This is a genomic window from Microbulbifer sp. ALW1, from assembly GCF_009903625.1.
GTDB lineage: Bacteria > Pseudomonadota > Gammaproteobacteria > Pseudomonadales > Cellvibrionaceae > Microbulbifer.
This window is the reverse complement of sequence record NZ_CP047569.1, coordinates 3,763,015-3,820,685: the sequence shown is the minus strand read 5'-3', so window position 1 is coordinate 3,820,685 and position 57,671 is coordinate 3,763,015. Positions and strand designations below refer to the sequence as shown.

Annotated in this window: 54 protein-coding genes (1 of these 54 running past the window's edge); 43 read left to right on the top strand and 11 right to left on the bottom strand. The window is 53.3% G+C overall.

What is annotated here, in order from left to right; genetic code table 11:
- Window positions 1–51: 51 nt before the first annotated feature.
- Window positions 52–720, bottom strand: a complete 669-nt coding sequence (locus GRX76_RS15830) for a hypothetical protein (protein ID WP_160154190.1) — start codon at window positions 718–720, stop codon at window positions 52–54.
- A gap of 204 nt (window positions 721–924) precedes the next feature.
- On the opposite strand from GRX76_RS15830, the gene GRX76_RS15825 reads away from it, so the two are divergent.
- The 5 genes from GRX76_RS15825 to GRX76_RS15805 all read left to right on the top strand — a co-directional run bounded on the left by GRX76_RS15825 (window position 925) and on the right by GRX76_RS15805 (window position 10,075).
- Complete coding sequence (locus tag GRX76_RS15825) at window positions 925–2,241, top strand: efflux RND transporter periplasmic adaptor subunit (RefSeq protein ID WP_160154189.1); 1,317 nt, start codon at window positions 925–927, stop codon at window positions 2,239–2,241.
- A gap of 39 nt (window positions 2,242–2,280) precedes the next feature.
- Entirely contained in the window at window positions 2,281–5,439 is a 3,159-nt protein-coding gene (locus GRX76_RS15820) for an efflux RND transporter permease subunit (RefSeq protein WP_160154188.1), read from the top strand.
- Window positions 5,440–5,567: 128 nt separating this feature from the next.
- Window positions 5,568–6,179, top strand: a complete 612-nt coding sequence (locus tag GRX76_RS15815) for a CoA pyrophosphatase (protein WP_160154187.1) — start codon at window positions 5,568–5,570, stop codon at window positions 6,177–6,179.
- A 63-nt stretch (window positions 6,180–6,242) separates the two neighbouring features.
- A complete protein-coding gene (locus tag GRX76_RS15810) occupies window positions 6,243–8,051 on the top strand; it encodes an ABC transporter ATP-binding protein/permease (protein ID WP_160154186.1) in 1,809 nt (602 codons plus the stop codon).
- A 266-nt stretch (window positions 8,052–8,317) separates the two neighbouring features.
- A complete protein-coding gene (locus GRX76_RS15805; protein ID WP_160154185.1) occupies window positions 8,318–10,075 on the top strand; it encodes a Zn-dependent hydrolase in 1,758 nt (585 codons plus the stop codon).
- Window positions 10,076–10,148: 73 nt separating this feature from the next.
- On the opposite strand, the gene GRX76_RS15800 is transcribed toward GRX76_RS15805, so the two are convergent.
- Window positions 10,149–11,135: an integron integrase gene (locus tag GRX76_RS15800; protein ID WP_160154184.1), complete on the bottom strand. Its 987-nt coding sequence runs from the start codon at window positions 11,133–11,135 to the stop codon at window positions 10,149–10,151.
- 347 nt (window positions 11,136–11,482) lie between these two features.
- Here GRX76_RS15800 and GRX76_RS15795 point away from each other — a divergent pair, with 347 nt between their 5' ends.
- From GRX76_RS15795 to GRX76_RS19505, 22 genes are all read left to right on the top strand, one after another.
- Window positions 11,483–11,701, top strand: a complete 219-nt coding sequence (locus tag GRX76_RS15795; RefSeq protein WP_160154183.1) for a hypothetical protein — start codon at window positions 11,483–11,485, stop codon at window positions 11,699–11,701.
- Between the two features lie 160 nt (window positions 11,702–11,861).
- Entirely contained in the window at window positions 11,862–12,191 is a 330-nt protein-coding gene (locus GRX76_RS15790; RefSeq protein ID WP_236250411.1) for a DUF2489 domain-containing protein, read from the top strand.
- A gap of 121 nt (window positions 12,192–12,312) precedes the next feature.
- Window positions 12,313–12,780 (top strand): hypothetical protein, encoded by a 468-nt coding sequence (locus tag GRX76_RS15785; protein ID WP_160153111.1) that lies wholly within the window; start codon window positions 12,313–12,315, stop codon window positions 12,778–12,780.
- A 1,609-nt stretch (window positions 12,781–14,389) separates the two neighbouring features.
- A complete protein-coding gene (locus GRX76_RS15780) occupies window positions 14,390–14,848 on the top strand; it encodes a hypothetical protein (protein WP_160154181.1) in 459 nt (152 codons plus the stop codon).
- A 154-nt stretch (window positions 14,849–15,002) separates the two neighbouring features.
- Window positions 15,003–15,407, top strand: a complete 405-nt coding sequence (locus tag GRX76_RS15775; protein ID WP_160154180.1) for a hypothetical protein — start codon at window positions 15,003–15,005, stop codon at window positions 15,405–15,407.
- Between the two features lie 163 nt (window positions 15,408–15,570).
- Complete coding sequence (locus GRX76_RS15770) at window positions 15,571–15,918, top strand: hypothetical protein (RefSeq protein WP_160154179.1); 348 nt, start codon at window positions 15,571–15,573, stop codon at window positions 15,916–15,918.
- Between the two features lie 297 nt (window positions 15,919–16,215).
- A complete protein-coding gene (locus GRX76_RS15765) occupies window positions 16,216–16,515 on the top strand; it encodes a hypothetical protein (RefSeq protein WP_201276843.1) in 300 nt (99 codons plus the stop codon).
- Between the two features lie 1,051 nt (window positions 16,516–17,566).
- Window positions 17,567–17,884: a DUF1493 family protein gene (locus GRX76_RS19510; RefSeq protein WP_160154178.1), complete on the top strand. Its 318-nt coding sequence runs from the start codon at window positions 17,567–17,569 to the stop codon at window positions 17,882–17,884.
- Between the two features lie 150 nt (window positions 17,885–18,034).
- On the top strand, window positions 18,035–18,478 hold the full coding sequence (locus tag GRX76_RS15755) for a hypothetical protein (protein WP_160153113.1): 444 nt from the start codon (window positions 18,035–18,037) through the stop codon (window positions 18,476–18,478).
- A 129-nt stretch (window positions 18,479–18,607) separates the two neighbouring features.
- A complete protein-coding gene (locus tag GRX76_RS15750) occupies window positions 18,608–18,991 on the top strand; it encodes a hypothetical protein (RefSeq protein ID WP_160153105.1) in 384 nt (127 codons plus the stop codon).
- A gap of 146 nt (window positions 18,992–19,137) precedes the next feature.
- Entirely contained in the window at window positions 19,138–19,488 is a 351-nt protein-coding gene (locus GRX76_RS15745; RefSeq protein ID WP_160154173.1) for a hypothetical protein, read from the top strand.
- Window positions 19,489–19,641: 153 nt separating this feature from the next.
- Window positions 19,642–19,974, top strand: a complete 333-nt coding sequence (locus tag GRX76_RS15740; protein ID WP_160154177.1) for an excalibur calcium-binding domain-containing protein — start codon at window positions 19,642–19,644, stop codon at window positions 19,972–19,974.
- A gap of 163 nt (window positions 19,975–20,137) precedes the next feature.
- Complete coding sequence (locus tag GRX76_RS15735) at window positions 20,138–20,629, top strand: DUF2199 domain-containing protein (protein WP_160154176.1); 492 nt, start codon at window positions 20,138–20,140, stop codon at window positions 20,627–20,629.
- 88 nt (window positions 20,630–20,717) lie between these two features.
- Window positions 20,718–21,092 (top strand): hypothetical protein, encoded by a 375-nt coding sequence (locus tag GRX76_RS15730; RefSeq protein WP_160154175.1) that lies wholly within the window; start codon window positions 20,718–20,720, stop codon window positions 21,090–21,092.
- A gap of 127 nt (window positions 21,093–21,219) precedes the next feature.
- Window positions 21,220–21,486, top strand: coding sequence for a hypothetical protein (locus tag GRX76_RS15725; RefSeq protein ID WP_160154174.1), 267 nt, complete (start codon window positions 21,220–21,222; stop codon window positions 21,484–21,486).
- Window positions 21,487–21,623: 137 nt separating this feature from the next.
- Window positions 21,624–21,974 carry a hypothetical protein gene (locus tag GRX76_RS15720; RefSeq protein WP_160154173.1) on the top strand — a complete coding sequence of 117 codons (351 nt, stop codon included), beginning with the start codon at window positions 21,624–21,626 and terminating at the stop codon, window positions 21,972–21,974.
- Between the two features lie 1,130 nt (window positions 21,975–23,104).
- Window positions 23,105–23,362, top strand: a complete 258-nt coding sequence (locus tag GRX76_RS15715) for a hypothetical protein (protein ID WP_201276842.1) — start codon at window positions 23,105–23,107, stop codon at window positions 23,360–23,362.
- 152 nt (window positions 23,363–23,514) lie between these two features.
- Window positions 23,515–23,919, top strand: coding sequence for a hypothetical protein (locus tag GRX76_RS15710; RefSeq protein WP_160154171.1), 405 nt, complete (start codon window positions 23,515–23,517; stop codon window positions 23,917–23,919).
- A gap of 99 nt (window positions 23,920–24,018) precedes the next feature.
- On the top strand, window positions 24,019–24,354 hold the full coding sequence (locus GRX76_RS15705) for a DUF2489 domain-containing protein (protein ID WP_160154170.1): 336 nt from the start codon (window positions 24,019–24,021) through the stop codon (window positions 24,352–24,354).
- A gap of 120 nt (window positions 24,355–24,474) precedes the next feature.
- On the top strand, window positions 24,475–24,924 hold the full coding sequence (locus GRX76_RS15700; protein WP_160154169.1) for an SMI1/KNR4 family protein: 450 nt from the start codon (window positions 24,475–24,477) through the stop codon (window positions 24,922–24,924).
- Between the two features lie 488 nt (window positions 24,925–25,412).
- Window positions 25,413–25,742, top strand: a complete 330-nt coding sequence (locus GRX76_RS15695) for a transposase (protein WP_236250410.1) — start codon at window positions 25,413–25,415, stop codon at window positions 25,740–25,742.
- Window positions 25,727–26,581, top strand: a complete 855-nt coding sequence (locus tag GRX76_RS19505; RefSeq protein ID WP_160154760.1) for an IS3 family transposase — start codon at window positions 25,727–25,729, stop codon at window positions 26,579–26,581. The genes GRX76_RS15695 and GRX76_RS19505 overlap by 16 nt, the downstream gene beginning before the upstream one ends.
- 456 nt (window positions 26,582–27,037) lie before the next feature.
- Here the strand turns inward: GRX76_RS19505 and GRX76_RS15685 are convergent, their stop codons facing one another.
- The gene (locus GRX76_RS15685; protein WP_160154168.1) at window positions 27,038–27,979 is read right to left on the bottom strand and encodes an IS110 family transposase; all 942 of its coding nucleotides are present in this window, start codon (window positions 27,977–27,979) and stop codon (window positions 27,038–27,040) included.
- A gap of 360 nt (window positions 27,980–28,339) precedes the next feature.
- On the opposite strand from GRX76_RS15685, the gene GRX76_RS15680 reads away from it, so the two are divergent.
- The 7 genes from GRX76_RS15680 to GRX76_RS15655 all read left to right on the top strand — a co-directional run bounded on the left by GRX76_RS15680 (window position 28,340) and on the right by GRX76_RS15655 (window position 32,234).
- Window positions 28,340–28,747, top strand: a complete 408-nt coding sequence (locus GRX76_RS15680; protein ID WP_160154167.1) for a hypothetical protein — start codon at window positions 28,340–28,342, stop codon at window positions 28,745–28,747.
- A gap of 149 nt (window positions 28,748–28,896) precedes the next feature.
- The gene (locus tag GRX76_RS15675) at window positions 28,897–29,340 is read left to right on the top strand and encodes a hypothetical protein (protein ID WP_160154166.1); all 444 of its coding nucleotides are present in this window, start codon (window positions 28,897–28,899) and stop codon (window positions 29,338–29,340) included.
- A 171-nt stretch (window positions 29,341–29,511) separates the two neighbouring features.
- Window positions 29,512–29,820, top strand: a complete 309-nt coding sequence (locus GRX76_RS15670; RefSeq protein WP_201276841.1) for an immunity 53 family protein — start codon at window positions 29,512–29,514, stop codon at window positions 29,818–29,820.
- A 536-nt stretch (window positions 29,821–30,356) separates the two neighbouring features.
- Window positions 30,357–30,692 carry a DUF2489 domain-containing protein gene (locus GRX76_RS15665; RefSeq protein WP_160154165.1) on the top strand — a complete coding sequence of 112 codons (336 nt, stop codon included), beginning with the start codon at window positions 30,357–30,359 and terminating at the stop codon, window positions 30,690–30,692.
- A gap of 133 nt (window positions 30,693–30,825) precedes the next feature.
- Window positions 30,826–31,242: a hypothetical protein gene (locus GRX76_RS15660; protein ID WP_160154164.1), complete on the top strand. Its 417-nt coding sequence runs from the start codon at window positions 30,826–30,828 to the stop codon at window positions 31,240–31,242.
- A gap of 85 nt (window positions 31,243–31,327) precedes the next feature.
- Complete coding sequence (locus tag GRX76_RS19285) at window positions 31,328–31,546, top strand: hypothetical protein (RefSeq protein ID WP_236250409.1); 219 nt, start codon at window positions 31,328–31,330, stop codon at window positions 31,544–31,546.
- Window positions 31,547–31,670: 124 nt separating this feature from the next.
- Entirely contained in the window at window positions 31,671–32,234 is a 564-nt protein-coding gene (locus GRX76_RS15655; protein ID WP_160154163.1) for an SMI1/KNR4 family protein, read from the top strand.
- A gap of 93 nt (window positions 32,235–32,327) precedes the next feature.
- On the opposite strand, the gene GRX76_RS15650 is transcribed toward GRX76_RS15655, so the two are convergent.
- The 4 genes from GRX76_RS15650 to GRX76_RS15635 all read right to left on the bottom strand — a co-directional run bounded on the left by GRX76_RS15650 (window position 32,328) and on the right by GRX76_RS15635 (window position 38,542).
- A complete protein-coding gene (locus GRX76_RS15650) occupies window positions 32,328–33,146 on the bottom strand; it encodes an alpha/beta hydrolase (protein ID WP_160154162.1) in 819 nt (272 codons plus the stop codon).
- A gap of 60 nt (window positions 33,147–33,206) precedes the next feature.
- Window positions 33,207–34,493 carry a DUF1302 family protein gene (locus GRX76_RS15645; protein WP_160154161.1) on the bottom strand — a complete coding sequence of 429 codons (1,287 nt, stop codon included), beginning with the start codon at window positions 34,491–34,493 and terminating at the stop codon, window positions 33,207–33,209.
- A 50-nt stretch (window positions 34,494–34,543) separates the two neighbouring features.
- A complete protein-coding gene (locus GRX76_RS15640) occupies window positions 34,544–37,786 on the bottom strand; it encodes an outer membrane lipoprotein-sorting protein (protein ID WP_160154160.1) in 3,243 nt (1,080 codons plus the stop codon).
- 138 nt (window positions 37,787–37,924) lie between these two features.
- The gene (locus tag GRX76_RS15635) at window positions 37,925–38,542 is read right to left on the bottom strand and encodes a TetR/AcrR family transcriptional regulator (protein ID WP_160154159.1); all 618 of its coding nucleotides are present in this window, start codon (window positions 38,540–38,542) and stop codon (window positions 37,925–37,927) included.
- Between the two features lie 218 nt (window positions 38,543–38,760).
- Between GRX76_RS15635 and GRX76_RS15630 the strand changes: the two genes are divergently transcribed.
- From GRX76_RS15630 to GRX76_RS15605, 6 genes are all read left to right on the top strand, one after another.
- Window positions 38,761–40,290 carry a DNA-3-methyladenine glycosylase 2 gene (locus GRX76_RS15630; protein WP_236250408.1) on the top strand — a complete coding sequence of 510 codons (1,530 nt, stop codon included), beginning with the start codon at window positions 38,761–38,763 and terminating at the stop codon, window positions 40,288–40,290.
- Window positions 40,287–40,769, top strand: coding sequence for a methylated-DNA--[protein]-cysteine S-methyltransferase (locus GRX76_RS15625; RefSeq protein ID WP_160154158.1), 483 nt, complete (start codon window positions 40,287–40,289; stop codon window positions 40,767–40,769). Before GRX76_RS15630 ends, GRX76_RS15625 begins: the two co-directional genes overlap by 4 nt.
- 114 nt (window positions 40,770–40,883) lie before the next feature.
- Window positions 40,884–41,435 carry a gamma carbonic anhydrase family protein gene (locus tag GRX76_RS15620; protein ID WP_160154157.1) on the top strand — a complete coding sequence of 184 codons (552 nt, stop codon included), beginning with the start codon at window positions 40,884–40,886 and terminating at the stop codon, window positions 41,433–41,435.
- On the top strand, window positions 41,359–41,670 hold the full coding sequence (locus tag GRX76_RS15615) for a DUF1289 domain-containing protein (protein ID WP_370463929.1): 312 nt from the start codon (window positions 41,359–41,361) through the stop codon (window positions 41,668–41,670). The genes GRX76_RS15620 and GRX76_RS15615 overlap by 77 nt, the downstream gene beginning before the upstream one ends.
- A 131-nt stretch (window positions 41,671–41,801) precedes the next feature.
- On the top strand, window positions 41,802–45,332 hold the full coding sequence (gene dnaE, locus GRX76_RS15610; protein WP_160154155.1) for a DNA polymerase III subunit alpha: 3,531 nt from the start codon (window positions 41,802–41,804) through the stop codon (window positions 45,330–45,332).
- A 148-nt stretch (window positions 45,333–45,480) separates the two neighbouring features.
- Window positions 45,481–46,437, top strand: coding sequence for an acetyl-CoA carboxylase carboxyltransferase subunit alpha (locus GRX76_RS15605; RefSeq protein ID WP_160154154.1), 957 nt, complete (start codon window positions 45,481–45,483; stop codon window positions 46,435–46,437).
- Window positions 46,438–46,594: 157 nt separating this feature from the next.
- Here the strand turns inward: GRX76_RS15605 and GRX76_RS15600 are convergent, their stop codons facing one another.
- The 3 genes from GRX76_RS15600 to GRX76_RS15590 are packed head-to-tail and all read right to left on the bottom strand — an operon-like array spanning window position 46,595 to window position 50,423.
- Window positions 46,595–47,956, bottom strand: coding sequence for an MBL fold metallo-hydrolase RNA specificity domain-containing protein (locus tag GRX76_RS15600; protein ID WP_160154153.1), 1,362 nt, complete (start codon window positions 47,954–47,956; stop codon window positions 46,595–46,597).
- The gene (locus GRX76_RS15595) at window positions 47,953–48,885 is read right to left on the bottom strand and encodes a ribose-phosphate diphosphokinase (protein ID WP_160154152.1); all 933 of its coding nucleotides are present in this window, start codon (window positions 48,883–48,885) and stop codon (window positions 47,953–47,955) included. The genes GRX76_RS15600 and GRX76_RS15595 overlap by 4 nt, the downstream gene beginning before the upstream one ends.
- The gene (locus GRX76_RS15590) at window positions 48,882–50,423 is read right to left on the bottom strand and encodes a thymidine phosphorylase family protein (protein ID WP_160154151.1); all 1,542 of its coding nucleotides are present in this window, start codon (window positions 50,421–50,423) and stop codon (window positions 48,882–48,884) included. Before GRX76_RS15590 ends, GRX76_RS15595 begins: the two co-directional genes overlap by 4 nt.
- 478 nt (window positions 50,424–50,901) lie before the next feature.
- Here GRX76_RS15590 and GRX76_RS15585 point away from each other — a divergent pair, with 478 nt between their 5' ends.
- A complete protein-coding gene (locus GRX76_RS15585; RefSeq protein WP_160154150.1) occupies window positions 50,902–53,952 on the top strand; it encodes a di-heme oxidoredictase family protein in 3,051 nt (1,016 codons plus the stop codon).
- A gap of 127 nt (window positions 53,953–54,079) precedes the next feature.
- Window positions 54,080–56,587 carry a di-heme oxidoredictase family protein gene (locus tag GRX76_RS15580; protein WP_201276839.1) on the top strand — a complete coding sequence of 836 codons (2,508 nt, stop codon included), beginning with the start codon at window positions 54,080–54,082 and terminating at the stop codon, window positions 56,585–56,587.
- 365 nt (window positions 56,588–56,952) lie between these two features.
- Here GRX76_RS15580 and GRX76_RS15575 read toward each other — a convergent pair whose 3' ends face one another.
- Window positions 56,953–57,234, bottom strand: a complete 282-nt coding sequence (locus GRX76_RS15575; RefSeq protein ID WP_160154149.1) for a hypothetical protein — start codon at window positions 57,232–57,234, stop codon at window positions 56,953–56,955.
- Between the two features lie 186 nt (window positions 57,235–57,420).
- On the opposite strand from GRX76_RS15575, the gene GRX76_RS15570 reads away from it, so the two are divergent.
- Window positions 57,421–57,671, top strand: the beginning of a protein-coding gene (locus tag GRX76_RS15570; protein WP_160154148.1) for a sulfite exporter TauE/SafE family protein. The gene runs 523 nt beyond the window's last position; only the first 251 of its 774 coding nucleotides appear in the window; it begins with the start codon at window positions 57,421–57,423; its stop codon lies beyond the right edge, outside the window.

Genomic DNA, 57,671 nt, shown 5'->3' with positions numbered 1-57,671 from the left:
TACGCCGCTCAGTGCCAGGCGATAAAACCAGAAGGGCAGGGCTTCTTGCCGCTATGAAATACTGATCTTTTTTCCGCCATAATTGTCTGCATCTGCAGGCCACGCTCGCTTGAGCCAAATGGCTGCGAGCGCAAGCCCAAGGCACCAAGAAATCAGCCAACAGATTATCCCAGTCGCACCGGATTTGCTGATGGGTGAGAGTAGGGCAATACCAATCAGCAGTAATGACAGTGTGGGTACTATGAGTTGGGTTATTGCCGCGGCGCGCACACAATTACCCGCCGCACTGATCGCTGCGCACAGGAAGTAAGTCAGTGCGCCAAGCGGCAGGGCGAACAGACTCCAGTAAATTGCCTTCAGGGCTTGGGGAGGAAAATCGCGTAGCTCTTGAGCCCAGAATAGCGTTAGTGCGGAAACGATGGCGGCACCAATTAAAATGCGCGAGATCGCAAACCGAAAGTAGTGAGCAGCGAGTCCATTCTGCTTTTTGGCAAATTTTCCGGGCATTATACGAAGTGCGTATTTGTCTAGACCTTGGGAAGTGACTGTGAGAGTCAACAGGTAGATAGAAGCTGCAACAACGTAGTTTTCGTATTCACTGACAGAAAGATTGCGTGCCAGAATCAGGTTGAGGAGAAAAACGATGGCATGGCCGGGGAACGCGATTAGCGCAAGTTTCCCTATCTCGCTGAAGTGTTCTTGCCTGGATGTGATCAACATTTAAGTGCCAGAAGTAGGCATGCAATAAAAGCGAGATCCAAGTATTGCGCTTCTACTTTATGAAGGTTCCCTGATGGGGCGGCGGGTGGATCACACTTTTGTAGGGCTTTTTGACACCCGATTTTTCCTGACACCCAATTCAATTTTCAGCACCATCTATAGTTGAAAAATGAGTTTCAGCGCAATTCGCAGTGTGTATTGTAGATGTCCAAAGTTTTTCGTTTGCCACTGGTGATCGGTGTTCTCGCTTTGTTGAGCGTCGCCTGCTCGGACAAGAGCAATGAAGCGCCACCTCCCGAGGCTCCGCCAGTTGAAGTCCTCGCGGTGCGGGCCCATCAAGTGGTGCCACGCTACGAATATGTAGGTCGGGTGGAAGCAACCGACGAATACCGAGTACGCCCGCGGGTAGAGGGTTACATAGAGAGCCGAAATTTTGTCGAGGGGCAGATGGTGCAGCAGGGTGAATTGCTCTATGTCATCGACCCCAGGCCGTTCGTGGCCGCGCTGGAAAATCAGCGCGCGAACCTGTCCCAAGCGCGTTCAGCACTCGCTATCGCGGAACGCAATTTCCACCGGGGTCAAGAGCTGGTGCGCACCGGCGCCATCAGCAAGGTGCAGATGGATGAACTCACCGGCAACTACGAGTCTGCGCAATCTCAGATGGAGGCGATGCAGGCGAATGTGGAAACGGCCGAACTCAATCTGGGATTCACCGAAATCCGCGCGCCCTTGATGGGCATCATTGGCCGCAGCCAGTTTACCGACGGCTCATTGGTAGGTCCCAATTCGGAGCCGCTGACGACCATCGTGCGCATGGATCCGATCCTGGTCAATTTCGAGGTGCCTGAACACCGGCTATTTGTAGTGCAGGAAGAGGCGGAGCGGCGCCGTCAGCAGGGGATTGCTCAAGAACGTCGGGATGTGCGGATTAAACAGCCCAATGGTGAGATGTACCCGTATCCGGGATTGCTGATATTTGTGGATAACCAGATCGATCCCAACACCGGCTCTGCGCTGGTGCGTGCGCGCTTCCCCAACCCCGAGCAACTGTTGATTCAGGGGCAATTCGTGCGGGTGGAAATCAGTGTGTTTTCTGGCAAGGAAGGGATCAAGCCTTTGATTCCCCAGGCAGCGGTACAGGAGGATATGCAGGGGCGCTTTGTTTACGTGGTCGATGACAAGGACATCGCGCACAAGCGCTATCTGGAGTTGGGCCAGCGGGAAGGGGAGTTGTGGGCAGTAACCGAGGGGCTCAAGGCCGGTGAACGGCTCATCGTAAACGGCCTGCAACGGGTGAATGCTGGAAAGCCGGTTACCCCGCAAAATACCCAATTAAATCCGTACAAGGGATTAAAAACGGTAGAGCCGCCCAGTACCGCAAGCCCGGTAATGCCATTACGCGAAGGCGAAGTAACGGAACAGGAGCGCAGAAAATCCGGCGCTTCTGACACGGATGTGCAGCGGGATCGGGAAGATCCGACACGGGAAAGGGAGCCGGATGCGTATTTTGACGGCAAGTAGTTCTCGGCATATCGCACCGTTGTTTCGGATGGTCTGATAATGATCAGTGCCACGTTTATCCGTCGCCCGCGTTTCGCGCTGGTCATCTCGATCCTGATCAGTCTCGCCGGGATTTTATGCCTGCCACTTTTGCCTATCGCGCAGTTTCCGGATATCAGTCCGCCCACGGTGCAAGTAAGTGCCTCCTTTCCGGGGGCCAGTGCCGAAGTAATGCGGGACAGTGTGGCCATCCCCATTGAATCGCAGATCAATGGTGTGGAGGGGATGCAGTATATGTCCTCTACCAGTAGCAGCGATGGCACTTACAGCCTGACAGTGACCTTCGAGAGCGGCTATGACGGAGATGTCGCCCAGGTAAATGTGCAAAATCGCGTGCAGCAGGCGACGCCGAGCCTACCGGAAGAGGTGACTCGCAGCGGTGTAACCGTAGAAAAAAGATCCAATACCATTCTTCTGGTGGTGAACCTGCTATCGCCAGAGGGCAAGTTCGATAACCTGTTCTTGGCCAACTATGGCGAAATCTTTATTCGCGATGAGCTGGCGCGAGTGGACGGTGTCAGCGACGTGCAGATCCTGGGTGCCCAGGATTACTCCATGCGGCTGTGGCTGAATCCGGACAAGATGGCAGCGCTGGATGTGACGGCGAGCGATGTGATTGCTGCGGTGCGTGCGCAAAACCTGCAGGTGGCTGCGGGCAGTATTGGTGCGCCGCCAATCCAGAAAGAACAGCAGTTCCAGTACACCATCATTGCGCGCGGGCGTTTGGAAAGCGCGGAAGAATTTTCCAAGATCAGCATTCGTTCGAATGCCGATGGCGCCATTGTGCGCTTGAGTGATATCGCTCGAATCGAACTCGGTAGCCTGAGCTACAGCGCGTTCGGTGAGCTGGACAACAAGCCCTCGGCTGTAATCGCGGTGTACCAGCTGCCGGATGCCAATGCGCTGAGCGTTGCGCAGGCCATCGAGGCAAAGATGGATATTCTCTCCCAGCGTTTCCCTGAGGGGCTGAAATCGGAAATTCTTTACGACACCACCGATTTCGTGATTGCCTCGATCAAGGAGGTGGTGGAGACGCTGGTGATCGCCCTGTTGCTGGTGATCGTCGTGGTGTTTGTGTTTCTACAAGATTGGCGTGCAACGCTGATTCCCGCGGTGGCGATACCGGTGTCGCTGATCGGCACCTTTGCGGTGATGTATGCGGCGGGTATGACGATCAATACCGTTACCCTATTCGCATTGATTCTTGCCATTGGTGTTGTGGTGGATGATGCCATTATCGTGGTGGAGAACACCCAGCGATTACTGGGCGAAGGGCTGACGCCGAAAGAGGCGGCAATGCAGTCCATGCGCGAGGTGACGGGCCCGGTAGTTGCCACCACCGCGGTATTGTTTGCGGTTTTTGTGCCGGTCATGCTAATGCCTGGCCTGACCGGAAAAATGTATCAGCAATTTGCCCTTACCATTTCCATTTCTGTATTTATTTCGAGTGTCAACGCCCTGACGCTGAGTCCGGCACTCAGCGCATTGCTGTTGCGCCCCACCGAAGGCGAGGGGGAGCACGGGGAGAAATTGACGGGAGTGTTCGGGTTCTTTAACCGTTTCCTGCGCAGTGCGACAAAAATGTATGTGGGCATCGTGCGTTTCTGTGTTCTGCGACCGGTCATCGGGCTGGCGACGATCGTGGGTGTGGGTGTGCTGTGTGCCTGGCTGTTTAGCGCGGTGCCGACAGGATTTATCCCGGATGAGGACCAGGGCTTTTTCATGATGAACGTGCAGCTGCCTGACGGGGCGTCGCTGCAGCGAACGGTCAATGTCGTGCAGGGGTTGAGTGACAACATCGGTAAACTGGATGGTGTGGCACACGTGATGGCGGTACCGGGTTTCAGCCTGTTGTCCAACAGTGTGACTTCCAATACCGCATTTATGATCGTGATCCTGAAGTCGTGGGATGAGCGCACGTCGCCGGAATTGAACCAATTTGCGATTCTCGGCAAAGTGCAGCAGATGGGTGCCGGGGTTCCCGAGGCCCAGATTCAGGCGTTTCCGGTGCCGGCGCTACCGGGTCTTGGCACTATCGGTGGTTTTGAGTTTGTGCTGCAGGACCTGCAGGGACGGGATGTGCAGGAGCTTGCAGCGGTGCTCTATGCGCTTCTCGGTGAGGCGAACCAGCGCCCGGAAATTGGCCGCGCTTTCACTACCTATCAGGCGGCCACGCCCCAGTTGCAATTAGAGGTAGACAAAGACAAGGCACACATACTTGGGCTGCAGCTATCCGATGTGTACCTGACACTGCAGACCTACCTCGGCGGTTTCTACGTCAACGACTTTAACCGTTTCGGCAAAATGTTTCGGGTGATGGCGCAGGCGGATGCGCCATTTCGCGATGATGAGCAGGACCTAAACGGCTTCTTCGTACGCGCCAACAGCGGTGGACTGGTGCCGGTCAGCTCGGTTACCGAGGTGTTGCCGATCGTCGGGCCGCAGACGGTGAATCGCTACAACATGTACAACAGTATCAGCGTCAACGGTGTACCAGCGCCTGGCCACTCCAGCGGTGAGGCCATGGGGGCGATGGAGGCTCTGGGGGCGCAGCTACCCCAGGGCTATAGCTATGAGTGGACCGGTTCCAGCCTGGAGGAAATCAGCGCGGGCAACCTGGCGCCGATACTGTTCTCCCTCGCCGTGCTGTTCGCCTACCTGTTTCTCGTGGCCCAGTACGAGAGCTGGTCCATTCCCATCGCGGTACTGCTCGCGATCCCCATTGCCATTGCCGGCGGTTTACTGGCGTGCTGGCTGGTGGGGCACGACAGCAACCTCTATACCCAGATTGGCCTGGTGCTACTAATCGCCATGTCTGCGAAGACGGCGATTCTTATGGTGGAATTTGCCATGTTGCAGCGGGATCAGGGGAAATCAGTAGAAGAGGCTGCGCTGGAGGCCACACGCCTGCGGTTTCGCGCTGTGCTGATGACGGCGATGTCATTCATCCTGGGGATCTTTCCACTGGTCATCGCTTCAGGCGCTGGCGCAGCCAGCCGCGTATCTCTTGGGCTGGCAGTGTTTGGTGGCATGGTTGCTGCAAGTATCTTTTCAACCTTCCTTGTCCCCATTTACTACGGCCTGGTGCAAGGCGTGCGGGAGAAGCTGAAAGGCGGGCACCAGCCCAAGGATGTCGGTGCGGACGACGTAATGACTTAAGCAGCGACTCGGTCAGAGGCTTACGCCATGACTTTCAATGCGCTTGGTCCGGTTAATCACTGTACTGGTCAATTCATTCCGCAGCGGTATAGTGTTAGAAAGAGTGGCAGCGGTATTAGAAGCACACAATGCTGGATATTATTGAACGCAAGTTTTCTGCAGTGAACGACGAGCTGCGGGTGCGGGTGCCAAAAGGCCCGAACCTGCACGGCCACGCTGCCGTATTGCTGGCACTGACCGATGAGCCCGACCCACAGGTCATCCTGACCTTGCGCTCCCAACAGTTGTCCAGCCACTCCGGCGAAGTATCCCTGCCCGGTGGTCGCTGGGACGATACTGATCCTTCCCTCGAATACACCGCACTACGGGAGACTCACGAGGAAATAGGCCTGCCTGCGGATCAGGTAAGGGTTCTTGGCCCCTTGTGGACGCGCAGTACCCGCTGGCAGGTGGAAGTAACCCCCTGGCTTGGCATAGTGCCTGCCGATGCGACACTTACCCCAAATCCCGGGGAGCTGGACGCCATCTTTCGTGTACCCCTTTCATGGTTCTTTGATGATCCACGGATTCGCACTGACCGTATCACCATCGACCAGCGGCGTATCTACCTGCCGGCCTACGAGTACCAGGGCTACGAAATCTGGGGCTTTACGGCCGGTGTGTTGACGGAATTCCTGGTGCGGGTGCTGGACGTTCCCATCGGGCGCCGGGATGACGTTCCGGTCAGGGCGCTGAGCTAGGTTCCCGCCCAATCAGGAGTCGATGGTCGGTTATACTGCGCGCCTGTTTTGCCGAGATTGACCATGCCCAGACCCAAGTCCGCCGTCGCTCTGGAAGATGTCCACTGGAGCGCCCTCAAAACCCTGTTTCCCTATCTGCTGGAATTCAAGCGCCCGGTGCTGCTGGCATTGCTGTGCCTCATTGGCGCCAAGGCGGCCAGTGTGGGGCTGCCGTTCCTGCTGAAACATATTGTCGATGACCTGGATCGGGCCGGCGGTGCGGCTGCGGCCATTGCGCTGCCGCTCGGTCTACTGCTGGCCTACGGCTTTGTGCGCTTTTCCTCGGTGCTGTTTGGCGAACTGCGAGACACTATTTTCGGCCGCGTGACCGAGCGCGCCCAGCGCCGGGTAGGGTTGGAAGTCTTCCAGCACCTGCACCGCCTGGACCTGGACTATCACCTCAACCGCCGCACCGGCGGCCTGTCGCGGGATATTGAACGGGGTAATTCCGGCATCGGGTTTCTGATGCGCTTTATGGTGTTCAACATAGTACCCACCCTGGTGGAAATCCTGATGGTGGTGGGCTTGTTGTGGTGGAACTACAGCGCCAGTTTTGCCCTGCTAGTACTGGGGGCGGTGGCAGCCTATATCGGTTTTTCCGTGGTTGCCACCGAGTGGCGCACCCGCTTTGTGCGGGAGCTGAACCAGGCGGAATCCCAGAGCAGCAGTCGCGCGGTCGATAGCCTGCTGAATTACGAAACCGTCAAATACTTCGGCAACGAGCGGCATGAAGCCAGTCACTACGACAGGGAGCTGGCGGTATGGGAGCAGGCCCGGCGCAAGAGTCGCCTGTCGCTGTTCGGGCTGAACGCGGGCCAGGCCCTGATCATCGCGGCCGCCATGTGCGGTGCCATGGTGATGGCGGCAGTCAATGTCACCAGGGGCACCATGACCATTGGTGACTTTGTGCTGATAAACGCCATCATGATGCAGATCTTCATTCCGCTGAATTTCCTGGGTTTTGTTTATCGGGAAATGAAGGGCGCACTGGCCAATATTGAAAAAATGTTTTCGATTCTCGACGTCAAACCGAAGATCGAGGACCGTGAAAATGCAACCGAGCTTGAGGTCGAGCGCGGTGCCATCGAGTTTCGCGACGTGTATTTCGGCTATGGCCCGGATCGGGAAATCCTGAAAGGCGTCAGCTTTACCGTAGCGCCCCGGCAGAAGGTGGCCATCGTGGGTGCCAGCGGTGCAGGCAAGTCCACCTTGTTCAAGCTGCTGTTTCGCTTTTACGACGTCGACACTGGCAGCATCGTGGTGGATGGTCAGGATATCCGTGAAGTCAGCCAGGACTCCCTGCGCAGCACCATCGGGGTAGTGCCGCAGGATACGGTGCTGTTCAATCAATCGATCCTGGAGAATGTACGATACGGCCGTGTTGGCGCAAGTGATGACGAGGTTATGGAAGCCATCCGTCACGCCCAGCTGGATGACTTTATTGCCCAGTTGCCGGAAGGCGCGGATACCATGGTTGGTGAGCGTGGCCTGAAACTTTCTGGCGGCGAAAAGCAGCGGGTAGCCATTGCCCGGGCCCTGCTAAAGCACCCGCCGATCATGGTGTTTGACGAGGCCACGTCCAGCCTGGATAGCCACTCGGAGCAGGGGATACTGCGGGCATTGCAGGAAATTTCCCGGGAGCAGACCACCCTGGTGATTGCTCACCGATTATCCACCGTGGTGGATGCAGATCTGATCCTGGTAATGGATCAGGGGCGAATTGTGGAGCAGGGGGACCACCGTGCGCTGGTTTCAGCCGATGGTCACTATGCGGCACTGTGGCGTATGCAGCAGCGGGAGCGGTCCCTGGATTCCGAAACCGCTGCGCCCTAGGGCTTCTCGATAAGAGATTTCGGCAAGTAGGCATTCATCCCGCTAGCCATGTGTGCTATTGCCGTCTTTTCCACACGCGTGGCGTGAATTGTTTTTTCCTGCGCAGTTGGCGCCACGTAATTTCCTTTCCTTGCCCATAATTGCAGTCGAATATGCGGCCCACCGGGCTCTGCGCCGGGGACAGCTGGACATCTTTTGGGACCACATTTAATGTGGCTCCCAAGCCCCCGGGCGCTAATCCAATAAAACAACAGGCAGGAACCTGAATGAAAGCTGCAATCTTTGCCGCCTCCGCACTGGCACTCGCGGTTATGGCTGGCTGCTCCAGTGACGATAAAACCGCCACCAGTAACACCTCCAATACCGCCACCCAAACCGAGTCCGCGGCATCCGCGGAATCCTCCACCCAAGCCGTAAAACCAGAAGCTGCGCAGCCGGCGACTGGACCTCAGGCGGGTGGTATTGCTGAAGGGGTGGATCCGTCCCGGTTCAATATTTATGCACCGGTGGAGCTTAATGCGGATCTCTCTTCCCTGTCTGACAAGCAACGCCAGATGATTGGCCTGCTGATCGACGCCAGCAAAATCATGGATCAACTGTTCTGGCAGCAATCTTACGGCCCGGCGCAGGAATTGCTGAGCGGCATCGACGACAGTGCTGCGCGTAAATTCGCCGATATCAATTACGGTCCCTGGGACCGCCTGAACGACAACAAACCGTTTATCGAGGGCTACAGCGACAAGCCCCTGGGGGCAGAGTTCTACCCGGAAGATATGACCAAGAAAGAATTTGAGGCCTGGCAGCAACCGGGCAAGGAAGGTCAGTACTCTCTGGTTCGCCGCGATAACGATGGCAAGCTGAAGCTGGTGTCTTATTCCGAAGCCTACAAAACCGAGCTGGAAAAGGCCGCCGCGCTGCTGCGCCAGGCATCCGAGCTGGCCGAGGATGCCGAGTTCGCCAACTACCTGAAGTTGCGCGCCGATGCGCTGGTCAGCGACCAGTTCCGCGACAGTGACATGGCCTGGATGGACATGAAGAACAATCGCATCGACGTGGTGATTGGCCCCATCGAAAACTATGAAGACCAGCTCTTCGCCTACCGTACCGCCTACGAGTCCTATGTACTGCTGAAAGATATGGCCTGGAGTGAAAAATTGGCCAAGTTCGCCGCCTTCTTGCCGGAACTGCAGCGCGGCCTACCGGTAGATGACAAGTACAAAGCGGAGACTCCCGGAACCGATTCCGACCTGAATGCCTACGACGTGCTCTACTACGCGGGGCATAGCAACGCGGGTTCCAAGACCATCGCCATCAACCTGCCAAACGACGAAGAAGTTCAGCTGAAAAAAGGCACCCGTCGCCTACAGCTGAAAAATGCCATGCGCGCCAAGTTTGACCAGATCATGCTGCCTATTAGCGGTGTGTTGATCGCGGAAGACCAGCGCAAGCACATTACCTTCGACGCTTTCTTCGCCAATACCATGTTCCACGAAGTGGCCCACGGCCTCGGCATCAAGAAAACCGTCACCGACGGCAGCAATGTGCGCCAGGCACTGAAAGAAACCTCTTCCGCGCTGGAAGAAGGCAAGGCAGATATTCTTGGCCTCTACATGATCACCAAACTGCATGAGAAAGGTGAGCTGGAAGAGGGGGAGCTGATGGACAACTACGTCACCTTCCTCGCCGGTATCTTCCGCAGCGTACGCTTTGGTGCCGCCAGCGCCCACGGCAAGGCCAACATGATGCGTTTCAACTTCTTTAAAAATGAAGGCGCCTTCACCCGTGATGAGGCGGCCGGTCAGTACAGCGTCGACTTCGAGAAAATGCAGGCGGCCATGACCAAGCTGTCCAATCTGATCCTGACCGTGCAGGGCGATGGCAACTATGCCAAAGCCAAGGAGTTGCTGGACGGTATGGGCGTAATCAGCTCTGAGCTGCAGGCCGACCTGGATCGCCTGGCGGAGGCGAACATCCCTGTGGATGTGACCTTCATTCAGGGCAAGGAAGTACTGGGAATCAAGTAACCCGCAAAAAAGGCCCGCGATCGCGGGCCTTTTTTCTCCTCTATATAATTACCCGCCCACGAAGAACTGTTCACTACTTATTGGAGCGGTCGAGAGGACTGATCACATTATCTTTGTGCTTGCCCACCACGTGGGTATAAATCATGGTGGTATTCACATCACTGTGGCCTAACAGCTCCTGAATATTCCGAATACTGGTTCCCGCCATAAGTAGATTGGTTGCAAAAGAATGGCGGAACGTATGACAGCTGGCCCGTTTGGGAATACCTGCCTGCCTAATCGCTCTGCGCACCGCGCGACGTATCTGTTGTTCCCGCATATGGTGCCGGCGTACCACCCGGGTAATCGGGCACAAAGCGCGATCTGGTGCCGGAAATAAAAATAGCCATTCAGTACCGGGCTCCCGGTTCGTGACTGATTGTCTTCCCGGGACATAGATAGCCCCGAAACCCTCCTCACAGTCACGGCGGTGTAGCGCGATGGCCAGATCCACTTGAGACTTTAACGAACCAATTAATGACTCAGGCAACAGGGTATTACGCCACTTATCCCCTTTGGATTCACGGACAATCAACGATCGCCGCTCGAAGTCCAGATCGCGCACCCGAAGTCGGGCCGCCTCCATGACACGTAACCCGGAGCCATACATCAAGGATGCCGCGAGCAACGCCGGGCCGGTCATCAATGACAAGACCTTTGTCGCCTCCTCATGGCTGAATACCTCAGGTAACCTCCGCCCTTTTAAGGCACGCTGAAACTGAAGTGTATCCATATCCAGCTGCAAAAACTGCCGGTAGAGGAATACCACAGCGTTCAACGCCACTTTCTGAGTACTCACCGACACCGAACGATCGCAGACCAGATGCGATAGCCATTGGTCGATGTGCCTTGTCGTCAGGCCTTCGGGCCTTTGCATACCGTGATACCGAATAAAGTCCCGAATCCATCGGCAATAGCTATCTTCCGTCCGATAAGCCAGTCGTTTGGTGCGCATAAATGCACGCAAGCGATCCATAAAGCGCACAGGCGGGTTTGGAATAGGGCGAGGCAAGTCTTCCATCAGCACTTCCTTGGCTGGTTATCTATACAGTATTTTGCACAGTTCTCGGGTTTTGCCAATTACAAGTGATTACACTGCCCCATAACTAGTGGCTTGATTGTAAATTTTAAATTTATTCTTATTTTTCAAAAGGCTAGGTGGCGTCCGAAATGTTGGGATAGTGGGCAGGCCGATCGATTACTCCTGGGGTGTGATTTGGAGGAATCGTCGGAAATCTTGACGCTTCAAGGGCTGCGGGGCATTCTTGCGTCAAAGAATCAAAAAGATATGAGGCAGAGGGGAACCGCGCACCTCGCCTACTAATTAACTGTTATAAACCCAAGTAACGAGAGGGAGGGAGTACTCCTATGAATATAAATTTGACAGTTATCGGGCAGTTCATCGCCATCTTTGCGGTAGTAATAGCTGTAATTAGTTATTACCTTGGCAGAAGAAAAACAGAAACCCCGGTGCTAGCTGCCGTGCTTGGCGGAGTCTTTTCTATCGTTCCAGTTTTTGGCCTTATTTACGTCGTATTTTTGCTATTTAAGCGGGATCTGGTTAAAGCTGGCGAATCTCACGCATAATTCGGTTTATAACAATGCGAGGCAGTTCGTTCCGGCCCTGCGGGCCTCCACCGGACAGCTTACTTTGTGCACTTTATGCGCAGGTCGCTTCGCTCCCATTTTCGCGCATAAAGCGCCCAAAGCAAGCTGCCGCTGCTCGCGGCGTTAAGCATCCATGAAAATGAGCCACGAAGAGTATATCGAGAAAAAGCGTAAGCGCTCTGCGGAAGTGGCAAGCGGAATGCTTGATGGCACTATTCATTACTTAGAGGGGGCTATTGAGTTGGCGTCCCTAAGGTTTGAGGTCGGTATACCTGAAAATGACCAGGACTTTTTGGCATTCACTGTAATTTCTTCGGAAACTGATCATTTGCCAATTGGCCCATCTAGAAAGTATTGGTCTCAAGAAGCTCTGGTGCGGCATGAGCCTGAAATACAAAAAACCATAGCGTGGGCAAAGGAAATCTCGTTGTCCGAATGTAAATCTATCGTAGCAAGATTCAATGCTTAACAAGGCGCTGCAAAGGGACGGCTTACTTTGTGCATTTTATGTGCAGTCGCTTCGCTCCATATTTGCACATAAACCACACAAATTAAGCCGCCCCTGAGCGCGGCGTTAAGCGAGTATAAGAATGAACCAAAAGAAAATCGCAGAAAAAATCGTAAGGTACTCGGTGCTTGGTGCATCGACGTGGGTCTGCCTTCAGATAATTCTTACGTTTGGTGTAGAGAAAAAATCATTTTTCCAAATGTTCGCCGATATCTTGGGTGGCGGAACCGTTGGTGCTCTCGCTGGTTTAGCCTTTTTCGTGGTGTTTGGAGCTATAGGGTGGGTATCAGGAGCAATCTATGGAGCGCTTGGCCTATTTTCGCTCATGGTGGGAGGCGCGCTAGGCGGATTAGGGCTTGGTTCAGTAGTGCATATTTTCAGAAACCCGGACCAATACAACTTCAATTGGTGGGTAATTATTCCAGGGATTATTATTTCCTATTTTCTAGTCCGGTATGTAACTCGTAAGGCTATGGATCTTTACCATCAATATGGTCCTTCAATAGTAAACCACTTCCTAAAAAAGGGTGAGGAGCCAGACCCCGCTTAACAAAGCAATGCAGCCGACGTCTTACTTTGTGCACTTTTTGCACGGTCGCTGCGCTCCCATTTTCGTGCAAAAAGCACACAAAGTAAGCCGCGTCTGATTGCGGCGTTATGGTGCCGGTCGGTAAAAATTAGTATCTGTGCGTCTCAAGCTTTTACGCACAGTTTTTGTGTCCAGTATTTGGCTTCGTGCCATGGCACATTCAAGCAGCTTCGTTCCTAGAGTGTTCGCTCGGGTTCGATAGAAGAGGGCAGTCCGCTGCAGAGTTGTGGCGTGCCGGTAAGATAAAAATAGGTTGGGGAAAGTGCGATATTCTTTCCTTGTAATTTTCGGGCAGTGGCCAGCCAAGCCGTGGCTGGCAAAGTGCTAGTAGTTGGTCCGGAGCGCGTCAGCCATAACCAGGCTAGGCAGGCTCGCCCATCCCCTTCGGGGTTGGGCTGGACGTCCAACGCTACGCGTCGGCCGCCCCTGCTAGCAGCGTTAAGCGCTGATAAAAGCTCCCTTACCTTTCAAAGCCAATGCATCGGCGCGCGCACGACGCGTGGATTTTCTCGTTCATATTCCGGACAAATCTATATCGCGCGTCGATCCTGCTATTTCAGCCTTTTCATCACATCGGCTAACAAATATACTGTTTTTCATCAAAAAAATTTAGTCATCGCACTAGCAGGTTTTGGCATTGCAGGAAGTTCCGGCATTTTGTGCGCTCGCTTAACAAGGCCATGCACATGACCTCCGGCATTTGTCACGCTTTGTGCATTCGCACAAAGGCGCGCCAAAAACCTCCGGCCTGTGATGGCGGCGTTAAGCGCTGATAAAAGCTCCCTTACCTTTCAAGGCCAATACATCGGCGCGCGCACGACGCGTGGATTTTCTCGTTCAAATTCCGTAAGAATCTACATCGGGCATCAATCGGGCTATTTCAGCCTTTTCATCACATCGCCTAACAAATATACTGTTTTTCATCAAAAACATTTAGTCATCGCACTAGCAGGTTTTGGCATTACAGGAAGTTTCGGCATTTTTTGTGCTCGCTTAACAAGGCCATGCACATGACCTCCGGCATTTGTCACCTTTTGTGCTGTTCGCACAAAAGTCGCCAAACACCTCCGGCCTGTGATGGCGGCGTTAAAAGTCTATGAAGCATCTGAATTGCCCCGATTGTAATACTAGAGTTGCAACTAAAACTGTAAAGGCTCGAATTGCATTTCTAGGTGGCTCGCTAGTGTGCGAGTCATGTGGTGCTCAGCTAAAGCCCGGTGGTAGGCTTGTTTCTGCGCTAATCGGAGCAGCCGTAGGCAGCGTATTTTTATATGTGGCTTTCTATTCATTAGCAGTAAGTTCATGGCTGCCGGCACTTTCAGTGCTTTTGTTGGGTTGGTTCTTTGTTGGATCCGCCATATATTTTTCAAGGTTTAAGCGTGTTGGCACCAAGCAGTTTCGCATCTAGCCCACAACTTTTAACAAGGCCAGGCAGTAAAGCTCCGGGCCTTCGGCCCTCCGCGGGACAGCTTACCTTGTGCACATTTTGCGCGGTTCGCTGCGCTCCCATTTTCGCGCAATATGCGTACAAGGTAAGCTGCCCCTGCTGGCGGCGTTATGCGTAAGAATAATGGAACGACTAGATAATCCTTCAAGTTTCTTTGGGTGGGCTGCAATTCTCGTTGGCGCATTGTTTCTATCATTGAGTATTTATGTGTTAGCAGACCTTCCTTCATCTAAAGAAATAGAATCAGCCCATGGAGTAGTTCAGAGAGTGTTGCTGAGGTCCGGTGGTAAAGGTAGCGACACTTTGTTGGTATCTGTTGGTGGTGAGCAATTCCGGTATTCGGGCTTCTGGAGTGAAGATGTTTCTAGATCACTAGTTAAGGGCTCTGAGGTAGTATTTAGCTACTATCAAGCATTCGACGGTACCAACCAATTGGTTTCCCTGAATATCGGTAACGTTAACGTATTGAGTAAGTTTCAAACTTTATCTGGTAGTGTTGTGTACCCTGGAGTGGGTGGTCTACTAAGTCTATTTTTTGTCTTTGTCGGCTTCCGTGATCTCCGGCAGCTTAGGCACGCATAACAAAGCCAGGCAGTATGCTACGGGCCTTCGGCCCTCCGCGGGACAGCTTACCTTGTGCACATTTTGCGCAGGTCGCTGTGCTCCCATTTTCGCGCAAAAAGCGCACAAGGTAAGCTGCCCCTGCTGGCGGCGTTAGCGGTTAATCGAGAATTGCATGGAAAGAATTAAGGTTTTTATACTTGGGATAGTTGTTTACCTTTCAAAGCCAATGTTCTTTGCTCTCGGTTCAAGATGGTTTGAAGAACTACAAGATAGAAGTAGCTTCGAGGATAGAGTTGATATTCTGAGAAAGAATTTTTGGGTTTCAGTTGCTCAAATATTTATTTTCCTATCTTTGATAATCTGGTATTTGATCTCTTTCCGTGGGATGGAATTTGACACCAAATTTCAGCTGAGAATAACAGCCGTATTTATCGCGCTTACTGCGTCACTGGGTCGGGGAGGCTGGGGAATACAAAGCTATAAAAATTCAACCATCATCGAGAGAATTGATCGCGGAATGTACAAGCTCTCGCAATTCGGAGCCACTGCTGTGCTGCTACTGGCGCTCAGTGCGTGAACCCGCTAACAAAGCCAGGCAGTATGCTACGGGTCTTCGGCCCTTCGCGGGACAGCTTACCTTGTGCACCTTTTGCGCTGGTCGCTGTGCTCCCATTTTCGCGCAAAATGCGCACAAGGTAAGCTGCCCCTGCTGGCGGCGTTAGCGATCAGTGGTAATTAGATTGGAAATCATCATAAATATTGTGGCTTTTGGACTCATTGGATTCTTGGGACCTTACCTGAATTCAAAACTAAGCAGCAAAAAGTACGAGAACATAGAAAATCGAGTATTTCGGGATGTCGGAGATAAAATTGAAATAACTGCTTCACTCGGATCGTGGCCATTCAAGCCAAAAATTCTTTATGTGAAGAAAGGGAGTGTGGCCACTATCCAGTATGCGGGTATCGTTAGCCTATTTTTTAAAAACAAAGGCGTTGTTGATTTGTCACATGGTGGGGTGAACCCAGAAGGCATAGCAAAAGCTGCAGTTAAGTTCTTCCCTGAAGCTGAGTTTGTAAGGATCAAGTGACGCTAACAAGGCCAGGCAGTTTGCTCCGGGCCTTCGGCCCTCCGCGGGACAGCTTACCTTATGCACGTTTTGCGCAGGTCGCTTCGCTCCCATTTTTGCGCAAACCGCGCACAAGGCAAGCTGCCCCTGCTGGCGGCGTTATATGCCAGAGTCAGAGCAATGAGAATAGATCTAGAATATTTAGCAAAAATCGTAAACGTCTTTCTTGAGGCTCCCTCAGCTCATATAGAAGTTCCAGATTTCGAATAACATGGGGTTCGAGTTGAAGGCGAGCCAAATCAGTTCAATGAAAAGTTTGTGTTTCATATTCAAATTGCTATTGATAATCGGCTGATCGCTTCCAAATCTGGTTCTGTATACACAATATCCGACATAGGTATGAACGAAAGCTTGGACGGCATGGCCTATGTAAGCTGTATCCCAATTCGCTTAACCCAACTAGGCCATGATTTTGCTTGCTCCTTAGAAAATAAAGAAGTCTTAGAGAAGCTAAAGTCAGAGTTCAAAGACGCGCCATTTAAAGTAGTATTTGAGGGCGGGCAAAAATTACTGCAACATTTCGCCAAGAAAAAGCTTGATGCGCTGCTGGAGGAGTAGGCATATAACAATGCCAGGCAGTAAAGCTCCGGGCCTACGGCCCTCCGCGGGACAGCTTACCTTGTGCACATGTTGCGCGGGTCGCTGCGCTCCCATTATCGCGCAAAATGTGCACAAGGTAAGCTGCCCCTGCTGGCGGCGTTACAAGTCCTGACGAAACCGGAGAAAGAAATGAGCTGGTGGGCATTGATTGTCGGGGTAGGTATGATCTTAGTAGGGCTAAGATGGTGCCTTACTAGGAAAATCAAGAGAAGTCTTTTCCCGTTAAGTAGAGAGAGTCACTACATTACTGGTGCTCCTGCATTTTCTTGCGGTGTTATTGCTATAGCAAACGGGATTATAGTTATCTTAATGAATTCGGAGTTTATGCAAGTAGATAGATGTCTAGACCAGGGTGGCTCTTATAACTATGAGAACCGCACTTGTAGGTTCTCTAGTGAAAACTTGTAACAAGGCGAGGCATTTCGTTCCGGCCCTGCGGGCCTCCACCGGACAGCCTACTTTGTGCACTTTATGCGCAGTTCGCTTCGCTCTCATTTTCGCGCATAAAGTGCCCAAAGTAAGCTGCCGCTGCTCGCGGCGTTATGAATATGAGTAAGCGAACGAAATTTGTGTATTTGGTAGGGATGATTCCTGTTCTATTCGTTGTGGGACTTTTGTTGTTCCTCACGTTCGAAAACTTGATTTCTGGGCACGCTATTTTTGGAGATAAGTTCGGGAATGTATATGCCGTAGAGGGAAGGGCAGCATTCTTAGTAAATATCGGAATATTTGGTCTCGTTGGCTGGTTAGTTTCTTATCTTATTTTCTTGGTAAGTCGTAAGCGCAGTTTTATGCTGGCCCATAGAGTCCTTGGTATAGTTAGCGTTTTGTGTATCTTGGTAGGTGTGTTCCGTGGTCTTTCATAACAAGGCCGGGCAATTTGCTCCGGGCCTTCGACCCTCCGCGGGACAGCTTACCTTGTGCACGTTTTGCGCAGGTCGCTACGCTCCCATTTTTGCGCAAAACGCGCACAAGGTAAGCTGCCCCTGCCGGCGGCGTTACATGTCTTATGGAACCTGAGATCATAAAGTTTGTGTCAGAATTTACCGCGGTAAAGCCGGGAAAAATTTCCAGAGATACTCTAGTAAATTTTGACCTAGGTATAGATGGTGACGATGGAGTAGAGCTGTTACAGGAGTATGCAAAGAAATTTAACGTCGACATAAGCGGGATCTCGGAATCGTATTTTGGTCCGGAAGGTATACCTCTTTTATGGCCGTTTCATTTCATACGCTTACTACTTGGTTATAGGCCTAGCGGTCTAGTGCCGCTTCCTGTATCACAGCTCGTAAAGTCTGCGGAGGCTGGAAGGTGGGTCAACGTGTAACAAGGCCAGGCAGTTTGCTCCGGGCCTTCGGCCCTCCGCGGGACAGTTTACCTTGTGCACGTTTTGCGCAGGTCGCTATGCTCCCATTTTTGCGCAAAACGCGCACAAGGTAAGCTGCCCCTGCTGGCGGCGTTATGTGAGCAGATAAAAATGAGATTCCTCCTCTTATTCTTAGTTCTGGTCAACGTACCGTTGGCAGTTGGTTGTGATGATGAAGACCAGATCGGCCCTAAAGTTTTAATGGACAGATGGCAAAATTCTTTTGAAGAGGGTGTAACCATCTACTATCCGAGTGAATACAATGGGGTTCCAGTTTCGTACATAATATTGAACGTTGAAGATGAGAGCGAAAACTATATTTCGGCAGATTTACAGATAAGACCTGCGGAAGAAGACTTCAGCGGCATAGATATAAGTAAGTACAAGATTTCACACATTTATATAAGCGAAGAGTTTCTTAAAAAGGCGCAGGTCTCAATAAAGTACGAATATTCGCCAAAAAATGGGGAGCCAATTACTTGTGGTCCATTGCCACATTTATACCAGCTTTCAGATCTCCTCCCTAAGCGCGCACATAACAATGCCAGGCAGTAAAGCTCCGGGCCTTCGGCCCTCCGCGGGACAGCTTACCTTATGCGCGTATTGCGCGGGTCGCTGCGCTCTCATTTTCGCGCAATACGCGCATAAGGTAAGCTGCCCCTGCTGGCGGCGTTAACTGTAAGCATGAAAAAAGCTCTGTACTTGTTCACGGTTTTTTTAATGCCGGTAATTTCGGCTTTAATTCCATTGGAGCACTTCCAGGATTTATGGGTTTGGCTTTATGTGCCATTTGCAGTTGCCTATGGAACTTACATTTGGTTCCAGCCAGATGTTCGCATGATGGTTCTGGTCAGTTTTGCACCAATTGTTTTTCTAAGCGTTGTATTGGTGGTGTTTCCATTTTTAGCGGCTATGGATGCAGGCGCAGTTGAAGGGTTAAAATTTCTTGCGGTGGTAGCACTCTTCGCTGTTCCGACTAGTGTTGTAATAGGTTCAGTTTACGTACTTTTGGCCTATGCCATTTATGCTCTATTTCGGCGCTACGACCTGTTGCCAGGCAACAGTTAACAAAGCCAGGCAGGATGCTGCGGGCCTTCGGCCCTCCGCGGGACAGCTTACCTTGTGCACGCTTTGCGCGGGTCGCTGCGCTCCCATTTTTGCGCAAAACGCGCTCAAGGTAAGCTGCCCCTGCTGGCGGCGTTAGAAGGCAATAGATGAAGAAGATCGTAGTTATCCTGGGCGTGTTGCTGATTGTAAGTAATCTTTATTGGCTTTACGCGCTTATGGATAATGGCATAACTCTTACTTACCGTGACCAAGAGTTGCACGAGTATAAAGAAACACAGAAGCAACTAATGAGCATGCTTACTGATGTTGCCAAGAATAGAAGCGAAGAAGAAATTATCGAAATTGCAAAGAAATATACTTCTTCGGAACCATTTGAAAAAGAGGGTTGCACGTGGGTGGGTTGGCTCGGTTTTAAGTTCGCAGAAAACTCGGAGCTGGAAGGTGTATCTTGGGTAATATCGTATGGTGAGGGTGGTCCGTGCCATGAAGCCTTCTAACAATCGCAGGCAGTTTGCTACGGCCCTCCGGGCCTCCGCGGGACGCCCAACGCTATGCACATTTTGTGCGGGTCGCTACGCTCCCAGTTTCGCACAAAATGTGCATAGCATTGGTCGCCCCTGCTGCGGGCGTTAGAGTTTTGAGTGGTAATAATGAAAAAAATAGTAATTTTCGGCTTATTGGCATTCGCTGGCTGGAAGCTCTACCAGGATAAATTCGCTGCTCATGGGGATCGCTGGGGAGACTACGAAGTAGAGAAAGTTGGTCGTTCCGTAGATGGTATGGAGACAATCAAACTTTCACCATCCAAGGAACCAGTGAAATCTAGCCAGGCTTCATATCAAAAGTTTAAATGCGATGGGCGGCAGCATTGTAGTCAAATGACGTCTCGAGAAGAGGCGGTTTTCTTCATAAGAAACTGTCCTAATACAAAAATGGATGGAGATAATGATGGCGTTCCCTGTGAGAACGATTCCAGGTTCTGAGTCCGCCAACTCTAACAATCACAGGCAGTATGCTACGGCCCTTCGGGCCTCCGCGGGACGTCTTACCTTGTGCACCTTTTGCGCGGGTCGCTTCGCTCCCATTTTCGCGCAAATGGCGCACAAGGTAAGCCGCCCCTGCTGTGGGCGTTAGCAGTACACAGATATGAGCAAGTGCAAAGTATGTAATTGTGATCTTGGCGAAGTTCCAATGTGTTTTGGGGGAAGATCGCCGGCGTCCCTTATGGTTCCAGAAAATGAGTACGAAGGTCGCGTAGAGGAAAATTCAGACCAGTGTATTGTTGACGGAAAGCATTTCTTTGTAAGAGGTCACATTGAGCTTCCTGTTATAGATACCGGTGAGGTTTTTATTTGGTCGGTTTGGGTTTCTCTAAGCGAGCAAAGTTTCGACCAAATGAGTGAGAATTGGGATTCTGAAGGCAGAGAGAATTCAGAGCCATTTTTTGGCTGGCTTATGACAAATCTCCCTTGTTACCCCGAGACATTGCACCTGAAAGCAGATGTACAAACTCAGCCAGTTGGGGTTGTTCCGCTAGTTATTTTACAGTCATCTGATCACCCGCTGGCACAAGAACAACATAATGGCATCACAATGGATCGAGTGCATGAAATTGTTCATCAAGTCATGCAGCACTAATCAACTGCTAACAAGGCAAAGCAGCAAGGGCCTGCGGCCGGGACGCGCTAAGGCGCGCCCCTGTTTGCGGCGTTATGTGTAGACGAGTATGAACTGGAATCAAATTGAGATATTCAGAGGAATTGATTTAAATGATTCCTTCGTTCTGGATTGGCAATGCGCAGCAGATCGGGTGGTTTTCGAACTGGAAGCAAGTATTTGGCCTGAATCAAAGTACTATAAAAAACCAAAACTCTCGGAATACACTTGCTACCGGAAAGCTACTTTGCAGATCATTGGTCCAAAGAGAGTTACAGGCCTTCTATCCAAGAACTCGGTAAGGCCAAATTATGATCTAGATGGAACTATCGATTACGGTAATATCGATTCTCTTTCGATGTTAGAGGGAAATTTTGAGCTGTCAGGAGATTTCGGCGACGTCAAAATCACAGGTGGGGAGCTCCGTTTCGAGATCCACACATAACAAACAGCGGCAGAGCGACAGCCAACGCTACGCACTTTTTGTGTTACTCGCTGCGCTCAAACATTAACACAAAAAACGCTCCGCGCTGGCTGCGCCTGCGCTGGGCGTTAAGTTTCAGGAGGCATCAATGAGCAACGTAGCATGGAGACGAATTCGCGTGATGGCTCGCACCTTAATTGAAGAGTGCGAAGCTATAGACAAGTCTCCAAAGCTAACTGCGGAGCTCAATCGAATTCAAGTACTGGCAGATAGTTCGGATGAACTAGAGGGTATTCCAAGAATTTATACCGAGGCGCCCCAAACTGATTTTGCAGAGTTGCCATCCACAATATCTTTGCAATATCAAGAAATGCTTTTGCATGCCAAACGGTTAGCAAGGGGCGATGCCAAATAATGTAACACCAAAACTTAACAAGGCACGGCAACCGACGTCTTACTTTGTGTGCTTTTCGCACGGTCGCTGCGCTCCTATTTTCGTGCAAAAAGCACACAAAGTAAGCCGCGGCTGCGTGCGGCGTTAGAAGGCAATAGATGAAGAAGATCGTAGTTATCCTGGGCGTGTTGCTGATTGTAAGTAATCTTTATTGGCTTTACGCGCTTATGGATAATGGCATAACTCTTACTTACCGTGACCAAGAGTTGCACGAGTATAAAGAAACACAGAAGCAACTAATGAGCATGCTTACTGATGTTGCCAAGAATAGAAGCGAAGAAGAAATTATCGAAATTGCAAAGAAATATACTTCTTCGGAACCATTTGAAAAAGAGGGTTGCACGTGGGTGGGTTGGCTCGGTTTTAAGTTCGCAGAAAACTCGGAGCTGGAAGGTGTATCTTGGGTAATATCGTATGGTGAGGGTGGTCCGTGCCATGAAGCCTTCTAACAATCGCAGGCAGTTTGCTACGGCCCTCCGGGCCTCCGCGGGACGCCCAACGCTATGCACATTTTGTGCGGGTCGCTACGCTCCCAGTTTCGCACAAAATGTGCATAGCATTGGTCGCCCCTGCTGCGGGCGTTATACGTAAGTCATGAATAAAGAAATGTTGAACCTCCTATATCTAGGAGCAGTAATTTTCAGCGGAATAGGAATATTTTTGCATGCCCGCTCGGTAAAGAATGACCGAGCCAACGAGCTCTATGAAAAAATTGGTGGTAGAACTCTTAAGTTTAGATCTGCGTGGTTCGATGGAAATAATTACGCATTCGTAACGGAGTATAAAATTTCGGAAGAATATTTTGGCATTAGGTGTTATTTTCCAAAATTCTCTATCGTATCAAAGTATTGCGATATAAAGCTTTCCAAGAGTCGGGCATTAATAGGCAGCTTGGTCAAAATTGAGATGCCAAACTACCCGGGTGTTATTGAGGTTTCGCATAGTTTCGCAAAGAAGCTAGATCGTTTATCCGGTGGGAAGCTGGGGTACCGCAACGTATAACAAAGCAATGCAGCCGACGTCTTACTTTGTGCACTTTTTTGCACGGTCGCTGCGCTCCTATTTTCGTGCAAAAAGCACACAAAGTAAGCCGCGCCTGATTGCGGCGTTATGTGTCATGAGGAAATCCTGTGGTCTTTAAGGGAAGAGAAGCTTATGAAGCTCCGATAAAGCTTAGGGAGTGGATAAATGACATTGCCGGTGGCGAGCTGTATCAAACTTTCGTATCTTCGGATCATAAAGTTTGGTGCACGTCTGGGAGGGTCGCTCACTCATCTGCCGCCGCCAGCACGTCCTGGGGCGGTTTCCTTGGTGGTGAGTTAAATAGTCTGGTTCGTAAAACTATGGGGCAAGAGGTTTTAAATGAAGTTACTTCTTACCTTGAGCAGAAAAACACATAACAATCACGGGCAGTAAAGCTACGGCCCTTCGGGCCTCCGCGGGACGGCTTACCTTATGCACGTTTTACGCGGGTCGCTTCGCTCCCATTTTCGCGCAAAACGCGCATAAGGTAAGCCGCCCCTGCCGTGGGCGTTATGAGTCATGTGAGTACTAGAGTATGGAGCTGGGAAAGATCTATATGAATGTCACGGTGAATGAAGTTCACGTAAAGCGTGAAAATGATGCATTCATTGTTTCTTTCGAATTTAGTTCTTCCGGCGAATCAGCTAGCGCTAATCTTTGTGGAGTTCGTGATACAGACAATTTGTGTGAGCTGCTTAAAGCGGATCGGCTCTGGGTAGAGAAGTCTGAGAATGCTCAATTTGAGTATGGGGCGTTTACCTTGGGGGTATCGCACGAATATTTTTCAGAGATTGTTTTTGATGCTCTGTCCTAGTCAAACTCATAACAAGGCCGGGCAATTTGCTCCTGGCCTTCGGCCCTCCGCGGGACAGCTTACCTTATGCACCTTTTGCGCAGGTCGCTTTGCTCCCATTTTCGCGCAAAATGCGCATAAGGTAAGCTGCCCCTGCCGGCGGCGTTATGCCTATGAATAAAAATCGTCTCTATTTGGCTAGTATGATCGCACCGCTCGTACCAACTTTTTTAGTGGTTCTATTACCAGCGCTGTTCTTAGGGAGCCAAGCATTTGGAAATGCTCTTTTGATGGCAATACTCCTTAGCTTAATAACGAGTTATTTAGCTTTTTTTGCTCTCGGAGTGCCGCTTTTGTTGGTTCTAGAGAAGAAGGGTGCATTGAGCCTGGTCGGCCTTTCAACGGCCGGAGCTATAGCAGGTGCCTTAGCTTTTACCTGCATGTTATACATTTTTGGTTCAATGTTAGAATCCAAGGCAGATGTTGGAGCAATACAAATCATTTGGGGCGCGGGAGTGGGGCTAGCCGTTGCAGTAGTTTTTAGCCTGGTTTCAGGCATAACAAGGCGCGGCAGCTGACGTCTTACTTTGTGCACATTTTGCACGGTCGCTGCGCTCCCATTTTCGTGCAAAAAGCACACAAAGTAAGCCGCTGCTGCGCACGGCGTTTAAGCATCCATGAAAATGAACCACGAAGAGTATATCGAGAAAAAGCGTAAGCGCTCTGCGGCAGTAGCAAGCGGAATGCTCGATGGCACTATTCATTACTTAGAGGGCGCTATTGAGTTGGCGTCCCTAAGGTTTGAGGTCGGTATACCTGAAAATGACAAGGACTTTTTGGCGTTTACTGTAATTTCTTCGGAAACTGATCATTTGCCAATTGGCCCATCTAGACAGTATTGGTCTCAAGAAGCTCTGGTGCGGCATGAGCCTGAAATACAAAATACTATAGCGTGGGCAAAGGAAATCTCGTTATCCGAATGTAAATCTATCGTAGCAAGATTCAATGCTTAACAAGGCGCTGCAAAGGGACGGCTTACTTTGTGCACTATATGTGCAGTCGCTTCGCTCCATGTTTGCACATAAACTACACAAATTAAACCGCCCCTGAGCGCGGCGTTAGGCAGAATGAGTATGGAAATCGAAGAATCTAACAAGCATGGACCTCTATTCATGGAGGACTTAGAGAATTTTGAGAAATTCCTTGGTGCTCGCCTGCCTGAAGATTATAGAAATTTCCTTATCGAGCATAACGGTGGCTCACCGGAGAAATATCTCGTTTGTTGGCCTGGGTCGTCAGAGCCATCTGAAGTCTGGAATGACTCGCTAGGCCTACATAATGGGCCAACGTATGCTCGGTTAGATTCTGTCGCAGATGGATTAAAAGATTACTTGCCAGAGGGTATTCTTCCTTTTGCAAGCGATCCCGGAGGAAATCATTTTTGTATTGGTATCAGCGTTGAATACACCGGAAAAATATATTTTTGGGATCACGAGGAGTCTGATAGTGAAAAATCTATATCATTACTATCAGATTCTTTCAGCAATTTTATAGCTAATCTAGTCGGAGACGAAGATGCCTAACAAGTCAAAGCACGCGGACTTGGTAAAGCTGTCACCTTTTTCGCTTGCGCAAAAAAGCCGCCAACTTCACCAAGCCGGTGTTTGAGGCGTTAAGCATGTTCAAGACAAAACTAAATTGCCCAAATTGCAAGCAGTGTATTTCTCTAGAAGAATCTAGGACTGAAATTCCTGTGCCAGAAGAAAGTACCTGGAATAAAACGGTAAAATTTGTCTACACGGTTTGCCCAAGGTGCCAAGTGGATTACAGAGTTCAAGGAGAGCGGGCGGCCGCTGGCATAGTACTTTCGCTGGTATTCATGTTTATTGGTTTTAGTTTCTTCACTGATTCATGGTGGCCACTTGTGGCTGTCTTTATCGTACTTACTCTGCAGAAAAAAATCATGCAGCTATATATTCGACCATCGCATGCTTAACAAAGCCAGGCAGTAAGGCTCGGAACCTAACCCGCTTTTGCACACACCTCCATCTAACTGACGTGGAGGTGTCAAATGGCACGCAGAAAGCACTACAACCGCTACGACGATGATTTCAAAGCGACAGCAGTCTCTCTAACCGAAATTTCTGGTGTTCTAGCCAAGCACGTGGCTGAAGCCCTCGATATCCATGAAGTGATGCTTTATCGTTGGCGCATGGAGATGCGACGGGGGCAGATCATGGCCAAGAAGAAAAATATACAGATAGATCCTGAGGTTAAATCAGAGCTGAAACGTCTCAGGAAGCTTGAGCGGGAGCATAACCTGCTCCAGGAAGAACATGCCCTTTTAAAAAAAGCCATCCAGTTCTCTTTGCAACAAAAAGGGAGATCTTCGAGTTCATAGATCTAAACCGCGAGAAGCACAGTATTGCAATGATGTGCCGGATCTATGACGTGACCCGTGATGGTTACAACTCTTGGCGCCGCCGTGGTGTATGTGAGCGCCGGCAAGAAGATAGTGAGCTGTTTGTACATATAAGATCGATTTTTAACCGACATGATGGCTGCTACGGTAGTCCAAAAATTACCCAAGAGCTGAAAAAGAAGGGTATAAACGTTGGTCAAAAACGTGTGGCTAGAATCATGCGAAATCACGGTCTCAAGGCCGTAAAATCAAGGATCTACACGGCTAGGCCCGGTACTTACAGGCATGTTTATGGAATCCAGTGCAAGATAGAAGGCATCGAGCTGACGCGCCCGAACCAGCTATGGGTGGGTGATGTTACTTATATAAAGCTCAGAGATGGTAGCTGGCAGTATCTGTCGGTAGTCATGGATCGCTACAGTAGGAAGGTTGTCTCCTGGTCCCTGGGTGATAGGAGGGATGCGTCGCTGACACTGTCCAGCATTGATAGGGCGGTGCGAAACCGTGGACATCACCCTGAGCTAATCTTTCACTCTGACCGTGGTAGCGAGTACTTGTCGGGTCAATATCGTGAGCGACTGCGGCGGTATGGGATCAGTCAAAGCATGAATCGAGTAAAGAACATGAATGACAACGCATTCATTGAGTCGTTCTTTCACCAATTTAAAACAGAGCGTATTAAGCGCCAAGTCTTCGATTCTGAAAAACAGCTAAGATCGACGGTGACTGAATATATGCGCTACTACAACAGTCAGAGGTCGCATTCGTCTATTGGGTATGTTTCACCTCAAGAATTCGAGTGTAAAATCAATTGCTAACAACTAGGTGTGTGCAAAAGCGGGTTAAGTCCCCTCCGGGCCTTCGGCCCTCCGCGGGACAGCTTACCTTATGCACGTTTTGCGCTGGTCGCTGCGCTCCCATTTTCGCGCAAATCGCGCATAAGGTAAGCTGCCCCTGCTGGCGGCGTTAAAGCTCACAAGCATTGTGATTCATATTTATGGCAGAAATAACTGATTATTTAGTCATTTCCGGAAACGGATCAGAGTTAAAAGCCGATCCATTTGGAGAGAGTCTGGCTTTCTCTTGTGGTGATTGTGGGCATCCCGTTGTAGCGGTGGCTGAAAAAGGGCAGCGTGGCTCGTCTATAGAGAATGCTTCAGTTTGCAGAGGCTGTTGGCAACATTATGTTGTTGAAGTACGGGAGTCAGTAGAGAAAATTGTCGTGTATCGGGCCCATGAGCTTTAACAAGTGACTATGGTTCTCCGTCAAGTGATTAAGCCATTTTTTCATCCCAATGAGTGTTGTTCTTAACCATGGTATTGAGGATTGTGAGTTGCTTGCGCATACACGCGACGATAGCGACTTTCTTTGGTTTCCCAGCGGCAACCATACGCTCGTACATTGGTTTCAGCTTTGGGTGACATTGGATCGCAGACATCATCGAAACAAATAGAACCGTTCTAACACGGTGACGCCCGCCCCGAATGAACCGCTTCCCCTGAAAGCGCCCGCTGTCGCGGTTCATCGGTGCGATACCAACAAGCGCAGCTATTTCCTTACGATTAAGTTTTCCAAGTTCAGGAAGCTCGCTCATGAGTGTGTAAGCCAGGACGTTGCCTACACCTTTCGCACTTAGCAGCAAATCTCGCTTTTCCTTCCACTCCGTTACGCTGCTGATTAACTTGTCGAGTTGCTTGTCGATTTTAAGTAGTTCGCTCTTGATCGCGGTAAGGATTTTTCGGATAGGATCGTGGACTGACTTCGGCATTCTCTTGAGGCGATTCTTCTGCATAGTACTCATCTCAAGACACTGGCTACGGACGGCAAGTAAGTCACTGATTTCTCGCAGCTTTTCCGGCTTTATTACTGTTAGCGCTGGTTTCATGGCCTCGCCAAAATGGGCAATATCCATGGCATCTAGCTTGTCGGTTTTAGCGATCCGTCCTGATGACTTTGCAAAGTTCCGAATTTGTGAAGGGTTGCAGACAACGATGGGCAGCCCTCGCTTATCGGCAGCGCACACAAAATCCATTTCCAGTCGTCCAGTAGATTCAATCAATACTCTAGTGGGTTTGAGTGCCAGTATTTTATCTACAGCTTGTTTAATACCGTCTCTATCGTTATTGACGCTAAAGAATTGGCCAGTGGGTCTCACATAGATATCGAGTTGGTTGCTGCTGGTATCGATACCGACATTGATCTCTTTATATTCCATAAGATAAGCTATCTCCGCCTTGCTATTCGGGCTCGAGGCCCACATGACTATTCGAGTTATGCCTAGTGAGTGTTTGTCACGTTCATACTTGTTATCGGTCTTTATGAACCGGCCGGGCAGCGAACTGTGATAAACAAGGCCTTCGGTGGCCGCCGAAGGTGGGTCTCAATTTACCCGTTAGCGAGAAGAGCGTACAACGCCGAAATGAGACAAGAACAACCATACAAGGCCGGGCAATTTACTCCAGGCCTACGGCCCTCCGTGGGACAGCTTACCTTGTGCACGTTTTACGCGGGTCGCTGCGCTCCCATTTTCGCGCAAAAAGCGCACAAGGTAAGCTGCCCCTGCCGGCGGCGTTATATGCCCAAGGTAACTATGAAGAAACGTGCCGCACTTACGATTTTTTGGAGTTCCTTTGGAGCTTTAGCCGAGTGCCCCCAGCAGAGAGAGTTGGATATTCAAGCTGAAGTGAAAGTGGATGGTGTACAGGCTGGTGGCAATCACGGTTACATGGACGTTGTTACCATATCTGCGCCGAGTTCAGTTGAAGGAATACCTTTCCAGAGTATTCAATTGACGTATGGTGAGGTTTCTGAATACTGGCTGCCACTCGCAACCAAAAATACAGGCAGTCGGATTGTAGCAACGTTAAGTGGTTATTCGGAATCTATCAAAGTATTTGAGTTCTGGGTTAATTACTCTGATGGGACATGTGCGCTTTACCAGGCAGGGTCCATAGCAGGTGCATATAACAATCACGGGCAGTGAAGCTCCGGCCCTTCGGGCCTCCGCGGGACGGCTTACCTTATGCACGTTTTGCGCGGGTCGCTTCGCTACCATTTTCGCGCAAATCGCGCATAAGGTAAGCCGCCCCTGCCGTGGGCGTTATGGTTAAGGCCAGGCTCATAGAGAGAATAATGAAAAATATACTACTGGGGATTTTTGCTGTCTTTGCAAATCAGAGCTTTGCGTGTGAAGAGTCTGACGCGGACATTTTTGTGCGAGATGTAAAGGTATATCAGCATCAGGGGCAAACTTGTACATCCTTTCAGATACTTCTCAATGAATTTATAGAGAATAAAAATCGATATATTGATTCTGCGTACTTAAATATTATTGATGAAAACAATAAAGTAGTAGCTGAAGTCGCCCCAGAGTTGGAGCGCCCTGGCTTCGGTAATGTGCTTCTATCTATGTGCGTCTCAAAGGAATACATAGAAAATTCTCGGGTGTTTCTAAATATAAAACCGCGGCCATCGGTAAAATTAAACGGCAATGGGGTGATAACTACCGGGAGTGCCTTGTGTCTCGATACACGTGAGTTGGTACTTTCCAAGCTCGTAAAAGACGGTAGTGAGTAGGTGCTTCGTGCCATTTGATCATAACAATCACAGGCAGTTTGCTACAGCCCTCCGGGCTTCCGCGGGACGTCTTACCTTGTGCACCTTTTGCGCGGGTCGCTTCGCTCCCAGTTTCGCGCAAAATGCGCACAGAGTAAGCCGCCCCTGCTGTGGGCGTTAAGCATCGAAAACATGGAAAGTCTCAAAGAACTTGAAGAATGGTATTTTTCTCAATGCAATGAGGACTGGGAACATACCTATGGTATTGAAATCGGTACTCTTGATAATCCAGGCTGGTTTCTAAAGGTACACATCACCGATACAAATATGGAAGAAATGAAATATGAAGGTTTTTCCTACGGTGTAGGTGATGACGCCGATGCGAGTGGGAACGACTGGATTATTACAAAACTAGAAGACGGTAAGTTTGTTGGCTATGGCGGCCCTTACAAACTAAACGAGCTGATAAAGCTATTTTTAAAGTGGGTAAAAAATGCTTAACAAGCCGCAGCAATCGTTCCCGGTGGTCGCTGGGACAGCCAAAAGGCTGCGCTTCTTTGTCTGCCCCTGTGCGGGGCGTTAAGCATGTTCAAGACAAAACTAAATTGCCCAAATTGCAAACAGCGTATTTCTCTAGAAGAATCTAGGACCGAAATTCCTGTGCCAGAAGAAATTACCTGGAATAAAAAGGTAAACTTGGTTTACACGGTTTGCCCAAGGTGCCAAATGGATTTCAGAGTTCAGGGAGAGCGGGCGGTCGCTGGCTTATTACTTTCGCTGATCTTCATGTTTATTGCAGTCAGTTTCTTTACTGATTCATGGTGGCCACTTGTAGCTATCTTTGTCGTACTTATTCTTCAGAAGAAGATCATGCAGCTATATATTCGACCATCGCATGCTTAACAACGCAGGCAGTATGCCCCGGCTCTTCGCGGGACGCCCAACGCGGTGCACATTGTGTGCGGGCCGCTGCGCTCCCAGTTTCGCACAAAATGTGCACAGCATTGGTCGCCCCTGCTGCGGGCGTTAAGCATCCTATGAAAACGAGCCACGAAAAATACGTCGAGAAGCAACGCAAGAGGGCCGCAGAAGTTGCAAGCGGAATGCTCGATGGTTCTATTCATTATCTTGAGGGAACAATAGAGTTGTCTTCACTTAGATTTGAGGTCGACTTGCCTGAAGACGATAAAGATTTTCTTGCTTTTAGCGGAGTTGCTTCGGAAATCGATCATTTACCAATTGGTAATCCGAGGCAATATTGGTCAAAAGAGGCCCTCGTACGGCATGAGCCAGAAATTCAGGAATCTATTAAGTGGGCAAAGGAGTTCTCTTTGTCAGAATGCAAATCTATCGTAGCAAGGTTCAATGCTTAACAATGCGAGGCATTTCGTTCCGGCCCTGCGGGCCTCCACCGGACAGCTTACGTTGTGCACAAGTCGCTTCGCTCCTATTTTCGCGCATAAAGCGCCCAAAGCAAGCTGCCCCTGCTGGCGGCGTTATATGTAAATGAAAACTGACGAGCTAATCTTTTGGACAATTTTGGTCATTGTTTTCGTGATATCCCAATATGTCGCGTGGAAAAGGCTCATAGGTGGTTTTTTAGTTGTAAAAGCCTATAAAAACTATCAAGGTAAATACTGTTCACGTAGAAAATCACCATTGGTGGTGGTGCTTAAAAATAATTCCTTTAGAGAGCAGGTTGTAGGTAGAATCGATTTTCTTGACCATATGAGAAACGTTTTGTATTCCATAGATATGCAAGACACTAGTATCAAGTCTGGTAGCAGCTCAGGCATAGATGTTGGAGGATCGGAGTTACGGTTTGGCAACACGTTAAACCCAGCCTGTTTTGTGAGAGTAATGGTGCGCTGCGGCAAAAAATATCACGGAAAAATTTGTGCAAAACGGTGGTATCACATATAACAATCGAAGGCAGGATGCTCCGGTCCTTCGGGCCTTCGTGGGGCGTTAACTGTCCGTGTTACCCACAAAAAGTACAGGTATAGTAATGCCAATTAAGAAATGGATTTTTCAATACATCATGATGATTTTGGCGCTCTTCGTGCTATTTTCTGGTGTCCAATATCTAAAAGGTAGAGAGCTAGAATACGCTCTGGAGTTTGGTGTGCTTTGGGCTTTGACCAGCTCAACTATTTTCCTGGTTGTTCGTATAAGAAACTACAAGAAACGGGTTGCCTGTAAGTTGTGTAATGATCTTCCTGAGTAGTAGTTGATTGTATCGTGAGCCGCGTGTACAGCGTGCAAATAGTATGCTGAGGTACTTCGAGTTTCCGGCGCGGGGATTACTGCGTAAAACATTTGAATTTAGCTGCATAAGATTGTGGATAAGTATGAAAGAACTATGGGACAAATACGAAAAATGGTTGTCAGCTAACTTTGAGAGCGGGTTCAGAGACCTTAACCCGCCGATAACGGATGAGGAGCTTGAAAATCTCCAGTCAACACTGGATGTCCAGCTTGCTCAGGATTTTATTGATTTCCTCAAAGTCCATAATGGTCAGGCTGGTAATGCGGGCGGAATTATTGATGCGACCGAATTGCTGTCGTCAACACGGATTCTCGATGAATGGAGATGCTGGAAGGATCTGCTTGACAGCGGAGAATTTGAGGGCTATGACGAGGAGAGAGCTAACGGTGTTAAGGCAGACTGGTGGAATCAGAAATGGATTCCGTTTACCTACAACGGAGCTGGAGATCATCTTTGTCTTGATTTAGACCCCTCCGGTACAGGTTCACTTGGGCAGGTTATTACCATGTGGCACGACGACGGAGAACGCGAGGTAAAAAGTAACAGTTTTAAAGCTTGGTTTTCAGGCTACGTTGATGATGTTCTGCAAGGAAAGTACGTATATTGCGCGGATTACGACGGGGTCGTAAGCGTCGAAGATATCTAAGATCTAAAGTCTAAGCTAAGGCGGGGCCTCGGCGCTACCGCGCCGGGCCGGTAGTCATTTTCGGAGCAGGCAACATCTTTCGTGTTTGGAACTTTATTCGCACAGTCTGTTTTCGGTAAAGTTCAGTATCTGTTTACATAAATCACCATCGTCGAGTAAACGCGTGTGTCCCAGTCCGGAAGTGAGGAGTAGCAGCGCACTGGGGTTACTGTTCCTGATCTTCATAGCTTGTTCTACGGGTATTTTTCGATCATTCCGGTCATGCAGAATTAAGTGTTGGCCATTGTAGTTGGCTAATGTTGCGTCTGTGTCAACTTGGGCGATGGGGATACCGGCAAATTCTTCGATGCAGTCGTGCATATTCTGCCGCGCGGGTTTTGACAGGCAAAGCCAGTCTGAGACACCATTGATTGTGGATGCGGCGTCTGCCGGAGCTGAAATGGTCACCAGGTGTGAGGTTTTCAATCCCTGGCTTATCGCCAAGGTAGCCGCCAACCCACCCATGGAGTGACCCAACAACAGTTTGATCGGGCCGACAATATCGGCGGCTGCGTTCAATATATCGGCAAAGTGTTGCGGCGACGCGCGCTCGCCAGCGCCGTCCCCGTGTGCCGGTGGCTCGACTATCACTACGGCGTAGCCGTTGTCCCGCAATGCGCTAGCGATACTGTGCAGCTGGCTGTGGTGCCCCTCCCAGCCGTGGATCAGTAGTACTACGGGTTCAGATTTCGAGCCCCAACGTCGAACGCAGCCCTGTTCCAGTTGCCAGGTGTCATCCGCTTGTGGAAGCCGATTTTGGCTTTTGTACTTTCTTCGGGGGACCTGAATTTGTTTTGCTGCCCATTGGCCGATGGTGCGCGGGGCGATATAGCTGGCGCTCCCAATCAGTACGGGTAGGAGTTTGTATAGCACAGACATATCCTTAGTAGCTCTCTGAAAACGTTTGTTGAAAATTCAATCTAAAAGCGATTTCTAAAATCCATACTCGAAGCCTACCAACAGACGATCGCGGGCATCGAACTGGCCATATCGGCCGTACTGGCTTCCGTAAAACATATTTGCCTCTATACGTAATTCGAGATTGGCGAGATAGTCGTAAGTCAGTTCAGTTGACAGTAGGCCATCACCGCTATCGATGTCGTGTATCAGCAGGTTGCTCAAGGTCAGCACCTCATTGAGAAAGGTGTGCTCTATTAACAGGGTGGCGTCGGTTTCGATGGTATCCCGGTATGCGCTCACTCCGTCGCGGTCGAACCAGCTTTGAATCAGTTGTGCCGAAACCAGGGTGTCGCTGAGTCCCATCCAGTCCAGGCCAAGTGCGTAGCTCAATTCACCGCCACGAACAACGCCGTTGTTTTCTGCCATGGTGTTGGTTTGAATATGGCGGTCCGTGGTGTATCCCATTTCCGAGCGCAAGGTAAAATCGCCAAAGGCGTTGGAAGCGGAACCTCCGATGGTGTGGGTGCGTTCGTAAGACCCGTGGATACGCATTCCACTGTTTTCCTGATACAGGCGCATGACCGGTGTATCCGCATAGTGGTAGAGATAGTTCACCGTAAGATCCCAGCCGTGCAGGCGGCTGGAAAGTTGCAAGCCGGCGTCGGCATCGGCCAGAACACGGTCGGGTTTTTCAAACGTGTAACCGGTAATGATGCTGCCGGCTGGCGGAGTTACCACAAGTTCCGGCGACGTGGGGGCGTAGCTTGCGCCGGCAGCTGGCACCTCGTGATAGGTCTGGTCGGGTATCAGGATTAACTGACCGTCCCAGTCTTTGTTTAAAATGGTATCCATTGAAAATTCCCATTTGGCCGCCCAAAGGGGGATGCGGGAGGATTCAAAATCTTCCAGAATAAACTCGCGGTAGCGCTGTGGATTGACTCTGTCGAGCACTTTCAGGCCGTCGGTCTGCCCCCAGACAATCTGTTGCTTTCCCAGTTTGAGGTAAGTGCCAAACGGGTAAGCCTCAAGGTAAAACTCCCGCAGCTCTACTTCGGTATGCGCACCGAGAAATGCCCTGCGTGACCAGGCGTCGACCGCCGCCTGGTCCGGCTCACCGGGTTCGAGTTGGTTTTGGCCATCGACGCGAATGCGGCCAATGGCGGTGACGTCGACGCCGTTGGCGCTGCGCCACTCCAGTTGCGGAAGTATGACGAGTTCACTTTTCTGGGGTGTACCATCCGTAGTCTGTACCGCGTGTGTCGCACTGACGATACCGCCAATACGCATCGAGGCGGCACAGCTCGAACTCACTAAAGCCACAGAGATTACGCCCGCAAGCTGCCGATATGCTTCTTGTGTAATGGAACGCATTACCGTACGCCCCGGCGCAAAGTGCGCTCTTCAAAACGCTCATCGTCGAGGGGTGTATCGTAGGCAACGTCACTGATCAGCAAATGGGTCTGGTGGCCGGTCTTGTGGTTGTCCACGGTGATCTCGTGCACTGTCCAGATGCCGTCGACTTTGCGTACATCGGTAAACATCGCTGTTTTCAGCGGGTTGCCCTGAACATCGAAGTTTTCCGAGCGGCGAATGGTGTGGGTGGTCGGGTCTACATACCAGCGTGCGCGCCCGTAGCCCAGTTCCTCGGCCACTTGTTCACTGACCGGAGTACCCTCGACGACAATGGTGTTGATGCTATCCACTAACGATTCTTCGATGCGGGTAAAGTGCCAGTCCTGTAGAGAGATTTTGTTCTGGCGTTTCATTTCCTCGTAGGTCAGGTCGGTTCCGAGAAAGTAGCCGCCGCGGTCCGAAGCCGAGATTCGTCGTGTCTTACGCAGCGCGGGTAAATACAGCCACTGCTCGTCCTCGCTGTTGGGGTCTGCGTAATCGTAAGTGAGGAAGGCGGTGTCGCGCACGTTGGTTGGCTCCAGGTAATAGAGCACTTGCCGCTTGTCAGCGCCGTAGTATTTGCGCTGCACAATGGTCTGCTGCACCCGCTTTCGCCCCCGGCGGTCGGTCAGCGTAAGGGTCAGGTTTGCCCGCTGCGTAATGCCTTCCGGTCGCGCATCCACAGCTTGCATTATTTTCTGGCCAGTATTGTGATCGTCTGCGAATGCGGTAATGGCGAGAATGAGCAGCGTAATCCCGGTCAGTATTTTCAATACGCCGATGGTCGCGAATCCCTGCTGGAGCTTTGGTGTCGACAGCTTAGACGCCGGCTCATCCCGTTGACCAAACAGGGCGCGGGGACGCAGTACACCAATCAGCGCTGTCATACTGGTCATGCTGATCACGAAACTGGTGAATACCGCAATGGCGACCAGCAACCCGAAGTCTTGCAGTGGCGGCACCTTGGACGTCATCAGTACACCGAAGCCCAGGGCCAGTGCCAGCAGGTTGAACAGCAGCGCGCGGCCCGTGCTGGGGAAGAGAATGGCTACCGCCTCTGGGTAATCCATCTGTTGATCGCGAATCAGTGTGCGCAGGCGGTCGATGGTATGAATGGCAAAGTCCACCCCCAGACCAATAGCAATGGCCGCAAACATCGAGGTACCGATGCCGATCCAGATAACGGCATAGCCCATGATTGCGAAGACCATCAATACGGAGAAGGCCACGGGCAGGGTGGCAATCATCCCGAGTATCAGTGAGCGAAAAAATACGGTGGAGGAAACCAGAACCAGTATCAGCGCGAGTGCCATACCAGCGGCGGTGTTGCCAGCTAGTGGTTTTAGCCAGGAGTAACTGAGATCGATGGCGCCGGTTGTGTTGCCGCGGATGCCGGGTGCATCGAACTCTTCTTTGAGATATTGCTTGAGGCCCAGAACGATGGGTTCCACATCCTGGAAATTGTCTGCCTTGAGTTGACCGCGTACATGGGCTTGGCGGTAGTCGTAGTCAATCTCCTGTTCAAAGTCATCCGGCTCGCCAGAAGCGCTGTAGAGCAGGAAGTACTGGGCAATCAGTGCGGAGTCATCTGGAATCGCGTAGTAGGCGGGGTTGCCCTCGTGCAATGCCTGGTGCATCTGCTTGATGTAGTCGACGATGGAGGTGGTGTTTTGAAGGCCGCCGTGCTGTTCCATCCAGTTTTGTAATGCTTCGATTTTGCGTAGTTTGTCCGGTTGGAACAGATCCTCTGGCTGCGCTGTTTCGATAGCAACATCCAGATAATAGGTGCCGTCGAAGTGCTGGTTGATGATCCCATCGGCGATACGCAGGGGCTCCTGCTCCTGAAAGCTGTGTATGCGCTGGTCATTGAATTCGATTCGGCTGGCGCCGCCGATTGCAATCATCAGCAGTAGCCCGGTGCAGAGTAATATATGCACCGGGTAGCGGGCGACAATGCCCCCGCATGCCGCCATGATGGCTGTGGTGATACCACCCCGGGCATTTTTTGCTGCGTTTTTTACGGTGGTCTTTATTCGCGGCTTGAACAGCGACAACAGTGCCGGCAATAACAGCAGGGTCCAGGCCCAGGCGGCGAGAATCCCGACGGCGGCGAAAATGCCGTAGGACTGCATGGGGGGCAGGGATGCTGCCAGCGATAAGCCGACAAAGCCCGCGACCGTGGTGAGTGTGGTCAGGGTGACCGGTCGCCACATGGCACTCATCGCGCGCGCTACCGCCTGTTGCCCGGAAAGCTGCGGATTGTTCGTCAGCTCCTCGTAGTACTGGGTAAAGATATGGATTGAATCGCATACCGCGATTCCGATCAGTATCACTGGCAGCGAGTTGGTGATGACATACATGGGTACGCCCGCTGCCGCCATGCTGCCAAGTCCCACCGCGACGGTGCCGAATACCACCAGGTTTGGAAGCAGGGTGCCGGCAACCGTCCGGAACGCCAGCAACAGGACCGCGGTGATAATCAGCGCGGCAATCGGGTTCAGCCGGCTGGCATCTGCGGCGATGTAGGCTGACAGGTAGCCGGATACCGCACCCTGGCCGGCGACGTGAAGTTGCAGGTCATCCCCTAGCCAGCCTTGCTGCTGGCCCTCGGCGGTTATCTGCCCGGCTAATGCGAGCAATGCGTGGTACACCTGCTCGTCATTTGCTTCCGGCAGGGTTTCTGCAATTAGCAGTGTGCTGCTGCCATCGCGGGCGGCGAGGGTGCCGAGCATCAGCGGAAAGTTTTCCACCCGCTCCCGGACGGCCTTAGCCTCCGCCATTGTTTGCGGAGGCACTTCCCAGAATGATTCCACCAGCATTCCATCGCGGACACCGCGAATATCTTTTTCCGTGGCCAGGCTGGTAATCCCATCGGGGTCGATACCTTCGATGGTGGTAAGTGCTTGGGTGAGGCGCTCTACCAATTGCAGGGCGCTCGGGGTGTAGATGCCGTTATCCCCGCTTGTGGTCACCGCAATTACCATCGGGTCCTTGAGCCCGAACACTGTTTCTACATGGTCGCGATAGGCGAGAGCCGGACTGTCCCTGGGGACGAAGGCCTCCGGCGTTGTGTCCTTGGTCATGGCGGGCAAATAGCGCCCCACAAGGCCGATTGCCACAAAGCAGCCAATTATGACCAGCCAGCGCCAGCGCAGTAGCCCCCAAAAGAAGCGGTATGCGTTGGTGGTCGTCTCTGCGTGCCCTGAATTATCCGTTTTCATTAACTTTCCTCTGTTTATTCCCTACCTACCGATCGTTAGTTTCGTGGGGTGAAAAAAAGCGCAGTGATTACTGCGCGCGCGGCGTCAAGTTTTCGTGCCTGTTGTTTGTACCTTTTTGTTTGTACCTGTCGTTTGTCCCTACTGTTGGCGAAGGTACCCCAGTGTCTGCTCACAGATCCGGGTAAAGGTGGCCTCGGCGGATTTTTTACTGCCGGATTCCGATGGCAGGTTGATACGGGCGGTAACCAGCGCGCCCTGCACCGCGGCTATCAGCCACTCTGCCAGGTCAGAAGCCGAGCCGTGCTGGCTATCGATGCTGCCGTCGGCAATCCCGGCTTCAAACGCCGATTCGAGAAACTGGTGCTGCGCGTGAAAGACCGCTTTGACCGCCCGCTGCAAGCTATCCGGTAGGCTACCCCAGCTGGACGAGAAGGCGCCGGCCGGGCAGAGCCGGGTACCGGCGCCCAGCCAGCCGAGATAGAAATCGAAGCAGTAGGCCTCGAGTCGCTTTACCGGTGCCAACCCCGCCTTCGACTGCGACCAGCGCGCAATTCCCTCCCGAGCCCGCTCCAGCATGGCGACTGCCAGTGCCTCTTTGGACGGGAAGTGATGGTAAATACTCGGCTTGCGGATACCCACTTGTTCCGCCAGATCGCGGAAACTGAAGCCGTCGTAGGAAGCCTGCTGAATCAGCAATTGCGCGCTGTCGAGTAGCTGCTCTCGGGTGTCGAGTTTTGAGGTTGGCGTGTTTGTCATAGGGCACCGAATGCGTTATCTACCTACCGAAAGGTAGGTTTAGGGTGGGGCAATTGCAGATCGGTGTCAAGCAATCCGGTTTTTTGGCGGGAAAGGCGCTGAATCTGGTGGCAGTCACTGTCCCGGGGTGGAGCCCGGAATACTGCCAGGATCGTTGCCCGCTAGTCAGTTCCGAATCTGACTAGTCTCAATCATCCCCTCCCCATAAACTGGTACCCATGAATTCAACCAGTGAACTGACTGTGCAACCGGACCCTGAACTTTGCCACACCGCCCGGCTCGCCCGCGACAAGCGATTCGATGGCCGCTTCTATACCGCGGTGAAGACCACGGGTATTTTCTGCCGTCCCATCTGTCCTGCGCGCGCGCCGCTGGAAAAGAACGTGGAGTACTTCGCCACTGCAGCGGAAGCCGCTGCCGCGGGTTACCGGCCCTGTTTGCGCTGCCGCCCGGATGCGGCTCCTGGCAGCCCTGCCTGGGGGCTGGTGTCGACCACGGTGCAGCGCGCCCTGAACTTGATGCGGCGGGAACGGGAGGCTCAGTCCATAGAGCAGCTGGCCGATCGTTTGGGTATTAGCAGCCGCTACCTGCGCAAACTCTTTGCCGAACACATTGGTCTCAGTCCGCTGCAGGTGTGGCAAACCGAGCGCGCCCTGTTTGCGTTCAGCCTGCTGCGGGATACCAGCCTGCCCATTGGTGATATCGCCTTTGCTGCGGGGTTCAATAGCCTGCGCCGCTTCAATGGTGTTTTCCGCGAGATCTATCGGCGCACGCCCTCGGATGTACGTCGGGAAGAGCACCCTGAAAAGCGCAGCCAAAATCGGCAGGCGGGTAGCCCGGCCCAGGTGACCATGTACCTGAGCTATCGCCCCCCGTTTGATTGGCCCGCATTACTGGCATTTTTTGCGGCGCGTACCCTATCGGGGGTGGAACAGGTGATTGCCGCGGATGATCCGGAGCAGGGCGAGTACCAGCGCAGTTTCCAGCTGCTAGGTCAGCGCGGTTTTTTGCGGGTGGCCCACGAGCCGGACAAGGGACGCTTGCGCGTCCGGGTATTTGGCGAGGGGTGCGGAGCGGTGCTCTATCCACTGCGGGAAAAGCTGCGGCGATTGTTTGACCTGGATGCCGACAGCGATGAAATTCGCGGGCACCTGCAGATGGATCCATTGCTGAAAAGCGTTCTGGAAAAAAGCCCCGGCGTGCGCCTGCCGGGGGCCTGGGATCCTTTCGAATACACGCTGCGTGCCATTCTCGGCCAGCAGATTTCGGTTGCGGCGGCCACCACCATTGCCGGGCGTGTGGCCAGCCGGTATGGCGACTACTTCCCCGGACCGGAAGGACAATTGCTGCTGTTTCCCACCGCAGAACAGCTCCGCGATGCCGATTTCTCTGATATCGGTGTGACCCGCACCCGCGCGCAGACATTGCGAACCCTGGTCGCTGCAACCCTGACCGGTGAGGTCGATTTCGATGAGCCGGATCTGGAAAGGTTCTGTGCTCAGATGACGGCGCTGCCGGGCATCGGTGACTGGACCGCCCATTACACCGCGATGCGGGGCCTCTCGATGCCCGACGCCTTTCCCGCATCGGACCTGGGGATTCTGATCGCCCTCGGCGATAGCGAGCGCAAGGCGACACCCAAGCAGGCACTTACCCGCGCCGAATCCTGGCGCCCTTGGCGGGCCTATGCCGCACTGCTGCTGTGGCAGTCGCTCAAATTGAATTCGGAAAAGAGATCGTCAACATGATCCGATATGAAATTTACCCCAGTGTTTTTGGCGAGCTGGGTATCGCGGCGAGCGATACTGGGTTGGTGGGGATCGACCTGCAGGCGGGCAAGCGGCCACTGGCGGTGAAGGAGGATTGGCAGCGGGGTGCCAACCATCTGACCGATGCTGCTTCAGATCAGTTGGCAGCCTACTTTGCCGGTGAACGGCAGTCCTTTGATCTGCCCCTGGACGCGGCGGGAACGCCTTTCCAGCAGTCCGTATGGCGGGCCCTGTGCGCAATTCCCTACGGCGAGACCCGCAGTTACCGGGAGCTGGCAGAGGCGATTGGCAACCCGAAAGCAGTGCGCGCGGTGGCGCGTGCCAATGGTGCCAACCCGTTGTCTATTGTGGTTCCCTGCCACCGGGTGATCGGCGCCGACGGCACCCTGACCGGTTATGCCGGCGGGCTGGAGATGAAGGCCCGGTTGCTGGTGTTGGAGGGGGCTCTGATCGGCTGATCTGTCTGCCCGGTCAGGTCATTTTCGCAGGGGATCCGGGGTGGCAATCGGGGGCCTTGGGCGGGATAATGCCCGGCTGATTTCCACCCATCCAAGATCCTGAGCGGAGGCCGAATGCTGTACAGATTGGGCGATAAACAGCCACAGCTGGAAGGCGAGGGGCACTATGTGGCGCCGGGCGCCCGGGTAGTGGGCAATGTGTTGATGCAGTCCCACAGCTCTGTGTGGTTCAACGTGGTGATCCGGGGCGACAACGACCTGATCACCATCGGTGAGCGGTCGAATATCCAGGACGGCTCGGTGCTGCATACGGATCCGGGCCTGCCGCTGACGGTGGGCACCGGTGTGACCGTGGGGCACAAGGTGACCCTGCATGGATGCCAGATTGGCGATTACTCGCTGGTGGGCATGAATGCGGTAGTGCTGAACGGAGCCAAAGTAGGCAAATGCTGCATCATCGGTGCCAATGCGCTGGTAACGGAAAATGCGCAGATCCCGGACTATTCCCTGGTGCTGGGCAGCCCGGGCAAGGTGGTGAAAACGCTGGACGAATCGACCTTTGAGCTGCTGAAGGCGAGCAGCGATATCTATGTGGCCAATGGCAAGCGGTTTTCGGAAGAGCTGGTGCCGGTTGACGGTGTTAACGGTAGCGAGTGCGATGACTGAGAGCGATTGGAGTCGGGTGAAGTATCAGGAACCCGATCCTGCCTTTGAATTCCCTGTGAAATCCCCCTGTGTGTCGGTGTGTGCGTTGAATCGCGAGGATATTTGCGAGGGCTGCTTTCGCACCGGGACTGAGATCAGTCAGTGGGGGCGGATGTCTAACGCGGAGAAGAAGCAGGTCCTGCAGAATTGCCAGGATCGCGCGGTGAAATTGCGGCGGGTTTGGTGGTCCGACTGAATTTGTTTCTGTGGCGGTGCTCCACCTGCGTATCGACCGTATTACTTCGATAGAAATTATTGGGTACCCGGATCAAAACTCGAATCCAAATAACTGCAAATAGCTCCGGGCCAAATTAAATAGAACAGAATATGACCCAACCTTTCGTACATTTAAGAATTCACTCCGAATACTCCCTGATTGACGGCCTGGTGCGGATCAAGCCGTTAATTGGCCGCGTTGCCGAGCTGGAAATGCCGGCGGTCTCCATTACCGACCAGACCAACTTCTACGCCCAGGTAAAGTTTTACCGCGCGTGTATGGGCGCGGGCATCAAGCCGATCACCGGTGCCGACTTCTGGTTGCGGGAAGGGGGTGAGGAGCACCCGACGCTGCTGACCCTCTACGCGATGAACGAAGTGGGTTATCGCAATATTACCGAGCTGATTTCCCGCGCCTGGATGGAAGGACAGTACCACGGTCATGCGTTCGTCGAGCGGTCCTGGATTGAGGAGGCATCGGCAGGTGTTTTGATGCTGTCCGGTGCCAAGTACGGCGACGTCGGGCGGGCACTGATCGCCGGGCGCACTGCGCAGGCGGAAACCCTGGCCCAAGAGTGGGAGCGGATTTTCCCGAATCGTTATTACCTGGAATTGCAGCGTACCGGTCGCCCCGGGGATGAAGAGTACCTGCACGCGGCGGTGAATCTTGCCGGCAAACTGAACCTGCCGGTGGTGGCCACCAACGATGTGCGCTTCCTGGAAGACAGTGAGTTTGACGCGCACGAGGTGCGGGTTTGTATCCGCGAAGGACGGGCGTTGGATGATCCCCGTCGCGAGCGCCGTTATTCTGCCGAACAGTATCTGCGCACACCGGAAGAGATGCTGGAGCTGTTCAAGGATCTTCCGGAAGCCGTGGAAAACACGGTGGAAATTGCCCGCCGCTGTTCCTCGCCGATTCAGTTGGGTAAATATTTCCTGCCCCAGTTCCCGATCCCCGAGGGAATGACGGAGAACGAATTCTTCGAAAAAATTTCTTTCGAGGGCCTCTACGAGCGCTTGGAATTTATCCTGGATAAATCCGCGCCGGATTATGAGGCGCGCAAGAAAGAGTACGAGGATCGCCTGCGCTTTGAGCTGGATATCGTTATCCAGATGGGGTTCCCGGGCTACTTCCTGATCGTGATGGACTTTATCCAGTGGGCCAAGGATCACGATATCCCGGTAGGACCGGGGCGGGGCTCCGGTGCGGGCTCGCTGATTGCCTACTCGCAAAAAATTACCGACCTGGATCCGCTGCAGTACGACCTGCTGTTCGAACGATTCCTGAACCCGGAACGGGTATCCATGCCCGACTTCGACGTTGACTTCTGTATGGAGAAGCGCGACCGGGTAATCAGTTACGTGGCCGATAACTACGGCCGTAACGCGGTGAGCCAGATTATTACCTTCGGTACCATGGCCGCGAAGGCGGTGGTGCGGGATGTGGCGCGGGTGCAGGGTAAGTCCTACGGCCTTGCGGACAAGCTCTCGAAAATGATTCCGCCGGATCCGGGGATGACCCTGATGAAGGCGTTCGAGCAGGAAGATATTCTGCGCGAGTTCCTGGAGAACGACGAGGAAGGCCAGGAAATCTGGGAGATGGCGCTGCAGCTGGAAGGCGTGGCGCGGAACGTGGGTAAGCACGCGGGTGGTGTGGTTATCGCCCCCACCAAACTGACCGACTTTGCACCGCTGTATTGTGACGAAACCGGTGCGGGTCTGGTCACCCAGTTTGACAAGAACGACGTGGAAGACGCGGGTCTGGTGAAGTTCGACTTCCTCGGCCTGCGCACCCTGACCATCATTGACTGGGCCAAGGCGATGGTGGATGAGCAGCGCGCACTGGAGGGCAAAGAGCCGCTGGTGATTGAAGCGCTGCCGCTGGACGATGTGGAAACCTTCAAGCTGATCAAGCGCGCCGAGACCACCGCGGTATTCCAGCTGGAATCCCGCGGTATGAAGGACCTGATCAAACGCCTGCAGCCGGACAACCTCGAGGACATGATCGCCCTGGTGGCCCTGTTCCGTCCGGGCCCGCTGCAGTCGGGCATGGTGGACGACTTCATCAACCGGAAACACGGCCGCGCCCAGGTGGCCTACCCGGATGCCAAGTACCAGCACGAAAAGCTGAAACCGATTCTCGAGCCCACCTACGGCGTTATTGTTTACCAGGAACAGGTAATGCAGATCGCCCAGGAGCTCGCGGGCTACACCCTCGGCGGCGCCGACATGCTGCGCCGGGCCATGGGTAAGAAAAAGCCCGAGGAAATGGCCAAGCAGCGCAGTACCTTCGAGGAGGGCGCCAAGTCGGAGGGCGTCGATCCCGATCTGGCGATGAAAATCTTCGACCTGGTGGAAAAGTTCGCGGGCTATGGTTTCAACAAATCCCACTCCGCGGCATACGCCCTGGTGTCCTACCAGACCGCCTGGCTGAAGGCCCACTACCCGGCGCAGTTTATGGCGGCCACCATGTCTTCGGACATGGACAAGACCGACAAGGTGGTGACCTTTATCGAGGAATGCCGGGCGATGAAGCTCGACCTGGTACCGCCGGACGTGAACCTCGGTAACTACCAGTTCTCGGTGCCTGTCTCCGCGAATGGCGACAACCGCATCATCTACGGTCTTGGTGCGATTAAAGGCTTGGGTGAAGGTCCGATCGATAACATCATCAGTGAGCGGGAAAAAAACGGGCCCTTCAAGGACCTGTTCGACTTCTGCTCGCGGATCGATCCGCGCAAGGTGAACAAGCGTGCGCTGGAAGCCCTGGTGCGCTCCGGTGCCCTGGACAGCATTGGCCCGGACACCTCCAGTGCTGACGGTCTGGACTACTCCCGCGCCGTGTTGTTCAACGCCCTCGATGAAGCGGTGAAATCCGCCGAGCAGCAGAGCAAGAACGACAGCGCCGGCATGATGGACCTGTTTGGCGAAGTGGTGCGCTCGGCCAGTGATGGCGATGTGTACGAAGATTTCCGCAATGCGCGCCCCTGGGGGATTCGCGAGCGGTTGGAAGGGGAGAAAAATACCCTCGGTCTGTACCTGACCGGCCACCCCATCGACGAGTACGAAGAAGAACTGAAACACCTGGTGAAAGCGCGTATCGCCGACCTGAAGCCCGGCCGGGAAAACCAGAAGGTGGCCGGCCTGGTTGTGGGTATGCGGGTGATGAAAACCAAGCGCGGCGATTCTATGGCGATTGTCAGCCTGGACGACCGCAGTGCGCGGATCGAGGCGGCGGTGTTCAGTGAAGCGTTCGGCGAGCACCGGGAAAAACTGGTGAAGGACTCCCTGCTGGTACTGGAGGGCTCCATTTCCCACGACGACTACAGTGGTGGCCTCAAAATGAGTGTCAACAGCGTGTCGACTCTGGATGACCTGCGCAGTGGCAGCGTGGTTGGGGTGACCCTGAAGCTGGACAGTGCCCAGGCGCTGCCCAAAATGGGACAGCGTCTGAGCGCCTGCCTGCGCCCCTACGTGGGGGGCAATTGCCCGATTCACGTGGAAGTGGAGCGCAGCGACGCCCGCGGTGTCTTCCGTCTCGCGGATGAGTGGAAAGTGGAGCCAAATGACCAGCTGATCCAGTCCCTGCGGGAGGTGATTGGCCGGGAGCGGGTGCAGCTCAACTACACTTCTCGGCAGTAAGTGAGGTGTGCACTCGACTGAGTGGTTCTATCCCGGTAAGCTAGCCGCCATTTTCAGTAGACGGGCCTGTTTGCGACTGATCGGGGATTTTCGGTCGCATTTTTCAACTTTTTGGGCGGGCCCACAGAATTATCAAGGCGCGATATAAATGAACTTCAGTTTTCTCGAGTTTGAACAGCCAATTGCGGAACTGGAAAGCAAGATCAAGGAATTGCAGCATGTGGGCGACGACAACGAGCTCAACATCGCTGAAGAGATCACCCGCCTGCGGGAAAAGAGCGAGAAGCTCACTGAATCCATCTACTCCGACCTGTCGCCGTGGCAGATCGTTCAGGTAGCGCGGCATCCGCAACGCCCCTACGCAAAAGATTACATCGAGCGTATCTTCACTGACTGGGATGAGTTGCACGGCGACCGTCACTTTGGCGACGACCAGGCAATCATCGCTGGTATCGGTCGTCTCGAAGGCCGCCCGGTGGCCGTGATCGGCGAAGAGAAGGGTCGTTCCGTTAATGAAAAAGTGAAGCGCAACTTCGGTATGCCCAAGCCCGAGGGCTACCGCAAGGCCCAGCGCATCATGGAAATGGCTGAGCGTTTCAAAATGCCGGTTCTGACGCTGATCGACACTCCCGGGGCCTATCCGGGTATCGACAGTGAAGAGCGCGGCATTTCCGAGGCGATTGCCAAGAACCTGGCAGTGATGTCGCGTCTGCGTACGCCGATCATCTGCACCGTGATCGGTGAAGGTTCTTCCGGTGGCGCACTGGCTATTGGCGTGGGCGATCAGCTGAACATGCTGCAGTACTCCACCTACTTTGTGATTTCCCCGGAAGGTTGCGCCAACATTATCTGGAAAACCGTGGAAAAGGCGCCGCTGGCAGCCGAGGCCATGGGGGTGACTTCCAGCGTGCTGGAAGAGCTGGGTATCGTGGATGAAACGATTCCTGAGCCGCTCGGTGGTGCCCATCGCGACCCGGACCTGATGGCCGCACGTTTGCGGGATCGTCTATCTGAGCAACTGGACAAGCTGACCGCGACACCGCTGGATGATTTGCTGGAGAAGCGTTACCAGCGGTTGATGAGTTACGGCAATGTAACCGGCTGATAATGGCTGCCTGTCGCAATATTGGCACGAGCCCAAAACAACAACGGCAACTTCGGTTGCCGTTGTTGTTTTTACGGTTGTTGTTTCAATTGTTGTTTCTATCGATGTTTCTATCGATGTTTCTATCGTTGTTGTTTCTGCCGTTCCATTGCTGCAATTACAGACGATAAATATTGCGATAGCCGGCAACCGCCACCCGGAACGGTGTATGGTCCTGCAGGTAAAGTCGCAGGCAATCGGCCGCATCCGGTTCGCCGTGTACCAGCATGATCTGCGTATCCGCTTTCAGGTTTGAGCCCAGTAGCCATTCGCCGAGTTCCACATAATCGGCGTGGGCGGACAAGCCCTCGAGCACTTCAACCTGCGCCTTGCAGGGTACATATTCCCCATGGATCTTTACACTGCTTGAGCCGGCCAGCATCCGCGCACCGCGAGTACCGCCTGCCTGATACCCGGTAAACAGCAGCGCCGCCCGATGATCCGGCAATAGTCGTTTCATATGGTGCAAAATACGGCCACCGGTCGCCATACCACTGCCGGCAATGATGATATGGGGATACTGGATATTCTCCAGTGCTTTGGACTGATCAACACTACGGGTGTACTGAATTCCCGCGCACATAAAGGTGCAATTCTCGGCGCTGAGGCGGTGTTGCTCCGGATAGCGCGAGTAGATTTCCGACGCGTCTATGGCCATGGGGCTGTCGAGGATGATCGGAAGTTTGGGGATCTTTTTCTCGCGCATTAACGAAAGCAGCAAAAACTGCAATGTCTGGGCGCGGCCCACCGCAAAGCTGGGAATCAGCAGTACACCACCGCGTGCGACGACCCGGTTCACTATCTCGGCCAGTTGTACTTTGTGATCGATCTGCGGATGGCGGCGATCGCCATAGGTCGACTCCATCAGTAACAGGTCGAGCTCCGGTAGCGGCCTCGGCGGATACATGATCAGGTCATTGGCGCGCCCGACATCACCTGAAAACCCGACACGCTTGCCTTCTGCATCCATGATCGCGCACCCGGCACCCAGGATATGGCCTGCCGGCTGAAAATGTAATTGTGCACTGCCGATATGAAATGGTTGGTCAAAGGCTACGGGCTGAAACAGTTCCAGGCAGCGCTCGGCGGTCTCCCCGGTGTAGAGCGGCTCCGGGTGCGCGTGCTTCCCGAGTTTGTGGCGGTGATAGTAGTGGGCATCTTCTTCCTGAATACGCCCGGCATCCGGCAGCAGGATGGAGCACAGATCCATGGTCGCGTGATGGCAGTACACTGGCCCACGGTATCCCATGGCGTAAAGCCTCGGTATATAACCCGAGTGATCCAGATGGGCGTGGGTGAGCACGATACCGGCGATTCGACGGTAGTCGAACATCGGGGCTTCCCAGTTGCGCTCACGCAGCCATTTGTACCCCTGGAACAGGCCGCAATCCACCAGGAATTCGGTTTTTCCTCGGTCGATCGACACCAGGTGTTTCGACCCGGTAACGGTACCCGCTCCTCCCAGAAATGTGATGTTCATGGTAATTGCCCTCTTGCACTCTGAGGTGTCCCGGCTGGGGGTGTGATCAATTCCTCAATTGCTGGTGCAATCACTGGCGCAAGGTCAATGGCACAATGTTTACCCGGAATGCTGTTGCTTGTGACGAGAAGCTCGGCGCCGGCTCGCAGGATTTTTTGATCGGCGCTTTCGGCAAAAATACCATGCACTGAGGCACAGATTACGCGCGGGGCGCCGGCCATTTTTAACGCTGCCAGAGTTTGCAGGACCGTGTGTCCGCTGGAAATAACATCGTCGACAATAACCGCTGTGTTACAAGCAATACGGCTATCCTTGGGCAGCTCCACACGTACTTCTCGATCGCCGCGGCGTTGCTTTCTACCGATGATAAATGGGGCATTTGTGGCTTCGGCAAGCGCGGCGACCCACTGCCGGCTTTCCTCGTCGGGACCGACCAGTAGAAGAGGGTGATGTTGCCTGTCGAGCCAGCTTTTCAGCGCGGGTGTTCCGGAAAGCGCCCGTGTGGGAATGGAGTAAATTTCATCGAGACTGTGAATGCGATGCAGGTGTGGGTCTACCGTCACAACCCAGTCGACACTGGCAGACAGTGTTTCGGCAAAAATTCGAGAAGTCACCACTTCGCCGGGCAAAAACGCTTTGTCTTGCCGCATATAGCTGAGGTAGGGCGCGACCAGTCCCACGCTTGCGGCGCCCTGAAAGTGCAGCCCCTGTGCAAGGTACAGCAACGGCAGGAACTTATCGTCGGGTCTGCACAGATTGGCCAACAAAATACAGTGCCGCCCGGTTATAGCGGTCAGAATACGGAGGTAGCTCTCGCCATCGGGAAATCTTCGATATTCGATTACTCCGGAGTCCGCGCAAATAGCCTGTCGCAGGGGTGTGTTAAGCGGCAGTCCATTTTCCAGTGTAAACACCAGGGGCGGGCTCATGACTGCCGCTCCTCAGATCCTTTGGTATCTGCGGAGCCGGAAATTTCAAACAGGTCCCGGTTCTGGTGAAAATAATCCCGGGCGTACGTCAGCTCACCCAACGTCGATGCGTACAGGGTGGCGAGAGGCTGCCGCGCCTCGATCCTGTCTCCCACTTTCGCATGCAAACGCAAACCAGCTTCCGGTGAGGAGGGCGCGCCAGCGACCTTTGCCAGATGTGCCAGGCGCCGGTTATCCATACTGTGCAGCAGCCCTGCGCATTCGCTGCGTAATTCCGTGTGATGACTGGCGATCGGTAGTTCGTGGAGTCCCCCCTGGGCCTCGCAAATGGCACGGAACTGTGTCCAGGCTTGCCCTGAGCGGAGAATCTCTCGCGCCTGTTGCATGGCTTCTGCTTCATCGGCACCGGTTGCCATCGATAATAGCTGCCCCGCGAGATACACCGCACGGTTTTCGAGATCCGGCGGGGCGTTACGTGCATTGCGCAGCACGCTCAAAACATCCCGGGCTTCTTCCGCTGGACCAATACCGTTTCCAATGGGCTGGGTGCCGTCGGTCATCACGCATCTCACCGTCAAACCGAGTGCCTCAGCGACACTCTGGAAGAGCTCCGCCAAAACGTTGGCCTGATCCTGACTGCGCACCTTTGCTGTTTTACCGACCGGCATATCGATCAGGATATGGGTGGAGCCGGCGGCCATTTTCTTGGACAGAACCGAGGCGACAAGTTGGCCTTCGCTATCGAGATCCAGCGCGCGCTCGATACGGATCAGAAAATCATCCGTCGGGCTGAGGCCCATCTCGCCACCGGCGATCAGGCAGGCGCCGGTGCGCGTGATGACGCTGCGCAATTGGTTCAGTGGAAGGTCAACGTTGGTCAGTACCGCCATGGTATCGGCGGTGCCCGCGGGCGATGTGATGGCGCGGGAGGACGTTTTCGGAATGATCAGCCCGGCAGCGCTGACAATGGATACCACAATCGGCGTGGTGCGATTTCCCGGCAGTCCGCCGATACAGTGTTTGTCGAAGACTCGTTCGTGCTCGGGCCAGTGCAGCTGGTTGCCCACTTGTGCCATGGCTCGGGTCAGCGCAGTTGTTTCCGAGGCGGTGAGACGGCCGCCGGCGCAAGCGGAAATAAATCCGGCGATTTCAATGTCGGAATACAGACGCAGGTTGATGTCGCGAATAATGCTGTTGATTTCGTCCGCTTCCAGCGAATGACCATAGATTTTTTTGCGCAGCGCACTCAACGAATGAACCTGGGGGACATGGCCTACCGTTACCGATTGCCCGTGTGTCAGTGACAGGAATGCCCAGGCGCTGTCGGAAAAACCAATGCTACCGTGGGGCAGGATTTCTTCCGCCACCGTGTTGAGCGTGGCGATCAGAGTGTGGGAGTTGGCGTTGATCTGCAGTCGCGTATTGGCGGTATAGCCCTCTGCGCGACAGATGGCGCAGTCGGCCCGCATATAAACCAGTGGTTCCTGGTGGGTATCTATCCCCATTTTGTAGGCGTAAAGCGGCATGGCCCGAGACATGGCGTCTTCCTGGAAACATCATACGGGGCTGCCTGGCCGAACAGACGGAGCGTCCTGTGACCCCACCGATATCCGTCATTTGGTCATATCAGCCCTCTATTTAATTCAAGTTCGCTTATGTGATGGCTGCAAGTTAATGTGATCTTTGCGGGTGGCTTACGGAATCCCTGGCGATAGCGCGTTAATAGACTCCATATACTGTAAGTTGCCATCAACCCTTCAAATAACGCTTCCCACTTTTGCCTTCGTGGTGAAGTGAGCAGGATTTACGGCCTGTATTTCTACTGTCTTATGTGCGTCAGGTCCGAATCTGGCGGGTAAATACTTCTTTCTCTCCCGATTCCCGATGATTTCAACATGGGATATCCCTCTCAATCCGAAGCGCATTAATTTATTCCCGCAGTTTCCCGGGCGAACGAAGTCGCCGGACATGACTGATGAAATATAAAAATAATCAGCGATAAACAGGAAATGCGTGATGAGGAAAATCAAAACTACGCGACACCTTCAGGGTGCCCTCGCGGGGCGGCTTGTGGCTGTTGCTTCTCTCTGTTCCATCTTTTCGTGGCCAGTCCTGGCTGCGGAGATTCTCACTTTAAACAAAGCCGCTTCGGCGACTAGCGAAATTCAGTCGGCATCATTGGCCTTTGATGGAAACCAGAATACCCGCTGGGAAAGCGCACACCAGGTGGACCCGAGTAGCCTGACCGTGGACCTCGCGGATACCTTCCAACTGGAGAGCGCAACCATTTATTGGGAGGCGGCGAATGCTTCGAATTACACCATCGAAGGCAGCACCAATGGCGTGAACTGGAACCAGATAGCAAGCTTTACCGGTGGTGTATTCGGCAACCGGACGGATGTTCTACCGTTGACAGGTAACTACCGCTATGTGCGCATGAATGCCTTACAGCGCAGTGCAGAAAATGCCTGGGGCTATTCGATCTGGGAAATGGAAGTGGAGGGTACGGCGATTGTTGATGCCCCAGCCGATGACAATATCGCGCTGCTCGGGAGTGCCAGTGCCAGTTCAGGGGATGCGTCCCAAGCGATCGATGGTAACGGCGGGACACGCTGGGAGAGTGATCACGCTGTCGACCCTTCCTGGATCGCGGTAGATCTGGGCGATAGCTACCCACTGTCTCAGGTGGTGTTGGATTGGGAAGCGGCAAATGCCAAGCGCTATGATATACAGGGTTCCGTGGACGGGGCCAACTGGGACACGCTGCAAACCATTAGCGATGGCGAGTTTGGCAGTCGTACCGATGCGTTGGTAGTCAGTGGTAACTACCGCTATGTGAGGATGTACGGCGCCGAGCGCAGCGATGGCAATGACTGGGGCTATTCGATTTGGGAATTCCAGGTCTTTGCGCACGCGGGTGATATCGATCCGCCACCGGAGGTTGATCTGCCCTCAAATCTGCCGCCTCCAGACTTTTCAAACCTCACTTATAACACCCTGTACGACACGGTCTACACACCGGAAAGTTCACAGGAATGGCGTGTCGAAGCGGACGGCACCATCGTGACCCTGGCCAGCGGACGCGCGCGCTCACGACACGAATCGGAAGATATTTTCTATACCTTCCCCACCCATTATTTTGAACACCGCACCTTCGAGATCGAGATTCACGATCACACCCCGGCCGGTGAGAACCTGGTGGAGGTTTTTTACCACCCCGAGTACGCGAACTATGTGCCGCCCGGGTGCCGCTCCTCCTACAGCAATGAGTGGCGTGCAGACTTCAACAACAATGCCGGCATGGATGAAAAACTGCAGCAAGCGGCGGCAGACGGGACCGGTGAACGCTGGGTTTGCCGCATCCAGCGGGATGCGCACATCGGTGACGACGGTGTCATGCGGGTGGGCGAGTGGATGGAGTTTGAGCTGCAACAGTTTCTGGGACGCTTTGAGGGTGACCCGAACGTGCGTGGGCAGGCCGTGTACTACACCGATACCTATCGGATAAAGCTCGGTCAGCCGGGCCTGTTCATTGTGAACGATGAAGTACTGGATGCACAGCTTCGCAGTGGGGGACGGGCGTCGGCGCCTTATGTTCGAGCGGGCGATGCGGTACCCGCGGCGGAAGTCATTAGCGTGAATACCGACAATACCGTCACTTACAAGGTGGCCGCTAATGGCAAGTGGACGCAAAAGGCCAATCCTTCTGGCGAGCTAGTGACCTTCCCCATTCTCGATGGCATCGATGTGTACGATAACTATGTCGTGGACAGCGGCGTAGCGGACTGGACAACGTATATGCGGGAGGGGCTGAATACCCAGTGGGATACGCACAATGTATTTATGCAGGGACGCCGGGTATTTCATACGCGTTTTGACAGCGGCGTTCACGAGGAAGCGGGCAATCCCGATTTCCCCGAACTGGCGAACCTGGCAGATGGACTGCTGGTGAAAAACTCCTGCTTCGGTTGCCACATCAATAACGGTCGCGGCATTGCCCCCCAAAATAATCAACCGCTGGATACTCTGGTGACCAAAATCGGTAACGGTTATTTCGATGAATTGGGCAAACCTGAAGCGCACAGCTACTTTGGCAGTGCCCTACAGGGAACGTCGCTGAACCCGGCCATTCCCGCGGAGGCGAACGTTGTCGTCAACTACTCCACAAAAAACGGTACCTTTAACGATGGCACTGCGTACACCCTGCAGGAGCCTCATTACACCGTCGCAGTGAGTGACGCCGCCGGCGGCACTGTGCCATTTCTTTCACCGCGCATGCCGCAAAGCATTACCGGTCTGGGCCTATTGGAAGCGGTGCCGGAAAGTGAAATTCTGGCCTGGCAGGACCCGGATGACGCAAACGGTGATGGTATTTCCGGTCGCGCAAATATTGTGGATTCCCCGTCCGCCGGTGAGCGACAGATAGGTCGCTTTGGCTGGAAAGCGACCTCCTCAAGCCTGCTGGATTTCACCGCGGAAGCACTCAGCGCCGATATTGGTGTTACCACATCTGTACTGCCAAGCCCCGCCTGTGGTGCCCAGCAAACTGCATGCCAGCAAAACGCCGGGCAGGGGGTGGAACTGAGTGATCTGCTCTTGCAGGAAATGGTTGTGTATCTGCAGGCACTGGGCGCGCCGTCCCGTCGTCCCGATGAAGTGAATCAGCCAGCCGTTATCGCCGGCCAGCAGCACTTCAGCAGCTTGGGTTGTGCAGCATGTCATCGACCTTCCATGGACACCGGTTACCGCCATGATCTTCCTGAATTGCGCGGCAATACCATACGTCCCTACACCGATTTACTGCTGCACGACATGGGCGAGGAGCTGGCTGACAGTCTGACCGCGTCGCCGGAGCTCAATCGCGAATGGCGCACGCCGCCACTTTGGGGGCTCGGCATGCTGGAGGCGGTCAGCGGACACACAAATCTATTGCACGACGGTCGGGCGCGCACCATTGAGGAGGCAATTCTCTGGCACGGTGGGGAGGCCGCAAACAGTCAGGCGGGTTATCGAGCACTTGCGGCCGGACAGCGAGCCGAACTGATTGCGTTTTTGCGCTCGCTGTAAATCTCAAAAGCGCGCATCAACCAGGGAGCAGTGGGTGCCTTGCACATTGGGCAACGAATCCGAAGTTCTGCTCCCAACACTGAAACATCTACTAAATAAAAATAATCAGCGATAAATCAGGAAATGCATGATGAGGAAAATCAATAACACGCGACGCCTGCAAGGTGTCCTCGCGGGGCGGCTTGTGGCTGTTGCCGCACTACTTTCCACTTCTACATGGCCCGCTCTGGCTGCGGAAAACCTGGCTTTGAATAAACCGGTGTTGGCGAGTACCCAGTTGCGTCCGGCGGCGGACGCGGTGGATGGAAGTGGTTACAGCCGCTGGGAATCCGAACATGGCGTGACACCCAGCTGGCTCAGTATTGATCTCGGGGCTTCCACGGAGCTCGGCAAGATCGAACTGGACTGGGAGGCGGCAAACCCGAAACGATTTGAGGTGCAGGGTTCAAATGATGGCAATCAGTGGACAACGCTGGCGTCAAAAAATGATGGCGTTTTCGGTAACCGCACCGATGTGCTGGATCTGTCCGGCAGCTACCGGCATCTGCGGGTAATGGCACTTGAGCCGAGTGAGGGTAACGCCTGGGGGTATTCGCTGTTTGAGGTCCGGGTTGAGGGCGAGGGCGGTGAGCCCACCGGGCCTGTGGCCTATGTGCCGTTGTTTCCGGAAGGGATTGAGGTACTGGAGCAGATTCAGTACACCGAGCCCGATGGCACCCTGGTAACCCTGATGGGCGCGCGACCGACCGAGCGTCACGCACGTGAGCGCGGAGAGCCCTGGGATTGGGAAGATGTACAGCCTGGTCGATACCTGACATTCCCGCCGTTCTATTTTCAGAACCGCACCTTTGGCCTGGAGATCCGCGACAACGTGGCTGCGGGTGGCAACAAGGTGCAATTCTACATGCACGTGAATGCCGGCTCGTTCTACGGTACCACCTTCAGCCTGTTCCGCAATGTGCTGGACCCGACGGTGACGGAGTTCGGCTGGTCACTGAACTACGGTTTCAACAACCCCAATGAAGGTGGCCAGCCGCTGTGCCATGCGGGGGTGCCGGATTGCTTTATGGAAGTGGATTCCAACTGGCGAACCGATCCGCACAGCCCGTTGCAGGTTGGCGACAAAATTGAGCTGGCGCCAGCGCCGCGATTGCAGACACCGGTGATTGATGGCGGTGGTGAGCGTTATTACTCGTTTGAGCAATTGTATGTGGTTGGTGTCGGGGTGCGTCCCTGGTACGGCATTCACCCAAACCTCGACTCGGAACCGCTGCCACAGGAAACCCTGCTGGGTGGCGATACCAGTATTTCCTATAACTATTCCGAGGAGCCGATGCGGATGTTCCAGCAGATGGCGAATAATATCGGGATTCAAAACACCCAGCGCTTTGTCGAGGGCCGCAGGCTGTTCCACACATCATTCGACGATGGTGTTCACTCGGAATTTCCCAACGAAAACCCGGTATTTTCCGCACACAGTAATCAGTTAGGTCCACGTTTTAATGCGGAGCGCTGTATCGGCTGTCATATCCAGAATGGTCGCAGTGCGACGGTGGCCGTAGGCGAGACACTGGATACCCTTTCGGTGCTGACCGGTGACAGTAATAGCAACCCCCATCCGGTGTACGGTTTCAATATCCAGCAGCAGGTGCAGGATAGCGGCGCGACGGATTACTCGGTGCGCATTCAATCGATGCAGACCCAGTACCGGACGCTGAACGATGGCACCCAGGTGGAACTACAAAAACCACTGTATCAGTTTGCGGGTGCAGTGCCGGATACCTTTTCCGTGCGCCAGGCGCCGCAGGTAATTGGCCTTGGGTTACTGGAGGCAATTGATGAGGCTGACATACTGGCCAATGCAGATCCAGAGGACAGCAATGGCGATGGTATCCGCGGCCGCGCGAATTTTGTGACGGATCCGGAAACCGGGCAAACCCGCCTCGGGCGCTTGGGTTGGAAGGCGGCAAAGGCGGGGTTGCGGCATCAGGTTGCGGAAGCACTGGTGCAGGATATGGGGATCACTTCACCGGTATATCCACTGCGGGACTGCCAGAAGAGTGATGACAACTGCCATGTAGCGGGTGTCTCGACGCATGTCTCGGAAACCGAACTGACGCGTCTGCATCAGTATCTGGCGTTGCTGGGCGTTCCTGCCCAGCGCAGTCTGCGCAGTGGCTATCCTGCGGGTATCCGCGTGTCGCCGGAGCACGAACTGAATCCACAGGAAATTACTTTGGGTGAACAGAAGTTTGGTGACGCGGGCTGCACCGGTTGTCACAAGGCTTCGTTCACGACTTCGGACCGGCACCCGCTGGCGGAACTGCGCAATCAACAGATCAAGCCGTATACCGATCTGCTGTTGCATGATATGGGGCCGGATCTTGCCGACTCTCTTGTGCAAGGGGAGGCTGCCGGTAACTTGTGGCGGACGGCGCCGCTGTGGGGATTGGGCAGTCTCAAGTATGTTCAAAATGGCGAGGAGAATGTGCGTTACCTCCACGATGGACGGGCACGCACGCTGGATGAGGCGATTCTCTGGCATGGCGGTGAAGCCACTCAGAGTCGATTGAATTATGAATCGATGAGTGCTGGTGACCGCAATGCCGTAAAAGCTTTTTTGAACTCGCTTTGATCTGTCAGAGTTCTTAGCTCCGAATCATCGAGCTTTTTAAACTCTCCTGTGGCGGAAGTGCACCGGGTATCCGTTTTCGAAACCGCTGTGAATACATCCCTGTACGCTGCGTCGGCGACGTCCCTGTCGCCGACGCTTTCGAAAACGGATCCCCGGCACACTACCTTCAGTCGAACCTATTGGGCTTCGTATGAAGGTTATTTCGTCGGAGTGCAAGGGGTAAGTTGGAAGGGCGAGTACCGGGAGTGGCTTTTCAGGAGCGTCGCAAACAGGATGTTTGCGCCGCAGCGCCCAGGGATGGGTTCACAGCGGTCCTGAAAAGCCACTCCCGGTGCTTGGCCGCCACAGAAGGGATTCAGTGCGTTTTACTGGGTATGATCCGAAGTAATTAACCCATTCGCCGCAATTGCCTTGTGAATACGGGTGCACGTCTTGGCGAACCTGGAGACTTCACCAAGAGTCGGTTTCTCATCCGCATCCAGGCGGCTTTCCCATTCCTCGATCTCCTGATCCAGATACTCCAACAACTTCTTCGCGCAGCCCTGGCAAGGGCCCGCACATAGCTCGGCTGCCGGCATGGTGAAGGGCAGGGTGGTGCGGACTTCCGAGATGATCTCGCGCATGGCGGTACTGGTATCGGGCTTCATGGCTCCAGTTTAGGGTAGCCAGAACAACGCCCTAATTCGCTGATTATGTCCCTAAATGACCAGCTGCAGGCCCGTGACTACTGGGTTTAAGCCTGTCATATGGGTAGACTGGCCATCGCTCAAAAACCGTTCGAACGAATACGTTCGCATTAATATCAGTCACTGTTCAAAGCGTGGGGGTAGTCCTTGGCGGAGCTGGGTTCGCTGTTAAGCCTGATGCCAGACCAGAGCCCCGGCCTTGCCCTTGGGCTGTTACTTGCTGTCTGCGTGGTCAGCGCGTTTATCTCCGCGGTGACCGGCGGCGCGGGCGGCATTTTGATGTTTGCCGCATTGAACGTGGTTATTCCGTTGCGTGCCCTGGTGCCGATTCACGGCGCCGTGCAGCTGCTGAATAATCTCGCGCGCGTTGCCTACGTGCGCGAACATATCCGCTGGGA

Bases quoted from the DNA above. Each gene is read 5' to 3' on its own strand.
- GRX76_RS15830 (WP_160154190.1), bottom strand. From the start codon at position 720: ATGTTGATCACATCCAGGCAAGAACACTTCAGCGAGATAGGGAAACTT.
- GRX76_RS15825 (WP_160154189.1), top strand. From the start codon at position 925: ATGTCCAAAGTTTTTCGTTTGCCACTGGTGATCGGTGTTCTCGCTTTG.
- GRX76_RS15820 (WP_160154188.1), top strand. From the start codon at position 2,281: ATGATCAGTGCCACGTTTATCCGTCGCCCGCGTTTCGCGCTGGTCATC.
- GRX76_RS15815 (WP_160154187.1), top strand. From the start codon at position 5,568: ATGCTGGATATTATTGAACGCAAGTTTTCTGCAGTGAACGACGAGCTG.
- GRX76_RS15810 (WP_160154186.1), top strand. From the start codon at position 6,243: ATGCCCAGACCCAAGTCCGCCGTCGCTCTGGAAGATGTCCACTGGAGC.
- GRX76_RS15805 (WP_160154185.1), top strand. From the start codon at position 8,318: ATGAAAGCTGCAATCTTTGCCGCCTCCGCACTGGCACTCGCGGTTATG.
- GRX76_RS15800 (WP_160154184.1), bottom strand. From the start codon at position 11,135: ATGGAAGACTTGCCTCGCCCTATTCCAAACCCGCCTGTGCGCTTTATG.
- GRX76_RS15795 (WP_160154183.1), top strand. From the start codon at position 11,483: ATGAATATAAATTTGACAGTTATCGGGCAGTTCATCGCCATCTTTGCG.
- GRX76_RS15790 (WP_236250411.1), top strand. From the start codon at position 11,862: ATGAGCCACGAAGAGTATATCGAGAAAAAGCGTAAGCGCTCTGCGGAA.
- GRX76_RS15785 (WP_160153111.1), top strand. From the start codon at position 12,313: ATGAACCAAAAGAAAATCGCAGAAAAAATCGTAAGGTACTCGGTGCTT.
- GRX76_RS15780 (WP_160154181.1), top strand. From the start codon at position 14,390: ATGGAACGACTAGATAATCCTTCAAGTTTCTTTGGGTGGGCTGCAATT.
- GRX76_RS15775 (WP_160154180.1), top strand. From the start codon at position 15,003: ATGGAAAGAATTAAGGTTTTTATACTTGGGATAGTTGTTTACCTTTCA.
- GRX76_RS19510 (WP_160154178.1), top strand. From the start codon at position 17,567: ATGGAACCTGAGATCATAAAGTTTGTGTCAGAATTTACCGCGGTAAAG.
- GRX76_RS15755 (WP_160153113.1), top strand. From the start codon at position 18,035: ATGAGATTCCTCCTCTTATTCTTAGTTCTGGTCAACGTACCGTTGGCA.
- GRX76_RS15750 (WP_160153105.1), top strand. From the start codon at position 18,608: ATGAAAAAAGCTCTGTACTTGTTCACGGTTTTTTTAATGCCGGTAATT.
- GRX76_RS15745 (WP_160154173.1), top strand. From the start codon at position 19,138: ATGAAGAAGATCGTAGTTATCCTGGGCGTGTTGCTGATTGTAAGTAAT.
- GRX76_RS15740 (WP_160154177.1), top strand. From the start codon at position 19,642: ATGAAAAAAATAGTAATTTTCGGCTTATTGGCATTCGCTGGCTGGAAG.
- GRX76_RS15735 (WP_160154176.1), top strand. From the start codon at position 20,138: ATGAGCAAGTGCAAAGTATGTAATTGTGATCTTGGCGAAGTTCCAATG.
- GRX76_RS15730 (WP_160154175.1), top strand. From the start codon at position 20,718: ATGAACTGGAATCAAATTGAGATATTCAGAGGAATTGATTTAAATGAT.
- GRX76_RS15725 (WP_160154174.1), top strand. From the start codon at position 21,220: ATGAGCAACGTAGCATGGAGACGAATTCGCGTGATGGCTCGCACCTTA.
- GRX76_RS15720 (WP_160154173.1), top strand. From the start codon at position 21,624: ATGAAGAAGATCGTAGTTATCCTGGGCGTGTTGCTGATTGTAAGTAAT.
- GRX76_RS15715 (WP_201276842.1), top strand. From the start codon at position 23,105: ATGAATGTCACGGTGAATGAAGTTCACGTAAAGCGTGAAAATGATGCA.
- GRX76_RS15710 (WP_160154171.1), top strand. From the start codon at position 23,515: ATGAATAAAAATCGTCTCTATTTGGCTAGTATGATCGCACCGCTCGTA.
- GRX76_RS15705 (WP_160154170.1), top strand. From the start codon at position 24,019: ATGAAAATGAACCACGAAGAGTATATCGAGAAAAAGCGTAAGCGCTCT.
- GRX76_RS15700 (WP_160154169.1), top strand. From the start codon at position 24,475: ATGGAAATCGAAGAATCTAACAAGCATGGACCTCTATTCATGGAGGAC.
- GRX76_RS15695 (WP_236250410.1), top strand. From the start codon at position 25,413: ATGGCACGCAGAAAGCACTACAACCGCTACGACGATGATTTCAAAGCG.
- GRX76_RS15685 (WP_160154168.1), bottom strand. From the start codon at position 27,979: ATGGAATATAAAGAGATCAATGTCGGTATCGATACCAGCAGCAACCAA.
- GRX76_RS15680 (WP_160154167.1), top strand. From the start codon at position 28,340: ATGCCCAAGGTAACTATGAAGAAACGTGCCGCACTTACGATTTTTTGG.
- GRX76_RS15675 (WP_160154166.1), top strand. From the start codon at position 28,897: ATGAAAAATATACTACTGGGGATTTTTGCTGTCTTTGCAAATCAGAGC.
- GRX76_RS15670 (WP_201276841.1), top strand. From the start codon at position 29,512: ATGGAAAGTCTCAAAGAACTTGAAGAATGGTATTTTTCTCAATGCAAT.
- GRX76_RS15665 (WP_160154165.1), top strand. From the start codon at position 30,357: ATGAAAACGAGCCACGAAAAATACGTCGAGAAGCAACGCAAGAGGGCC.
- GRX76_RS15660 (WP_160154164.1), top strand. From the start codon at position 30,826: ATGAAAACTGACGAGCTAATCTTTTGGACAATTTTGGTCATTGTTTTC.
- GRX76_RS19285 (WP_236250409.1), top strand. From the start codon at position 31,328: ATGCCAATTAAGAAATGGATTTTTCAATACATCATGATGATTTTGGCG.
- GRX76_RS15655 (WP_160154163.1), top strand. From the start codon at position 31,671: ATGAAAGAACTATGGGACAAATACGAAAAATGGTTGTCAGCTAACTTT.
- GRX76_RS15640 (WP_160154160.1), bottom strand. From the start codon at position 37,786: ATGAAAACGGATAATTCAGGGCACGCAGAGACGACCACCAACGCATAC.
- GRX76_RS15635 (WP_160154159.1), bottom strand. From the start codon at position 38,542: ATGACAAACACGCCAACCTCAAAACTCGACACCCGAGAGCAGCTACTC.
- GRX76_RS15630 (WP_236250408.1), top strand. From the start codon at position 38,761: ATGAATTCAACCAGTGAACTGACTGTGCAACCGGACCCTGAACTTTGC.
- GRX76_RS15625 (WP_160154158.1), top strand. From the start codon at position 40,287: ATGATCCGATATGAAATTTACCCCAGTGTTTTTGGCGAGCTGGGTATC.
- GRX76_RS15620 (WP_160154157.1), top strand. From the start codon at position 40,884: ATGCTGTACAGATTGGGCGATAAACAGCCACAGCTGGAAGGCGAGGGG.
- GRX76_RS15615 (WP_370463929.1), top strand. From the start codon at position 41,359: ATGTGGCCAATGGCAAGCGGTTTTCGGAAGAGCTGGTGCCGGTTGACG.
- dnaE (WP_160154155.1), top strand. From the start codon at position 41,802: ATGACCCAACCTTTCGTACATTTAAGAATTCACTCCGAATACTCCCTG.
- GRX76_RS15605 (WP_160154154.1), top strand. From the start codon at position 45,481: ATGAACTTCAGTTTTCTCGAGTTTGAACAGCCAATTGCGGAACTGGAA.
- GRX76_RS15600 (WP_160154153.1), bottom strand. From the start codon at position 47,956: ATGAACATCACATTTCTGGGAGGAGCGGGTACCGTTACCGGGTCGAAA.
- GRX76_RS15595 (WP_160154152.1), bottom strand. From the start codon at position 48,885: ATGAGCCCGCCCCTGGTGTTTACACTGGAAAATGGACTGCCGCTTAAC.
- GRX76_RS15590 (WP_160154151.1), bottom strand. From the start codon at position 50,423: ATGTCTCGGGCCATGCCGCTTTACGCCTACAAAATGGGGATAGATACC.
- GRX76_RS15585 (WP_160154150.1), top strand. From the start codon at position 50,902: ATGAGGAAAATCAAAACTACGCGACACCTTCAGGGTGCCCTCGCGGGG.
- GRX76_RS15580 (WP_201276839.1), top strand. From the start codon at position 54,080: ATGATGAGGAAAATCAATAACACGCGACGCCTGCAAGGTGTCCTCGCG.
- GRX76_RS15575 (WP_160154149.1), bottom strand. From the start codon at position 57,234: ATGAAGCCCGATACCAGTACCGCCATGCGCGAGATCATCTCGGAAGTC.